General features: G+C 63.0%; 48 protein-coding genes, 2 rRNA genes and 2 pseudogenes (1 of these 52 cut by a window edge). 24 read left to right on the top strand and 28 right to left on the bottom strand.

Translation table 11 applies throughout. The features are described 5' to 3' along the window. Positions 1-117 carry the 5' end (the start) of a PepSY domain-containing protein gene (locus ABEH27_RS12700; protein ID WP_346613918.1) on the bottom strand. It extends 150 nt beyond the left edge of the window, so only the first 117 of its 267 coding nucleotides appear in the window; its start codon is at positions 115-117; its stop codon lies beyond the left edge, outside the window. A 219-nt stretch (positions 118-336) separates the two neighbouring features. Here ABEH27_RS12700 and ABEH27_RS12695 point away from each other — a divergent pair, with 219 nt between their 5' ends. Then, a complete protein-coding gene (locus tag ABEH27_RS12695; RefSeq protein ID WP_346613917.1) occupies positions 337-1,515 on the top strand; it encodes an acetyl-CoA C-acetyltransferase in 1,179 nt (392 codons plus the stop codon). A 110-nt stretch (positions 1,516-1,625) separates the two neighbouring features. On the opposite strand, the pseudogene ABEH27_RS12690 reads toward ABEH27_RS12695, so the two are convergent. Beyond that, positions 1,626-2,645 (bottom strand): annotated as a pseudogene (locus ABEH27_RS12690) (5-methyltetrahydropteroyltriglutamate--homocysteine S-methyltransferase); the annotation flags it as partial. A gap of 212 nt (positions 2,646-2,857) precedes the next feature. On the opposite strand from ABEH27_RS12690, the gene ABEH27_RS12685 reads away from it, so the two are divergent. Continuing rightward, the gene (locus ABEH27_RS12685) at positions 2,858-4,369 is read left to right on the top strand and encodes a methylenetetrahydrofolate reductase C-terminal domain-containing protein (protein WP_346613916.1); all 1,512 of its coding nucleotides are present in this window, start codon (positions 2,858-2,860) and stop codon (positions 4,367-4,369) included. On the opposite strand, the gene yjiA is transcribed toward ABEH27_RS12685, so the two are convergent. The 3 genes from yjiA to ABEH27_RS12670 form a co-directional block, all read right to left on the bottom strand. Continuing rightward, positions 4,305-5,282: a GTPase gene (gene yjiA, locus ABEH27_RS12680; RefSeq protein WP_346613915.1), complete on the bottom strand. Its 978-nt coding sequence runs from the start codon at positions 5,280-5,282 to the stop codon at positions 4,305-4,307. The two genes, ABEH27_RS12685 and yjiA, sit on opposite strands and share 65 nt — an antisense overlap. Positions 5,283-5,354: 72 nt before the next feature. Beyond that, positions 5,355-5,552 (bottom strand): YbdD/YjiX family protein, encoded by a 198-nt coding sequence (locus ABEH27_RS12675; RefSeq protein ID WP_008094130.1) that lies wholly within the window; start codon positions 5,550-5,552, stop codon positions 5,355-5,357. A 13-nt stretch (positions 5,553-5,565) separates the two neighbouring features. Further along, positions 5,566-7,632 (bottom strand): carbon starvation CstA family protein, encoded by a 2,067-nt coding sequence (locus ABEH27_RS12670; RefSeq protein WP_346613914.1) that lies wholly within the window; start codon positions 7,630-7,632, stop codon positions 5,566-5,568. 165 nt (positions 7,633-7,797) lie between these two features. Between ABEH27_RS12670 and ABEH27_RS12665 the strand changes: the two genes are divergently transcribed. Beyond that, a complete protein-coding gene (locus tag ABEH27_RS12665) occupies positions 7,798-8,160 on the top strand; it encodes a PilZ domain-containing protein (RefSeq protein WP_346613913.1) in 363 nt (120 codons plus the stop codon). 263 nt (positions 8,161-8,423) lie between these two features. Then, positions 8,424-9,941: a nucleobase:cation symporter-2 family protein gene (locus ABEH27_RS12660; protein WP_346613912.1), complete on the top strand. Its 1,518-nt coding sequence runs from the start codon at positions 8,424-8,426 to the stop codon at positions 9,939-9,941. A gap of 179 nt (positions 9,942-10,120) precedes the next feature. Here the strand turns inward: ABEH27_RS12660 and radA are convergent, their stop codons facing one another. Next, positions 10,121-11,488: a DNA repair protein RadA gene (gene radA / locus ABEH27_RS12655; RefSeq protein ID WP_346613911.1), complete on the bottom strand. Its 1,368-nt coding sequence runs from the start codon at positions 11,486-11,488 to the stop codon at positions 10,121-10,123. A gap of 178 nt (positions 11,489-11,666) precedes the next feature. Between radA and mscL the strand changes: the two genes are divergently transcribed. Beyond that, positions 11,667-12,086, top strand: coding sequence for a large-conductance mechanosensitive channel protein MscL (gene mscL / locus ABEH27_RS12650; RefSeq protein WP_346613910.1), 420 nt, complete (start codon positions 11,667-11,669; stop codon positions 12,084-12,086). A 115-nt stretch (positions 12,087-12,201) separates the two neighbouring features. Here mscL and ABEH27_RS12645 read toward each other — a convergent pair whose 3' ends face one another. Next, positions 12,202-12,978 carry a ferredoxin--NADP reductase gene (locus ABEH27_RS12645; RefSeq protein WP_346613909.1) on the bottom strand — a complete coding sequence of 259 codons (777 nt, stop codon included), beginning with the start codon at positions 12,976-12,978 and terminating at the stop codon, positions 12,202-12,204. Positions 12,979-13,190: 212 nt separating this feature from the next. Between ABEH27_RS12645 and ABEH27_RS12640 the strand changes: the two genes are divergently transcribed. Both ABEH27_RS12640 and ABEH27_RS12635 read left to right on the top strand, forming a co-directional pair. Further along, positions 13,191-13,904 carry an autoinducer binding domain-containing protein gene (locus tag ABEH27_RS12640; protein WP_346613908.1) on the top strand — a complete coding sequence of 238 codons (714 nt, stop codon included), beginning with the start codon at positions 13,191-13,193 and terminating at the stop codon, positions 13,902-13,904. A 93-nt stretch (positions 13,905-13,997) separates the two neighbouring features. Further along, entirely contained in the window at positions 13,998-15,122 is a 1,125-nt protein-coding gene (locus ABEH27_RS12635) for a methyltransferase (RefSeq protein ID WP_346613907.1), read from the top strand. Positions 15,123-15,239: 117 nt separating this feature from the next. Here ABEH27_RS12635 and ABEH27_RS12630 read toward each other — a convergent pair whose 3' ends face one another. From ABEH27_RS12630 to ABEH27_RS12620, 3 genes are read right to left on the bottom strand one after another with little or no spacing between them, the layout of a single operon-like run. Continuing rightward, positions 15,240-15,395: a DUF2474 domain-containing protein gene (locus ABEH27_RS12630; RefSeq protein WP_346613906.1), complete on the bottom strand. Its 156-nt coding sequence runs from the start codon at positions 15,393-15,395 to the stop codon at positions 15,240-15,242. A gap of 9 nt (positions 15,396-15,404) precedes the next feature. Beyond that, on the bottom strand, positions 15,405-16,412 hold the full coding sequence (cydB, locus tag ABEH27_RS12625; protein ID WP_346613905.1) for a cytochrome d ubiquinol oxidase subunit II: 1,008 nt from the start codon (positions 16,410-16,412) through the stop codon (positions 15,405-15,407). 3 nt (positions 16,413-16,415) lie between these two features. After that, complete coding sequence (locus ABEH27_RS12620; RefSeq protein WP_346613904.1) at positions 16,416-17,852, bottom strand: cytochrome ubiquinol oxidase subunit I; 1,437 nt, start codon at positions 17,850-17,852, stop codon at positions 16,416-16,418. A gap of 346 nt (positions 17,853-18,198) precedes the next feature. Between ABEH27_RS12620 and ABEH27_RS12615 the strand changes: the two genes are divergently transcribed. From ABEH27_RS12615 to trmA, 3 genes are all read left to right on the top strand, one after another. Beyond that, positions 18,199-19,419 (top strand): MFS transporter, encoded by a 1,221-nt coding sequence (locus tag ABEH27_RS12615; RefSeq protein WP_346613903.1) that lies wholly within the window; start codon positions 18,199-18,201, stop codon positions 19,417-19,419. Positions 19,420-19,641: 222 nt separating this feature from the next. After that, entirely contained in the window at positions 19,642-20,937 is a 1,296-nt protein-coding gene (locus tag ABEH27_RS12610; RefSeq protein WP_346613902.1) for an NCS2 family permease, read from the top strand. Then, positions 20,934-22,019 carry a tRNA (uridine(54)-C5)-methyltransferase TrmA gene (gene trmA, locus ABEH27_RS12605; RefSeq protein WP_346613901.1) on the top strand — a complete coding sequence of 362 codons (1,086 nt, stop codon included), beginning with the start codon at positions 20,934-20,936 and terminating at the stop codon, positions 22,017-22,019. Before ABEH27_RS12610 ends, trmA begins: the two co-directional genes overlap by 4 nt. Before the next feature lie 38 nt (positions 22,020-22,057). Here the strand turns inward: trmA and pcaG are convergent, their stop codons facing one another. Both pcaG and pcaH read right to left on the bottom strand, forming a co-directional pair. Next, complete coding sequence (pcaG, locus tag ABEH27_RS12600) at positions 22,058-22,663, bottom strand: protocatechuate 3,4-dioxygenase subunit alpha (protein ID WP_346613900.1); 606 nt, start codon at positions 22,661-22,663, stop codon at positions 22,058-22,060. 10 nt (positions 22,664-22,673) lie between these two features. Further along, on the bottom strand, positions 22,674-23,393 hold the full coding sequence (gene pcaH / locus ABEH27_RS12595; protein ID WP_346613899.1) for a protocatechuate 3,4-dioxygenase subunit beta: 720 nt from the start codon (positions 23,391-23,393) through the stop codon (positions 22,674-22,676). A gap of 181 nt (positions 23,394-23,574) precedes the next feature. Between pcaH and ABEH27_RS12590 the strand changes: the two genes are divergently transcribed. Both ABEH27_RS12590 and ABEH27_RS12585 read left to right on the top strand, forming a co-directional pair. Further along, a complete protein-coding gene (locus ABEH27_RS12590) occupies positions 23,575-24,465 on the top strand; it encodes a neutral zinc metallopeptidase (protein ID WP_346613898.1) in 891 nt (296 codons plus the stop codon). Positions 24,466-24,659: 194 nt separating this feature from the next. Next, positions 24,660-26,579 (top strand): methyl-accepting chemotaxis protein, encoded by a 1,920-nt coding sequence (locus ABEH27_RS12585; protein ID WP_346613897.1) that lies wholly within the window; start codon positions 24,660-24,662, stop codon positions 26,577-26,579. A gap of 107 nt (positions 26,580-26,686) precedes the next feature. On the opposite strand, the gene ggt is transcribed toward ABEH27_RS12585, so the two are convergent. The 3 genes from ggt to ABEH27_RS12570 form a co-directional block, all read right to left on the bottom strand. Continuing rightward, positions 26,687-28,354, bottom strand: coding sequence for a gamma-glutamyltransferase (ggt, locus tag ABEH27_RS12580; protein WP_346613896.1), 1,668 nt, complete (start codon positions 28,352-28,354; stop codon positions 26,687-26,689). A 117-nt stretch (positions 28,355-28,471) separates the two neighbouring features. Then, positions 28,472-29,368 (bottom strand): LysR family transcriptional regulator, encoded by an 897-nt coding sequence (locus ABEH27_RS12575; protein ID WP_346613895.1) that lies wholly within the window; start codon positions 29,366-29,368, stop codon positions 28,472-28,474. A 60-nt stretch (positions 29,369-29,428) separates the two neighbouring features. Beyond that, a complete protein-coding gene (locus ABEH27_RS12570; protein WP_346613894.1) occupies positions 29,429-30,019 on the bottom strand; it encodes an NAD(P)H-dependent oxidoreductase in 591 nt (196 codons plus the stop codon). A 165-nt stretch (positions 30,020-30,184) separates the two neighbouring features. On the opposite strand from ABEH27_RS12570, the gene ABEH27_RS12565 reads away from it, so the two are divergent. After that, on the top strand, positions 30,185-30,499 hold the full coding sequence (locus tag ABEH27_RS12565) for a putative quinol monooxygenase (protein ID WP_346613893.1): 315 nt from the start codon (positions 30,185-30,187) through the stop codon (positions 30,497-30,499). On the opposite strand, the gene ABEH27_RS12560 is transcribed toward ABEH27_RS12565, so the two are convergent. Further along, on the bottom strand, positions 30,489-31,253 hold the full coding sequence (locus ABEH27_RS12560) for a sulfite exporter TauE/SafE family protein (RefSeq protein WP_346613892.1): 765 nt from the start codon (positions 31,251-31,253) through the stop codon (positions 30,489-30,491). The two genes, ABEH27_RS12565 and ABEH27_RS12560, sit on opposite strands and share 11 nt — an antisense overlap. Before the next feature lie 78 nt (positions 31,254-31,331). Between ABEH27_RS12560 and ABEH27_RS12555 the strand changes: the two genes are divergently transcribed. From ABEH27_RS12555 to ABEH27_RS12525, 7 genes are all read left to right on the top strand, one after another. Further along, positions 31,332-32,237 carry a LysR family transcriptional regulator gene (locus ABEH27_RS12555; RefSeq protein ID WP_346613891.1) on the top strand — a complete coding sequence of 302 codons (906 nt, stop codon included), beginning with the start codon at positions 31,332-31,334 and terminating at the stop codon, positions 32,235-32,237. Between the two features lie 178 nt (positions 32,238-32,415). After that, positions 32,416-33,021, top strand: a complete 606-nt coding sequence (locus ABEH27_RS12550; RefSeq protein ID WP_346613890.1) for a CDP-alcohol phosphatidyltransferase family protein — start codon at positions 32,416-32,418, stop codon at positions 33,019-33,021. A 30-nt stretch (positions 33,022-33,051) separates the two neighbouring features. Beyond that, the gene (locus tag ABEH27_RS12545) at positions 33,052-34,809 is read left to right on the top strand and encodes a bifunctional alpha/beta hydrolase/class I SAM-dependent methyltransferase (protein WP_346613889.1); all 1,758 of its coding nucleotides are present in this window, start codon (positions 33,052-33,054) and stop codon (positions 34,807-34,809) included. After that, positions 34,806-36,218 carry a phosphatase PAP2/dual specificity phosphatase family protein gene (locus tag ABEH27_RS12540; RefSeq protein ID WP_346613888.1) on the top strand — a complete coding sequence of 471 codons (1,413 nt, stop codon included), beginning with the start codon at positions 34,806-34,808 and terminating at the stop codon, positions 36,216-36,218. Before ABEH27_RS12545 ends, ABEH27_RS12540 begins: the two co-directional genes overlap by 4 nt. Continuing rightward, entirely contained in the window at positions 36,215-36,646 is a 432-nt protein-coding gene (locus tag ABEH27_RS12535; protein WP_346613887.1) for a hypothetical protein, read from the top strand. The genes ABEH27_RS12540 and ABEH27_RS12535 overlap by 4 nt, the downstream gene beginning before the upstream one ends. Before the next feature lie 10 nt (positions 36,647-36,656). After that, on the top strand, positions 36,657-37,280 hold the full coding sequence (locus ABEH27_RS12530) for a lysophospholipid acyltransferase family protein (RefSeq protein ID WP_346613886.1): 624 nt from the start codon (positions 36,657-36,659) through the stop codon (positions 37,278-37,280). Between the two features lies 1 nt (position 37,281). After that, the gene (locus tag ABEH27_RS12525; RefSeq protein WP_346613885.1) at positions 37,282-38,214 is read left to right on the top strand and encodes a phosphatidate cytidylyltransferase; all 933 of its coding nucleotides are present in this window, start codon (positions 37,282-37,284) and stop codon (positions 38,212-38,214) included. A 96-nt stretch (positions 38,215-38,310) separates the two neighbouring features. Here ABEH27_RS12525 and ABEH27_RS12520 read toward each other — a convergent pair whose 3' ends face one another. Both ABEH27_RS12520 and ABEH27_RS12515 read right to left on the bottom strand, forming a co-directional pair. Further along, a complete protein-coding gene (locus ABEH27_RS12520; RefSeq protein WP_346613884.1) occupies positions 38,311-38,718 on the bottom strand; it encodes a type II toxin-antitoxin system HicB family antitoxin in 408 nt (135 codons plus the stop codon). Beyond that, positions 38,715-38,942 (bottom strand): type II toxin-antitoxin system HicA family toxin, encoded by a 228-nt coding sequence (locus ABEH27_RS12515; protein WP_346613883.1) that lies wholly within the window; start codon positions 38,940-38,942, stop codon positions 38,715-38,717. The genes ABEH27_RS12520 and ABEH27_RS12515 overlap by 4 nt, the downstream gene beginning before the upstream one ends. A gap of 281 nt (positions 38,943-39,223) precedes the next feature. Between ABEH27_RS12515 and ABEH27_RS12510 the strand changes: the two genes are divergently transcribed. The 3 genes and pseudogenes from ABEH27_RS12510 (at position 39,224) to ABEH27_RS12500 (ending at position 41,020) form a co-directional block, all read left to right on the top strand. Then, the gene (locus ABEH27_RS12510) at positions 39,224-39,568 is read left to right on the top strand and encodes a cupin domain-containing protein (RefSeq protein WP_003258412.1); all 345 of its coding nucleotides are present in this window, start codon (positions 39,224-39,226) and stop codon (positions 39,566-39,568) included. Between the two features lie 244 nt (positions 39,569-39,812). After that, positions 39,813-40,664: pseudogene (locus ABEH27_RS12505) on the top strand (hypothetical protein); the annotation flags it as partial. After that, positions 40,661-41,020, top strand: a complete 360-nt coding sequence (locus ABEH27_RS12500) for a hypothetical protein (RefSeq protein WP_346613882.1) — start codon at positions 40,661-40,663, stop codon at positions 41,018-41,020. The pseudogene ABEH27_RS12505 and the gene ABEH27_RS12500, both read left to right, overlap by 4 nt. Positions 41,021-41,166: 146 nt before the next feature. Here ABEH27_RS12500 and mmsB read toward each other — a convergent pair whose 3' ends face one another. Both mmsB and ABEH27_RS12490 read right to left on the bottom strand, forming a co-directional pair. Continuing rightward, positions 41,167-42,054 (bottom strand): 3-hydroxyisobutyrate dehydrogenase, encoded by an 888-nt coding sequence (gene mmsB, locus ABEH27_RS12495; protein ID WP_346613881.1) that lies wholly within the window; start codon positions 42,052-42,054, stop codon positions 41,167-41,169. Between the two features lie 10 nt (positions 42,055-42,064). Beyond that, positions 42,065-43,591, bottom strand: a complete 1,527-nt coding sequence (locus ABEH27_RS12490; RefSeq protein WP_346613880.1) for a CoA-acylating methylmalonate-semialdehyde dehydrogenase — start codon at positions 43,589-43,591, stop codon at positions 42,065-42,067. A gap of 132 nt (positions 43,592-43,723) precedes the next feature. On the opposite strand from ABEH27_RS12490, the gene ABEH27_RS12485 reads away from it, so the two are divergent. Further along, positions 43,724-44,674, top strand: a complete 951-nt coding sequence (locus ABEH27_RS12485) for a LysR family transcriptional regulator (RefSeq protein ID WP_346613879.1) — start codon at positions 43,724-43,726, stop codon at positions 44,672-44,674. A 170-nt stretch (positions 44,675-44,844) separates the two neighbouring features. Here ABEH27_RS12485 and ABEH27_RS12480 read toward each other — a convergent pair whose 3' ends face one another. The 8 genes from ABEH27_RS12480 to ABEH27_RS12445 all read right to left on the bottom strand — a co-directional run. After that, positions 44,845-45,336: an OmpA family protein gene (locus tag ABEH27_RS12480; RefSeq protein WP_346613877.1), complete on the bottom strand. Its 492-nt coding sequence runs from the start codon at positions 45,334-45,336 to the stop codon at positions 44,845-44,847. Between the two features lie 3 nt (positions 45,337-45,339). Beyond that, positions 45,340-46,611 carry a diguanylate cyclase gene (locus ABEH27_RS12475; RefSeq protein WP_346613876.1) on the bottom strand — a complete coding sequence of 424 codons (1,272 nt, stop codon included), beginning with the start codon at positions 46,609-46,611 and terminating at the stop codon, positions 45,340-45,342. Beyond that, positions 46,608-47,174, bottom strand: coding sequence for a YfiR family protein (locus ABEH27_RS12470; protein WP_346613875.1), 567 nt, complete (start codon positions 47,172-47,174; stop codon positions 46,608-46,610). The genes ABEH27_RS12475 and ABEH27_RS12470 overlap by 4 nt, the downstream gene beginning before the upstream one ends. A 71-nt stretch (positions 47,175-47,245) precedes the next feature. Next, positions 47,246-49,321, bottom strand: a complete 2,076-nt coding sequence (gene recD / locus ABEH27_RS12465; RefSeq protein ID WP_346613874.1) for an exodeoxyribonuclease V subunit alpha — start codon at positions 49,319-49,321, stop codon at positions 47,246-47,248. Then, entirely contained in the window at positions 49,318-52,989 is a 3,672-nt protein-coding gene (recB, locus tag ABEH27_RS12460; RefSeq protein ID WP_346613873.1) for an exodeoxyribonuclease V subunit beta, read from the bottom strand. The genes recD and recB overlap by 4 nt, the downstream gene beginning before the upstream one ends. Next, positions 52,986-56,462, bottom strand: coding sequence for an exodeoxyribonuclease V subunit gamma (recC, locus tag ABEH27_RS12455; RefSeq protein ID WP_346613872.1), 3,477 nt, complete (start codon positions 56,460-56,462; stop codon positions 52,986-52,988). Before recC ends, recB begins: the two co-directional genes overlap by 4 nt. Positions 56,463-56,595: 133 nt before the next feature. After that, positions 56,596-56,711, bottom strand: a 5S ribosomal RNA gene (rrf, locus tag ABEH27_RS12450). A gap of 135 nt (positions 56,712-56,846) precedes the next feature. After that, positions 56,847-56,947, bottom strand: a 23S ribosomal RNA gene (locus ABEH27_RS12445); the annotation flags it as partial.

The following is a 56,947-nucleotide window of genomic DNA, read 5'->3' as shown; positions in this document are numbered from 1 at the left end:
CTGGGCCTGAAACTTTTCCTGGTCTTGCCAGGTGCTTTTGTCAGCGGTGGTGCATTGGGTGGCGGCGAATGCACTGCTGCAGCCAACGAGCAAGGTGAGAGCGATCAGGGTACGCATGGCAATGAGCTCCGGTCTGTTGAGTGAACAGCATGAGGCGCGTGCAGCCCAATCAAGCTTAGCCAGCGGTGCAAGGTTTGCCTGCTGTGGCCTTTCAAGCCATTCATTTGCTTTTCACATCAATGGCAAAGAAAAACAAACTTAACAAATGAGCCAAACCCACCGAAGCTGAAGGCACCGCGCCCGCTCGGCGCCCACCTGTACACGGAGAACAACAAGATGAACGATGTGGTCATCGTCGCCGCAACCCGTACCGCCATCGGCAGCTTCCAGGGCGCCCTGGCCACGGTGCCCGCCGTCGACCTCGGCGCGGCCGTGATCAAGCGCCTGCTGGAGCAGACCGGGCTGGACCCGGCGCAGGTCGACGAAGTGATCCTGGGCCAGGTGCTCACCGCCGGTGCCGGGCAGAACCCCGCCCGCCAGGCCGCGATCAAGGCCGGCCTGCCCTACAGCGTGCCGGCGCTGACCCTGAACAAAGTCTGCGGCTCGGGCCTCAAGGCCCTGCACCTGGCGGCCCAGGCCATCCGTTGCGGCGATGCCGAGGTGGTAATTGCCGGCGGCCAGGAGAACATGAGCCTGGCCCCTTACGTGATGCCTTCGGCGCGCACCGGCCAACGCATGGGCCACGGCCAGCTGGTCGATAGCATGATCAGCGACGGCCTCTGGGATGCCTTCAACGACTACCACATGGGCATAACCGCAGAAAACCTGGTCGAGCAGTACAGCCTCAGCCGTGAACAACAGGATGCCTTCGCCGCCGAATCGCAGCGCAAGGCCGTGGCCGCCATCGAGGCCGGCCGTTTCCAGGACGAAATCACGCCAATCGTGATGCCACAGAAAAAAGGCGACCCCAAGGTCTTCGACCGTGACGAGCAGCCACGTCCGGACACTACCGCCGATTCCCTGGCCAAGCTGCGCCCGGCCTTCAAGAAAGACGGCAGCGTCACCGCGGGTAACGCCTCCAGCCTGAACGACGGCGCTGCAGCGGTGCTGCTGATGAGCGCTGCCAAGGCCAAGGCCCTGGGCCTGCCGGTGCTGGCGAAGATTGCCGCGTACGCCAGTGCGGGTGTGGACCCGGCAATCATGGGCATCGGCCCGGTATCGGCTACCCAACGCTGCCTGGACAAGGCGGGGTGGCAGCTGGCCGAACTGGACCTGATAGAGGCCAATGAGGCGTTTGCTGCACAGGCACTGGCGGTGGGCAAGGCGCTGGAATGGGATGCGACGCGGGTCAACGTGAATGGTGGGGCGATTGCCCTCGGCCACCCGATTGGGGCGTCGGGGTGCCGGGTGCTGGTGACCTTGCTGCACGAGATGATCAAGCGCGATGCCAAAAAGGGCCTGGCCACCCTGTGCATTGGGGGTGGGCAGGGTGTGGCGTTGGCCATCGAGCGTTGATCGGGGGTTGATGCAAGCTGTGCGGGCCTCTTCGCTTCACTCCAGCACAGCGCTGAAGAGGCCCTACGGATAACGCGTGCTCAGGCGGCAGCAGCACGCATGTCCAGACTTGCCAACCGGGCTACCTCCTGGCACTTCTGCACGGCGAAGGTCAGGTCGACCGAGTTGTGCAGCAGCGAGCAGGACGGCGCGACCCACAGGCGGTCACCCAGGCGTTCGGCCGCATGACGCAGCACGTCTGCAGCCCGTTCCAGGTCGCACGCCCCTGCGGCGCTGCCATTTACCAGGCCCAGCGACAGCACTTTGTAGGCCGGCAGGCGATCAAGAATCGTGGGGTACTGATCCGGCGCACGCACCAGGTCGATATGCAGGCCATCGACCGGCAGGTTGGCGGCCAGGCCGAGGTTTTGTTCCAGGCCACCGAAGTAGGTGGTCACCAGTTTTTTCAGCGGTGCGCGCTGGAGGATGTTGTACACGCGCTCATAGGCGTTCTTCCATTCCTGCGGCAGGTCGAGGACCAGAATCGGCTCGTCGATCTGTACCCATTCCACGCCCTGTGCGGCCAGGCGGTTGAGGACCTGGTCGTACAGCGGCAGCAGGCGATCGACCAGCTCCAGCTTGTCGAAATCCGCACCCTTGGCCTTGCCCAGCCACAGGTAGGTGAGCGGGCCGATGATCACCGGCTTGATGGCGTGGCCCAAGGCCTTGGCTTCGTCCACCTCATCGAACAGTTGCTCCCAGCTCAGCGCGAACTGCTGGTCAGCGGTAAACTCGGGGACCCGGTACTGGTAGTGGGTGTCGAACCATGGGGTCGTTTCCTGAGCCCCTTGGGCCATGGCAAACAAGGTCTGCAGGGTTGGCTTGGCACCCTCCTCGCCACGCAGGTGTTCGGGAATCACACCGAAGGTCAGCGAGTGGGTCAGCACCTGGTCATACCAGGCGAAATCGCCGACCGGGAGCAATTCGATACCGGCATCCTTCTGGGCCTGCCAGTGAGCGGCGCGCAACTCACGGCCAGCCTTGCGCAAGCCTGCCTCGTCCAGCTCACCGTTACAGAAGGCCGCCTGGGCTTTCTTCAGCTCGCGATCACCACCGATGCGCGAAAAACCCAGGTTGTGTGCCAGTGCCATGTCGTGTCTCTCAAAACCCAGAAAATGAATGAGAGAATTTTCAAGCGAAGCGCATTTCAAAACAAACTCATTAAATTTGAGATGAACTCAAGTATTGCTCATGATCGCCCTGCAGCTTGTCTTGATCAGAGCAGCATCCTGCGCCCTTGGACATGACCGCGCCCGCGCTCTGCCGCACAATGCCACCCTGATCAATCCAGGTGCCACCCACCATGAGCCTGTTGCAATCGGCGCTGCACGAAAAGCACTTCGTCTGCGTCATGGAGTTTGTGCCCAAGCCCTCGGCCGAGCGCTTCGCCGCGATGGAGGCGATCATGGCCCGTGCGCACCTGTGCGGCTGGCCGATGACCGTGGCCATCGGCGACCGCGTCGGCAGCCCGCTCGACCTCTCGCCACTGGATGCCCTGTCCAGTTTCAGCTCGCCCGTGCCTGCCCTGCCCCATTTCTCCGGCAAGGACCGCGAACGCCACCACCTGCTTGCGCAACTGCAGCGCATGGACGCCGCCGGCCTGGACCAATTGCTGCTACTGACCGGCGACCGCCTGCCTGGCCACCAGCCAGGCGAACGCCCGGTGCGCTACCTGGAGTCGGTGGCGGCGCTGCAGATCGCTCGCCAGGCCTGCCCCCATTGGCTGCTCGGCGCCGCGCTCAACCCGTTCAAATACCGTGAGGAAGAAGGCGGCGCACAGTACTTCAAGGCCGAGAAGAAGCTCGCTGCGGGCGCTGACTTCCTCACCCTGCAACTGGGCTTCGATGCCAGCAAGCATCAGGAGGCCATGCAATGGATGAGCCGCCAGGCCGCCCCAAAACCCATGCTCGCCTGCCTGATGAGCCTGACCCATGGCCGTGCGACGATGCTCGAGCATGTCGCCGGCGTGACCGTCTCGCCGTCCATGCGCGACATGCTCGAAGCCGAAGCTGATGTGTCCAAGGCGTACGCCCAGGCGCGCAGTGTCGATCGCCTGGCCTTGCAGATCATTGGTGTGAAGCTGATGGGTTACGCCGGGGTGCACCTGTCCGGTATTCACGAGCTCAAGCAATTGCTCGCCCTGGAACAGCGCCTGGAACATTGGCAGGCACGCATCCACGCGCTGGAACAGTGGGAGCCCGCCTGGGCCGAGAGCTGGCAGATGCCGGGCCTGCCAGCGGTAACCTTCCACCCACCGCAAGCGGCCTGGCGTCAGGGGGAGTCGCAGGTCAGTGCAACCCGCAGAGAAACACTGCGCTATCACCTGCTGCATGCGTTTCACGCGCTGCTGTTCAGCCGCACCCACTGGCTGAGCAAGGCCTTCGGCTGGACCGTGCGGCGACCATTCTGGAACACGGCCCGGGGCGCTCGCTGGCTACATGGCCTTGAGCGCTGCGTGAAACGGCCGCTGCTGGGCTGTGACACCTGCGGCCGTTGCCGGCTCGAAGACACCTTGTATGTCTGCCCGGAAACCTGCCCCAAGGGCCTGGCCAACGGCCCCTGTGGCGGTACTGCGCTGAACCGCTGCGAGTTCGGCGACCGTGAATGCATCCACAGCGTCAAATACCGCACCGCCAAGGCCGTGCGCCAGGCTGCCGTGCTCAGCGAGCGGCTGATCCCGTGCATCGACGTCGAAACACGCCACCGCAGCTCGTGGCCGCAGTGGTTCGACGCCTCGGCGCCGCGCCGGTTCAGCTCGCAGCCAGTGCCGCGAACCCAGCCCGAATCTTCGCCTCCGGCAGTTCATCGGCAATGAACACCATCACGCTCTCGCGGGTTTCGCCATCGGCCCATTCGGCATCCCAGTCGAAACCATAGAGCTTGAGCACGCCCTGGAACACCAGGCGGCGGTCGTCGCCGGCAATGTTGAGCACGCCCTTGTAGCGCAGCAGTTGCTTGCCGTGGGTTTCCAGCAGCTCGTTCATGAAGTCGCTGAGGCGGTCGATGTCCAGCGGCACTTCGGTACGCAGCACCAGCGTGGAGATCCGATCCGCTGTGGCGGGTTTCAACACCGGGCGCAGGGCCGGTTTCAGGTTGGCACCGAGGTCGGGGTTGAGGTTGAAACCGCGCACATCGAGCAGTTCGGCCAGCTCGATGCTGCCGTGTTCCACCACACGGATGGCCGCTCGGCCATTGATGCGCGCCAGGCGCTCGCGCAGGGCTTCTACCGCAGCCGGCTCGACCAGGTCGGTCTTGCTCAGCAGCAGGCGATCGGCAAACCCGACCTGGGCCTGGGCGATGGTCTGGGTCAGGTGCAATTCGGCATGGGCGGCATCGACCAAGGTGATGATGCCGTCGAGGATGTAGCGGTCGCGCAAGTCTTCTTCGATGAAGAAGGTCTGCGCCACCGGCGCCGGGTCAGCCAGGCCGGTGCATTCGATCACCAGGCGGTCGAAGGCGATCTCGCCGGCGTCCAGGCGCTCGAGCAGCAGGTACAGCGCGCGGGTCAGGTCGCCATGGATGCTGCAGCACACACAGCCGTTGGCCAGGGTCATCACCTGCACCGGTTCGTCGCCCAGCAGCTGGCTGTCGATGCCGGCCTCGCTGAACTCGTTTTCGATCACGGCGATTTTCAGGCCGTGCTCGGCCTTGAGCATGTGCTTGAGCAAGGTGGTCTTGCCTGCACCGAGAAAGCCGGTCAGCACGGTTACGGGAATAGGCGTCTGCACGCAGAAATCTCCTGAAGCTGAAAATGACTGTGGGAGCCCACAGGCTCCCACAGGTTCACGCAGTGTGCCGGCTCAGCAGCACTTGGGGCCGGACTTGCCACCGTAGCGGGCTTCCTGGCGTTCGCGGAAGAACGCCTCGTAGCTCATCACCGGCTTGTCCGGGTGCTTGGTCTGCATGTGCTCGACATAGTTGTCGTAGTCGGGCATGCCGACCATCAGGCGGGCTGCCTGCCCCAGGTACTTACCCAGTCGACCCAGGTCGTTGAACATCGCAGTATTCCTCTCAAGCGTCAGGCAGAGCCTGGAACGGGGTTTCCTTGTCGGTGCGCTCCTTGCGGCCAAGGGCGGCGTAGCCAACCTTGACGGCGAAGAACAGCACGCTGAACACCACTATCAGGAACAGCACGGTCAGGCCTGCGTTGGTGTAGGCGTTGTAGATCACATGCTGCATTTGCCCGATGTCCTTGGCCGGGGCCAGTACCTGGCCGGCGTCCAGCGCGGTGCTGTACTTCTTGGCCAGGGCCAGGAAGCCAACGGCCGGGTTCGGGTCGAACAGCTTGATCAGGCCCGCGGTGGTGGTGCAGATCAGCAGCCACACGGCTGGCAGCAGGGTGACCCAGACGTAGCGCTGGCGCTTCATCTTGATCAGCACCACGGTGCCGAGCATCAGGGCGATACCGGCCAGCATCTGGTTGGAGATGCCGAACAGCGGCCATAGGGTGTTGATGCCGCCCAGCGGGTCGATCACGCCCTGGTACAGCAGGTAGCCCCACAGCGCCACGCAGCCGGCGGTGCCGATCAGGTTGGCGGTCCACGACTCGGTACGTTTCAGGGCCGGGACAAAGCTGCCCAGCAGGTCCTGCAGCATGAAGCGGCCCGCGCGGGTACCGGCGTCCACTGCAGTCAGGATGAACAGCGCCTCGAACAGGATCGCGAAGTGGTACCAGAAGGCCATGGTGTTTTCACCCGGCAGCACCTGGTGCAGGATCTGCGCAATACCCACCGCCAGCGTCGGCGCACCACCGGCACGGGCCAGGATGGTGTGCTCGCCGATGTCACGGGCAACCGCTTCAAGCTGCTCGGGGCTGATCAGGAAGCCCCAGCTGCTGACCGTCTGCGCCACCGAAACCACGTCGGAGCCCACCACGGCGGCCGGGCTGTTCATGGCGAAATACACGCCCGGCTCGATTACCGAAGCGGCGACCATCGCCATGATGGCCACGAACGACTCCATCAGCATGCCGCCGTAGCCGATGTAACGGGCGTTGGTTTCGTTGTCCAGCAGCTTCGGCGTGGTCCCCGAGGAGATCAGCGCGTGGAAACCGGACACCGCACCACAGGCGATGGTGATGAACAGGAACGGGAACAGAGTGCCCTTCCATACCGGGCCAGTACCGTCGGTAAACTGGGTCAGCGCGGGCATTTTCAGCTCTGGCGCGATGATCAGGATACCGATGGCCAGGCCGACGATGGTGCCGATCTTGAGGAAGGTCGACAGGTAGTCACGCGGCGCCAGCACCAGCCATACCGGCAGCACGGCAGCGACAAAACCATAGCCCACCAGCATCCAGGTGATTTGCACGCCAGTGAAGGTGAACGCCGGGCCCCACACCGGGTCCGCGGCAATCTGGCCCCCCAGCCAGATCGACGCCAGCAGCAGCACCACGCCGACCACCGAGATTTCGCCGATGCGGCCCGGGCGGATATAGCGCATGTAGATGCCCATGAACATCGCGATCGGGATGGTCGCCATCACCGTGAACATGCCCCATGGGCTTTCGGCCAGGGCCTTGACCACGATCAGCGCCAGCACCGCAAGGATGATGATCATGATCAGGAAGCAGCCGAACAGGGCGATGGTGCCCGGGATGCGGCCCATTTCCTCGCGCACCATGTCGCCCAGCGAGCGACCGTTACGGCGGGTGGACAGGAACAGGACCATGAAGTCCTGCACCGCACCGGCCAGCACCACGCCGGCGATCAGCCAGAGCGTGCCGGGCAGGTAGCCCATCTGCGCAGCGAGCACAGGGCCGACCAGGGGCCCGGCGCCTGCAATAGCGGCGAAGTGGTGACCGAAGAGGATGTGTTTGTTGGTCGGGACGTAGTCCAGGCCGTCATTGTTGAGTACCGCGGGGGTGGCCCGGCGGGCATCGAGCTGCATCACCTTGGTGGCGATGAACAGGCTGTAGTAGCGATAGGCGACCAGGTAGATGGCCACTGACGCGACTACGATCCACAAGGCATTGATCGCCTCGCCGCGACGCAGGGCAACCACACCCAGCGCGCAGGCTCCTATGACTGCCAGCGCCAGCCACGGAATGTGGCGTAGCAGGCTATTATTGTTGTTCATGGTTTGCTTCCAGCTGGTGGATTGGAAAGACCGCCCACCGAGTCTAGGGCCAGTCATCGCGCATTGCCACACTTGCTTTGGTCTAGAGCCTCTGCGGCCAGATTGCGGTACCTGATAGCCACATAGGATTAACTATAGTCAGGATGAACCCCGGAGGGCTTGCCCATGCGCCAACACGACGAACGTCGCCGTTTTCAACGCATCGAGTTCGATGCCCCCGCCGAGTTGCGCCAGGGGAACCGCCGCTGGCCGGCAAAACTCATCGATCTGTCGCTTAAAGGCCTGCTGGTAGAACGCCCGAGAACCTGGGACGCCGACCTGACCCAGGATTTCGACGCGATCATCCACCTCGACCGGTATACCCGCGTGCAGATGCAAGTCGAACTGCGTCACGAGGAGCCTACTCGCCTGGGTTTCGTGTGCCTGTTCATCGACGTCGAATCGATGACGCATTTGCACCGTCTTGTGGAATTGAACCTTGCTGACAGCACCGAAATGATGCGTGAGCTGCGCCAACTCATCGAATAATGGAATCTCTTAGCTAGCTTAGATTTTTCCCACCTTGCGTTTCTTGTCTACCCAGACAGCTTCATGCCTGGGTAGCAGTGCTTTGTACACAGCCCTCTAGCACAGCATCTACCCACTTGGTACGCGATCTGCATCAGGGTCTTGCACACACTGCAAGGCCGCTTGTTCGCGCTCCAATCAAAATATTGTATACAATTTTTGTAGCAATCATTTGTAGGAAGTGTCTACAGTAGCGGCACAACAATAAACAGAGAGCCTGCTCAATGACTACGTCCCCTAGCACGTCTCCCGCCAAGCGCCCCGAGGACGAAAACCTCGGCCTTGGTGCCAACCTGGCTTATGGTCTGCAGCATGTGCTGACCATGTATGGCGGGATCGTCGCAGTACCCCTGATCCTGGGGCAGGCCGCGGGCCTGAACGGTGCCGAGATCGGCATGCTGATCGCCGCTTCGCTGTTCGCCGGTGGCCTGGCCACGCTGTTGCAAACGCTTGGCCTGCCCTTCTTCGGTTGCCAGTTGCCGTTGGTACAAGGCGTGTCTTTCGCCGGCGTGGCGACCATGGGGGCGATTCTCAGCAGCGAGGGCGGTGGTGGCTTGCCTGGCGTGCTGGGCGCGGTCATGGCGGCTTCGCTGATCGGCTTCCTGATCACCCCGGTGTTCTCGCGCATCACCAAGTTCTTCCCACCGCTGGTCACCGGCATCGTCATCACCACCATCGGCCTGACCCTGATGCCGGTGGCGGCGCGCTGGGTGATGGGCGGCAACAGCGCTTCGCCGGAATTCGGCAGCATGGCCAACATCGGCCTGGCGGGGCTTACCTTCGCCATCGTGCTGTTGCTGAGCAAGCTGGGCAGCGCGACCATTTCGCGGCTGTCGATCCTGCTGGCGATGGTGTTCGGTACCCTGATCGCCTGGGCGCTGGGCATGACCGACTTCAGCAAGGTCGCCGAAGGCCCGATGTTCGCCTTCCCCACGCCGTTCCACTTCGGCATGCCGACCTTCCACATCGCGGCCATCCTGTCGATGTGCATCGTGATCATGGTGACGCTGGTGGAAACCTCGGCAGACATCCTCGCCGTGGGTGAAATCATCGACACCAAGGTCGACTCCAAACGCCTGGGCGACGGCCTGCGCGCCGACATGGCGTCGAGCATCCTGGCGCCGATCTTCGGCTCCTTCACCCAAAGCGCCTTCGCCCAGAACGTCGGCCTGGTGGCCGTGACCGGGGTCAGAAGCCGCTACGTGGTGGCGACTGGTGGCGTGATCCTGGTAGTGCTGGGCCTGCTGCCGGTCATGGGCCGGGTGATTGCCGCGGTCCCGACACCGGTACTCGGCGGGGCAGGCATCGTGCTGTTCGGCACCGTGGCGGCCAGTGGCATTCGTACCCTGTCGAAGGTCAACTACAAGAACAACGTCAACCTGATCATCGTCGCCGCTTCGCTGGGCTTCGGCATGATCCCGATTGCCGCACCGACCTTCTACCACCAATTCCCGAACTGGTTCGAGACCATCTTCCACTCGGGCATCAGCTCGGCGGCGATCATGGCTATCCTGCTGAACCTGATCTTCAACCACTTCACGGCCGGCAACTCGGACCAGCAGTCGGTATTTGCCGCGGCCTACGAACGCACCATCCAGTATTCGGACATCTCCTCGCTGCGTGATGGCGATTACTTCAAGGATGGCAAGCTGTTCGATGCCGAAGGCAATGAGGTGCCCGTGCTGGAACTGGACGAGCATGGCAATGCGGCGCCCAGGCGAACACCGGTCGCCGAGCATTGACCGCTGACTGAGCGGTTACGCAGGGGAGCCGACGCGCATCGTCGGCTCCCCTTTTTGCTTGTCTGTACTGGCCTCTTCGCGGGGCAAGCCCGCTCCCACAGGCTCCCCACAGTTTCTGGACCCTGTGGGGAGCCTGTGGGAGCGGGCTTGCCCCGCGAAGGAGCCGGACAGACTATGAATTACTCGAACAAGGCATCCAGGGCCTGTTCCAGCCGAGTCACGGCAATCACCTGCAGCCCAGGCGGCGATTCCTTGGGCGCATTGCCCTTGGGCACGATGGCCCGCTTGAAGCCATGCTTTGCCGCCTCCTTCAAGCGCTCCTGCCCGCTCGGCACCGGCCGCACTTCGCCGGACAGGCCGATCTCGCCGAACACCAGCAACCCGTGGGCCAATGGCCGGTTGCGCAGGCTGGACATCACCGCCGCCAGCAAGGCCAGGTCGGAGGCCGTTTCGAGCACCTTCACCCCGCCAACCACGTTGAGAAACACGTCCTGGTCATGGGTGGGAATACCGCCATGGCGGTGCAGGACCGCCAGCAGCATGGCCAGGCGGTTCTGGTCCAGGCCCAGGGTGACCCGCCGTGGGTTGGCCAGGTGGCTGTCGTCGACCAGCGCCTGCACTTCCACCAGCATCGGCCGGGTACCTTCCCAGGTAGCCATGACCACACTGCCCGGCACTTCCTCCTGGGCCCGGTTGAGGAAGATCGCCGAAGGGTTGGAAACCTCCTTCAAGCCGCGATCGGTCATGCCGAACACACCCAGCTCGTTGATTGCGCCAAAGCGGTTCTTCACTGCCCGCAACAGGCGCAGGCGGCCATCGGATTCGCCCTCGAAATACAGCACCGTGTCGACCATGTGCTCCAGCACGCGAGGCCCTGCCAGCGAACCTTCCTTGGTGACATGGCCAACCAGGAAGATCGCCGTACCGCTCTGCTTGGCATAGCGCACCAGCAAGGCGGCACTCTCGCGCACCTGGGCCACGCCGCCTGGGGCCGACTGCAGTTGTTCGGTGAAGATGGTCTGGATCGAGTCGATGACCATGACGCGGGGCTTTTCCTGCCGCGCCGTGGCGATGATCGTCTCGATGCAGGTTTCGGTCATGACCTTGAGCTTGTCCTGCGGCAGGCCCAGGCGCCGCGAGCGCATGGCCACCTGCTGTTGCGATTCCTCGCCTGTGACATACAACGCGGGCATGTTCACGGCGATGTTGCACAAGGTCTGCAGCAGGATGGTCGATTTGCCGATGCCGGGGTCGCCGCCGATCAACACCACCGAGCCATCGACCAGGCCGCCACCCAGCACGCGATCGAGCTCGGTGCTGCTGGTGGTGAAGCGCGGAATCTCCTCAACGCTGACTTCGGCCAGGGTCTTGAGCTGCGCTTGCTGCCCCGCCCAACCTGTACGCCCGCTGGGCGCGGCCGCGCCACCGCTCTCGATCATGGTTTCGACCAGGGTGTTCCAGGCCCCGCATTCGCCACACTGGCCGGCCCATTTGGGGAAGGTCGCACCGCATTCGGTGCAGCCATACAAACGCTTGGCTTTGGCCATGGGGCAGGGTCTCCTGGAAAAAGTCGCCATGATAGCCGACGCAGACGTGCCTCGAACGCGTTGGGATGCGACAAAACTATTCGTTCTAAGCGCAGTCACTACCCCTGAACGTCACGCATGAAGCGTTTTAGTGGCTTACACTGCGTTAACCTCACCATTTGTTACAAAGGAATCGAACATGGGAATGATCAGTGAGTTCAAGGCCTTCGCGGTCAAAGGCAATGTCGTCGACATGGCGGTCGGTATCATCATCGGCGCAGCCTTCGGCAAGATCGTCTCCTCTTTCGTCGGCGACGTGGTCATGCCGCCACTGGGGCTGCTGATCGGCGGCGTGGACTTCAGCGACCTGGCCATTACCCTGAAGGCCGCAGAGGGCGATATCCCCGCCGTGGTGCTGGCTTACGGCAAATTCATTCAGACCGTGATCGACTTCGTGATCGTGGCGTTTGCCATCTTCATGGGCGTGAAGGTCATCAACCGCCTCAAGCGCGAGGAAGCCGTGGCCCCGAGCGTGCCGCCTGCCCCGACGCCTCAGGAAACATTGCTGACCGAGATTCGCGACCTGCTCAAGACGCAGAACCAGGATCGCCTGCCTTGAACAATCTGGGGGCGCCTCGCGCCCCAATCGCCGGCAAGCCGGCTCCCACAGGTAGATGCAGTTCGCTCGTCGGAGCCGGCTTGCCGGCGATTGGGGCGCAAAGCGGCCCCGTGCATCACCAGTAGTTTTCCACCGCTACCTGCCCCGGCCGTTTGCTCAGGCTCAGCTGCAGGTCGCGCGCCTTGAGCACTTTACGCGTGTCATCAATCATCTCTGGGTTACCGCAGAGCATGATCCGCGAGTGCTCAGGCGAAAACTCAAGCCCCGCTGCCTTCTCCAATTCGCCGGTCTCGATCAGTGTGGTGATGCGCGCGTTCAATGCCCCCGGGTGGGGCTCGCGGGTAACCACCGGGATAAACTGCAACTTGCCTGCGAACTCGGCCAGGTATTCACGCTGTTCCAGCCCGGCGATGTCGTCCACATACGCCAGCTCCTTCGCCTCGCGCACTGAATACACCAGCTTGATGTTGTCGAAACGCTCCCAGGCTTCAAAATCCTGCAGGATCGACATGAACGGAGCAATGCCGGTACCGGTCGCCAGCAACCACAGGTCACGCCCGCCGACGAAGCGGTCGAGGGTCAGGAAGCCGAATGCCTGGCGGTCGATCAGCAAGGTGTCACCCTCGCCCAGGCGGCTCAGCTCGCTGGTGAACTCCCCGCCCGGCACCACGATGGAAAAGAAGTCCAGGTGTTCGTCGTGCGGCGCACTCACCATGGAATAGGCACGCCAGACCACACTGCCGTCGGCCTTGGTTACGCCAAGCCGGGCGAACTGGCCGGCACGGAAGCGAAACCCCGTATCGCGAGTCACCCGCAGGCTGAACAGGTTCGGCGTCAGCGGCTGGACGTCGAGCAGGGTCTGGCGGGTAAACTTGTCGGCACTGGCGGTCATGACGGGCTCCAAAAATAGCGTGTGCACAGTGTCGCGCAAAGCGGCCTGGATAAAAACCACCTAGATGTAGGGGCACGGCAAGTCAATCGTGCCGTTTTCTCAGAGAAACCTGATCGCTATAACAAAAAAATCCCAACACAGCGCTCGGACTTTTCCTACAATGCTTCGGGTATGCGAACGGATTGGATCCGCAAACCGAGGGAGTGTGCCGGATGCTTCAATGGAATCACGAGCATCTACATAGGTTGATCAGCGAGAGCGCGCCGCAAAAGGTGTTCGACCTCGCTGTGCACCTGGCACAGGATATGGACATGGACTTCCTGGGCCTGAAAATTCGCATTCAGCTTGCAGCTCAAGCACCCAAGCTCTTCCTCTACAGCAACTACCCCGAGGCCTGGATCGAGCGTTATCAGCGCGATGAGTTCTATAAAGAGGACGCGGCAGCCGTCTGCAGCCATGCCTCGACGATGCCGGTGCTGTGGACCGATGAGCTTTATCGTGAAACGCCGCATTTTCGCCAGCAAGCCTGCGAACATGGCCTGCGCCATGGCTGGACGCAGTCGCTGCACGACCTGCAGCACAACGAGAGCCAGGTCAGTGTTTGCAGGCCCACCGGCGAGGTGAGCATCGCCGAGCTCTACGACAAGGCCGGCAAAGTGCAGTGGTTGTGCCACACCCTTCACGCCATCGTCAGCGAGCATCACCTGGCCAGGCTCAGTTCGCCTCCTGTCAAAATGAGCGAGCGCGAACTCGAGGTGCTCAAATGGTCGGCCGCCGGCAAGACGGCCGCCGATGTAGCCTGCATCCTTTCCCTTTCGCAAAGCACGGTGAACTTCCACATTCGCAGCGTGATCACCAAGACCAACGCCGCCAACAAGGCAGGCGCTGTCGCCATCGCCATGATGCGCGGCCTGATCGATCAGTAGCCAGGCCTGCGACTGTCGGCAAAGCCCTGTAGAATCGCGGACCAAAGCCCGAGGCGATCCGCCACGGGCAGATCCGTACCCGAGCCAGACGCCATGCCCCTGTTGACCACCCCCTTCGCCGAACTCGACCTGATCCGCCAACCGGACCAGGCCAACGACCCGCTGCAGGCCTTCGATGCTGCCGATGAGTACCTGCTCGAACAGTTGCATGGGCAACAGCTGGCTGCCGAGTGCCGGGTGCTGATACTCAATGACAGCTTCGGTGCCCTGGCCGCCAGCCTGGCCGGCCACCTGCCGGTGGTCAGCAGCGGCGACTCGCACCTGGCCCACCTGGCCCTGGAAAAAAACCTCGCGCGCAATGGCAAGGCGTTCGACAGCGTGCCATTCGTGCCCGCCAGCGAGCACTGCCAGGGCCCGTTCGATCGCGTGCTGGTGCGCGTGCCCAAGACCCTGGCGCTGCTTGAAGAGCAACTGATCCGCCTGCAAGGCCACCTGGCCCCCGGCGCACAAGTGATTGCCGGGGCAATGATCAAACACCTGCCGCGGGCGGCTGGCGACTTGCTGGAGAAGTACATCGGCCCGGTGCAGGCTTCGCTGGCACAGAAAAAAGCGCGCCTGCTGACCGCTACCGTCGCCGAGCGCCCCGTTGCACGTTCGCCCTACCCCACCCGCTACCAGCTGGACGCCCCTGCGCTGGAACTGCTCAACCACGCCAACGTATTCTGCCGCGACGGCCTGGACATCGGCACCCGCGCGTTCCTCCCGCACTTGCCACGCGACCTGGGCAATGCACGGGTTGCCGACCTGGGTTGCGGCAACGGCGTGCTCGGTATCGCCAGCGCGCTGGCCAACCCGCTGGCGCAGTACACGTTGGTCGATGAGTCGTACATGGCGGTGCAGTCGGCCCAGGAAAACTGGCAGGCCGCACTGGGCGACCGCGAGGTGACAGTGCTGGCAGGCGACGGCCTGGCCGGGGTGGAAAAACAGTCGCTGGACGTGGTGCTGTGCAATCCGCCGTTCCACCAGCAGCAGGTGGTGGGCGACTTCCTGGCCTGGCGCATGTTCCAGCAGGCGCGCGAAGCGCTGGTGGTGGGGGGTGCGCTGTATATCGTCGGCAACCGTCACCTGGGCTACCACAGCAAGCTGGCGCGGTTGTTCAGAGGGGTGGAGCAAGTGGCGGCGACGCCGAAGTTCGTGATCCTCAAGGCCCGCAAGTAACCATTGCGTGCCCTATCGCCGGCAAGCCGGCTCTCCCAGGCATTGCGGTGCTCTCAAGCACAACGCTGTACCTGCAGGAGCCGGCTTGCCGGCGATAGGCCCATCACTGGACAGTCTTCAATGGGTGGTCAGCCCGGCCGCCCCCATGAACAGCCGCATTACATAGGCAGCCACACCCAGCGCCGCCACGCTCATCGCCCAGATCAGCAGCAGCCAGCCCAGCCGCTGCCAAAGCGGTTTTTTCTCTTCAAGGCCATGTTTGCCAGCCATCATGCACCTCTCCTAGTGATAGCCGTCTTCGTGGGTGACCTTGCCGCGGAACACGTAGTAGCTCCAGAAGGTGTACCCAAGGATGAACGGCAGGATGAACAGCGTGCCCACCAACATGAAGCCCTGGCTTTGTGGCGGTGCAGCGGCCTCCCAGATCGAGATCGACGGCGGGATGATGTTCGGCCACAGGCTGATGCCCAGGCCACTGTAGCCAAGGAAGATCAGCACCAGGGTCAACAGGAACGGCGTGTAGTTGGCACTGCGCGCCACCGCTTTGAACAGGCCGTAGAAGGTCACCAGCACCAGGACCGGCACCGGCATGAACCACAGCAGGTTAGGCATGCTGAACCAGCGATCGGCGATCTGCGGGTAAGCGATCGGCGTCCACAGGCTGACGATACCGATCACCACCAGCAACACCAGTGCCAGTGGCCGGCCGAGTTTGTGCATCTGCGCCTGCAACGGCCCCTCGGTCTTCATGATCAGCCAGGTGCAGCCCAGCAAGGTATACGCAACGATCAGGCCCAGGCCGCAGAACAGGCTGAACGGGGTCAGCCAGTCGAGCGTGCCGCCGGCGAAATGCCGGTCGACCACTTTGAACCCCTCCATGAACGCGCCCAGCGCAACACCCTGGAAGAACGTCGCCACCAGCGAGCCGCCGATAAATGCCTTGTTCCAGATATGGCGCTTGTCATCCTTGGCCTTGAAGCGGAATTCGAACGCCACGCCGCGGAATATCAGGCCGATGAGCATCAGAATCAGCGGGAGGTACAAGGCTTCGAGCACCACTGCGTAGGCCAGTGGGAACGCCCCGAACAGCCCGGCACCGCCGAGCACTAGCCACGTCTCGTTGCCGTCCCACACGGGGGCGACGGTGTTCATCATCACGTCACGGTCATGCTCGCCCTTGACGAACGGGAAGAGCATGCCGATGCCCAGGTCAAAACCATCCATCACCACGTACATCATGACGCCGAAGATGATGATCACAGCCCAGATCAGCGGAAGGTCGATACCCATGGCTCAGTTCTCCTTGCTCAGGCTGGGGGTGTTGGCCTCGCGGCCATCATCGGCGGCAGACAGCGGCCGTGCCGGCGTACGTTTTTGCCCGGGGCCACCCGGCGTGTGATCATCACCCTCGCCTGTTTTCGGCCCTTTGCGCACCAGGCGCATCATGTACCCAAGGCCCGTGCCGAACAGCGCGAAGTAAACCACCACGAAAGCCACCAGGGTGAACCCAAGTTGTGCATAACTGTGGTTGGAAACAGCTTCCGAGGTGCGCATCAAGCCATAGACCACCCACGGCTGACGGCCGATCTCGGTGGTGAACCAGCCAGCCAGGATCGCGACCAGGCCGGACGGGCCCATCCACAGGGTCAGGTAAAGGAACGGCCGTGAGCTGTAGAGGGTGCCGCGCTTGCGCAGCCACAGGCTCCACAGGCCGACGAAGATCATCAGGAAGCCCAGCCCGACCATGACCCGGAACGACCAGAAGACAATGGTCGAATTGGGCCGGTCCTCGGGTGGGAACTCCTTCATGGCCGGCACCTGTTTATCCAGGCTGTGGGTGAGGATGAGGCTGCCAAGCGCCGGGATCTCGACCTTGAAGCGGGTGGTCTCGGCTTTCATGTCGGGGATGCCGAACAGGATCAGTGGGGTTGGCTCGCCGGGCACGTTCTCCCAATGGCCTTCGATCGCGGCAATCTTTACCGGCTGGTGCTTGAGGGTGTTGAGGCCGTGGAAGTCACCGATGACTGCCTGCACCGGCGCGACGATCAGCGCCATCCACATGGCCATCGAGAGCATCTTGCGCACGGCCGGGTTGTCGCGCCCGCGCAGCAGGTGCCAGGCCGCCGAGGCGCCGACGAAGAAGGCCGTCGCAACGAACGCGGCAGTGGCCATGTGCATCAGGCGATAGGGGAACGACGGGTTGAAGATCACCGCCAGCCAGTCAACCGGAACCACACGGCCGTCGATGATCTCGTGGCCTTGCGGGGTTTGCATCCAGCTGTTGGAGGCGAGGATCCAGAACGTCGACACCAGGGTGCCCAGCGCCACCATCACCGTGGCGAAGAAGTGCAGGCCGCGGCCCACGCGGTTCCAGCCGAACAGCATGACGCCGAGGAAGCCCGCCTCGAGGAAGAACGCGGTCAGCACTTCATAGGTCAGTAGCGGGCCGGTGACGGCGCCTGCGAAGTCGGAGAAGCGGCTCCAGTTGGTGCCGAACTGGTAGGCCATGACCAGGCCGGAGACCACGCCCATGCCGAAGTTGACGGCGAAGATTTTCGACCAGAAGTGGTAGAGGTCACGGTAGACCTGCTCGTGGGTCCTCAGCCAGAGGCCTTCGAGAACCGCCAGGTAGCTCGCCAGGCCGATGGTAATGGCCGGGAACAGGATGTGAAACGACACGGTAAAGGCAAACTGAATTCGGGCGAGCTCGAGGGCTTCTATTCCGAACATGGTGCTTCCTCTTCAGATAATCTGGCTTCCGGGCTTGTGGCCCCGTTGCCCACTGCCCCCACGTCTCAGTCGAGTGCGGCCTGTTGGAATTGTTCTGTTCGATCGCAGGGATTTCGGCCTACAGGCCAATTCGTTGCATCTGGAACGATTGATCCAGATCAACGCGTGCTAGGAAGCATAGTCCCGAATAGACGGGGGAGCCGTGTGGTTGATTGCCGCGTGACGTGTTGTCCCATCCCCTTCCGAGACACGTGAAAAAGTGCCGATCACGGCAAACAGTAACTGTTTGTTACAAACAGATGATACGCTGCGGGCCCCTCTACTGCGCCGAGGCCACAGGTTCGCGATGTCCGATTCAGCACCGCAGTTATTACGCCATCACCGCCCTTTCGTTGCCTTCTGGCTGGCCCGGGTATTCACCGCCAGCGGCTTCCAGATGCTCACCGTGGCCATTGGCTGGCACCTGTACCAGCTGACCGGCAATGTGCTCGACCTGGGCCTGGTCGGCCTGGTCGAATTCGCGCCGCGCGTGCTGTTCATGCTGCACACCGGGCATGTCGCCGACCGTTATGACCGGCGCAAGGTCGCCGCCCTGTGCCAGACCCTGCAGGGCCTGATCGCCCTGGCCCTGGCGTTGGGCAGCGCCACCGACAACGTCAGCCGCGAATTGATCTTCGTGCTGGCCTTCCTGCTGGGCGCCACGCGCTCGTTCGAAATGCCCGCCACCCAGGCGTTGTTGCCCAATGTAGTGCCGCCTGGGCTGTTTCCACGAGCTGTCGCGGCGTCTGCTTCGGCGACCCAGGCGGCGACCATCGTCGCCCCGGCCGTGGGCGGTTTCCTCTATGCCTTCGGCAGCATCTGGGTGTACGGCCCGACCGTGGCCCTGTATGCCATTGCCTGCCTGCTGATGCTGAGCCTGGACTCGCGCCAGCAGGTACCGCAGCGCGGGCGCGCCAGCCTGGAGTCGCTGCTGGCCGGGATTCGCTTCATCCGCAGCCGGCCCGACATTCTCGGGGCCATTTCGCTCGACCTGTTCGCCGTACTGCTGGGTGGTGCCACCGCGCTGTTGCCGGTGTTCGCCAAGGACATCCTGTTAACCGGCCCGTGGGGCCTGGGCCTGCTGCGCTCGGCACCGGCGGTGGGGGCGCTGCTGATGTCACTGTGGCTGGCGCGCTTCCCGGTTGAGCGCAAGGTCGGCCGCATCATGTTCACGGCGGTCGGCGTGTTTGGCGTGGCGACCATCGCGTTTGGCCTGTCGACCTCGTTCTGGTTCTCGTTGGCAGTGCTGGTGGTGCTGGGCGCGGCAGACATGATCAGCATGGTGATCCGCGGCGCCTTCGTGCAGCTGGAGACGCCCGACGAGATGCGCGGCCGGGTGAGCGCGGTCAACGGGTTGTTCATCGGTGCCTCGAATCAGCTCGGCGAGTTCGAATCCGGTGTCACGGCGCACTGGTTTGGTACGGTGCCGGCGGTGGTGATGGGCGGGGTGGGCACACTGGTGGTGACGGGGGTGTGGATAAAAATGTTCCCGACGCTGGCCAAGCGGGACCGGTTGCATAACGGTTGATCAGTTGCCTGTGCCGCCCTCTTCGCGGGACATGCCCGGCCCCACAGGGCCGGTACCGGCTATGCAAACCCATTCCCCAACGGCCATAGGCCCCCGCCAAGCATGCTGGTATGATGCGCGGCTTTTTTCCTCCCCACACAAAACCACGGCAACCGGTACGGTCTGTGCTTTGCTGATGGGGTCGATACATTCATGGCGCCGGGGGCGCCTTGGGGAGCGGGCATGCTGGAAAGGCTGTTTCAACTAAGAGCACACAACACCAACGTGCGCACCGAGATTCTCGCGGGCGTCACCACCTTCCTGGCCATGGCCTACATCCTGTTCGTCAACCCGAGCATTCTCGGCGAAACCGGCATGGACAAGGGTGCGATCTTCGTCGCCACCTGCCTGGCCGCGGCCATCGGCTCGGCCACCATGGGCCTGATCGCCAACTACCCGATCGCCTTGGCGCCGGGCATGGGCCTGAACGCGTTCTTCACCTACACCGTGGTCCTGCACATGGGCCACACCTGGCAAGTGGCGCTGGGTGCGGTGTTCCTGTCGGCGGTGATGTTCTTCCTGTTGTCGATCTTCCGTATCCGCGAATGGATCGTGAACAGCATCCCGCTGCCACTGCGCTCGGCCATCGCGGCCGGTATTGGCCTGTTCCTGGCGCTGATCGCCCTGCATAACGCGGGCATCGTCGTCGATAACCCAGCTACCTTGGTGGGCATGGGCGACCTCAAGCAGCCTTCGGTGATCCTCGCCACACTGGGCTTCTTCCTGATCGTCGGCCTCGAGTCGCTGAAAGTGCGCGGCGCGGTGCTGATCGGCATCCTGGCCGTCACCGTCGCGTCAATCGCCATGGGCGTCACGCCGTTCGGCGGCATCGTGTCGATGCCGCCTTCGCTGGCACCGACCTTCTTGCAGCTGGACATCGCCGGTGCCCTCGATGTGGGCCTGATCAGCGTGATCTTCGCCTTCCTCTTCGTCGACTTGTTCGACAACTCCGGCACCCTGATCGCCGTGGCCAAGCGCGCCGGCCTGATGGGCAAGGACGGCCACATGCCGAAGATGGGCCGCGCCCTGATCGCCGACAGCACGGCAGCCATGGCCGGTTCGCTGCTGGGCACCTCGACTACCACCAGCTACATCGAGTCGGCGGCGGGCGTGAGCGCCGGTGGCCGCACCGGCCTGACCGCCATCGTGGTTGCCGTGCTGTTCCTGCTGGCGCTGTTCTTCGCCCCGCTGGCCGGTAGCGTACCGGCCTTCGCCACCGCCCCGGCGCTGCTGTTCGTCGCCGTGCTGATGGCCTCGGGCCTGGCGGAAATAAACTGGGACGACGTCACCGAAGCTGCGCCCGTGGTGGTCACCGCCCTGGCGATGCCGCTGACCTACTCGATCGCCAACGGCATCGCTTTCGGCTTCATCTCCTGGACTGCCATCAAGCTGATCTCGGGCCGCCACCGCGACCTGAACCCGGCACTGGTGATCCTTTCCATTCTGTTCGTCATCAAGCTGGGCTGGTTCAACGCATGAGTGCTGCATTCGACCCTAGCGCCTACGACGCGCAACTGCAGGGCAAAGTCGCCCGCCTGCGCGAGCTGTTGGCCCCGTTCGGCGCGCCGGAGCCTGCCGTCTTCGACTCGCCGCGCGAGCACTACCGGTTGCGCGCCGAGTTCCGCCTGTGGCGCGAGGACGGCCAGCGCCACTATGCGATGTTCGCCCCGGGCGAGAAGCACAAGGCCATCCTGATCGACGATTTCCCCATTGCCAGCCAGCGCATCAACGCCCTGATGCCGCGCTTGAAGGCGGCCTGGCAGGCCAGTGAGGAACTCAGCAATCGCTTGTTCCAGGTGGAGTTCCTGACCACGCTGGCCGGCGATGCGATGGTCACGATGTGCTACCACCGCCCGCTCGACGAAGCCTGGGAAGTGGCCGCGCGGGAGCTGGCTGAAGCGCTGGGTGTGAGCCTGATTGGCCGGTCCAAAGGCAAACGCCTGGTGATTGGCCGTGACTATGCCGTGGAGAAACTCGAGGTCGCCGGCCGTGTGTTCAGCTATCGTCAGCCGGAAGGTGCGTTCACCCAGCCTAACGGCGCGGTAAACCAGAAGATGTTGAGCTGGGCATTCGAGGCCATCGGCGATCGCGATGACGACTTGCTGGAGCTGTATTGCGGCAACGGCAACTTCACCCTGCCGCTGGCCACACGGGTGCGCCAGGTGCTGGCCACCGAGATCAGCAAGACTTCGGTCAATGCCGCGCTGAGCAACCTTGACGAGAACGCTGTGGATAACGTGCGGCTGGTGCGGTTGTCGGCAGAAGAGCTGACCCAGGCGCTGAATGACGTGCGCCCGTTCCGCCGGCTGGAAGGGATCGACCTGAAAAGCTACGCGTTCGGTACTGTGTTCGTCGACCCGCCACGCGCGGGCATGGACCCGGATACCTGCGAGCTGACCCGGCGTTTCGAGCGGATTCTGTACATTTCGTGCAACCCGGAAACGCTGGCGGCGAACATCGAGCAGTTGCAGGACACGCACCGCATCGAGCGTTGTGCGTTGTTTGACCAGTTCCCTTATACCCACCATATGGAAAGTGGGGTTTTGCTGGTTCGGCGTTGATTGGCTGAAACTGGGGCCGCAACGCGGCCCCAATACACTCAGAAGTCGAAGAACACCGTCTCCCCTTCCCCCTGAATACGGATATCGAAACGATAGGCCGTCTTCCCATCCACTTCGCAACGCTTGGCAACCAGGGTTTCGCGGCGCTGCGGCTGCTCGATCAGGTTGAGCACCGGGCATTTGGCGTTGGCTTCGGCCTCATCATCGAAATACAGCCGCGTGTGCAGGTGGATGTTGATGCCACGGGCAAACAGGCTGATGTTGATGTGCGGCGCCATCGGCACACCGGCCGCATTCTTCACCACACCAGGCTTCACAGTCTGCACGGTCCATTCACCGGCATCGAAGGTGGTGGCGGTGCGGCCGAAGCTGTTGAAGGCGTTTTCCAGGTTGTATTCATCCTGGTACTGGCCAGCGGCGTCCGCCTGCCACAGCTCCAGGAACGAATCGCGCACCAGGTGGCCGTTGCCGTCATACACCTGGCCGATCAGCAGAATGTGTTCACCCTGTGCCTCAGGCTTGGCCAGGCAGTTCCAGATTTCCTGGTCGCGGGTCGGGTTGCCGGCCGCTTCCAGGGCCAGGCCGATGTGCACGTAAGGGCCGGCGGTCTGCGAAGGGGTTTCCGGCAGCAGTTCGATTGGCATGGCGGGGTCCTCAGCAGTTTTCGAAGTGGGTCTTGCGCTGGCCGCGCAGCACGATGTCAAAGCGGTACGCCAGGCAGTCCATGGGGTTGGCGTGGCTCATGTCGAGCTTGGCAATCAGCTGCTGCACCGCTTCAGGGTTGGCGATCGACTTGACGATCGGGCACATCGGGATCAGCGGGTCGCCTTCGAAATACAGCTGGGTGATCAGCTTGGTGGCGATCGACGGGCCACTCACACCCACGTGAATGTGCGCCGGGCGCCAGTCGTTGGGGCCGTTGCGCCATGGGTACGGGCCGGGCTTGATGGTGCGGAAGCTGTAGCAGCCGTCGCGGTCGGTCAGGCAACGGCCGACACCGCCGAAGTTCGGGTCCAGCGGTGCCAGGTAGCGGTCGTTCTTGTGGCGATAGCGGCCACCAGCGTTGGCCTGCCAGATCTCCACCAAGGTGTTGGCCACCGGCTTGCCGTACTGGTCTACGACACGGCCGGCAACGATGATGCGCTCACCGATCGGCAGGCCACCGTTGTTGAAGTTCAGCAGCAGGTCGTGGTCATGGGCGCCGAAGCCCAGGTGGGTGAAATCCGGGCCGGTGGTTTCGCTGATCGACTGCGGAATGCTCACCAGTGCCTGGCGCGGCGAGCGGGCAATGGAAGTCTTGTAGTCGGGCGTCAGGGCCTTGGGGTGCCAGTTGCGATCACGGATCACGAAGCGGCTATTGTCCTGGGCGGGCATGCCGTTTTCCTCTCTTGGAATTATGAAAATTCCCCTATGGGGACTTGCAGTTTCAGATAACTCGCGCGGGATGAATATTGAAATCAGTGGTCAGATACATAACCGTATGGTTATGCATTAGTACCTTTGGCTGGGGTGAACTAATCTTTGTCTTCATGTTTCACGGTCGGGAGCACAACTCATGGAATGGCGAAAAGGCCGGCGCAGCGACAATGTGGTGGATGCCCGTGGCGAGGGCGGCGGCGGCGGCGGTATGCGCTTTGGCGGCGGCAAGGGGCTGGGGCTTGGGGCAATCCTGCTGATCGTCGGCATCGGTTGGCTCACCGGCCAGGACCCGCTGCAGATACTCGGCCAGCTCACCGGGCAGATGGAACAGCAGCAACAGCAGGCGCCCAGCGGCGCGGGCAACAAGGCGCCGGCGGCGAACGACGAGCAGGCGCAATTCGTCGCGTCGATCCTCGGCGACACCGAAGACACCTGGAAGGCCCTGTTCTCCCAGGCGGGCAAACAGTACCGCGACCCCAAACTGGTGCTGTTCAGCGGCCAAGTGAATTCCGCCTGCGGTTTTGCCTCCGCGGCGGTGGGGCCGTTCTACTGCCCGGCGGACCAACGGGTCTACCTGGACATGTCATTCTTCCGCGAAATGGAAACCCGCTTCGCCGCTGCAGGTGACTTCGCCCAGGCCTACGTGATAGCCCATGAGATCGGCCACCATGTGCAGACCTTGCTCGGTGTGTCGGCCAAGGTCGATGCCGCGCGGCGCAACGGCCAGCGCCTGGAAGGCGACAATGGCCTGCTGGTGCGCCAGGAGTTGCAGGCCGACTGCCTGGCCGGTGTCTGGGCCTATCAGGCGCAGCAACGCTTGAACTGGCTGGAGCCGGGGGATGTCGAGGAAGCACTGAATGCGGCCAACGCGATTGGTGATGACCGGTTGCAGCAAAAGGGCCAGGGGCGCGTCGTGCCGGACTCGTTTACCCATGGCACTTCGGCGCAGCGGGTACGCTGGTTCAAGGCCGGGTTTGCGCAGGGGGATGTGAACAGCTGCGATACGTTCAGTGCGCGCAGCCTGTGAAATGTTCGCGGGCTCGCCCGCGAATAGCCCGATAAAAAGCAAACGTTTTCATGCAGTTACAAAACAGCTGAAAAAGCGTTTCAGCTTCGCTGCCAAGTGCCGATAACCCCTGCACGATTCAGCGGGCATCCAGAACAACAACGCCTTGCGATCGAAAAATGATCAAGTGAGCGAAATTTTTCTGGAGAGCGTGCATGAACAGCTGGTTCGCCAACATCAGCGTCAACCTCAAACTCGGCCTGGGCTTCGGCCTGGTGCTGGTCCTTACCGGCCTGCTGGCCCTGACCGGCTGGACCAGCCTGGGCAGCCTGATCGACCGCAGCAACTGGATGGGTGATATCGGCCAGCTCAACAAAGACCTGACCGACCTGCGCGTAGCGCGCCTGCAGTACATGATCGCCAACGGCGATGATGCCGCCGCTGCCAACACCCAGGCCAAGCTGGATGCGTTCAGCAAGCAGCAGGAATACCTGGTCGGCACCTTCAAGAGCCCGGAAAACGTCAAGCTGCTCAAAGAGCTTGGCCAGACCATCAGCGAGTACAAGGTCTCGCTGAACAAGATGCGCGCGGGCTACAAGAGCTCGCTGGCCGCCCGTGAAGCGATGAACGTGTCGGCCGCGCAGGCCGACGCTGCCATGGAAACCCTTAGCCAGGACGTCATGGCCCGCCCCGAGGCCGACAGCGTGCGCCTGGCGCAATACCAGTTGATCAGCAAAACCCGCCAGCAACTGCTGCAAGTGCGTGTGGACGTGCGCGGCTACATCGCCGAAAACACCGCGGCCAACGAACAGGCGGCGCTGCGCCAGCTGGAATCGGCACTGGTGCAAATCGACACCCTCAAGCGCCAGCTGCCAGCCGAAGCCACGCGCGTGCAACAGTTCGAACAGTCGGTTCAGGCCTACCGTGAGGCAGTGCGCCAGTTCCGCGATGCGGTCGCAACCATCACCACCTCCCGCGCAGAAATGACCGTTCAGGGCGCCGACATCGTCAAGCGCAGCGACGCCTTGTACAAGATCCAGATCGAGCGCCGCGACATCGAAAGCAGCCAGGCCCGCAGCCTGCAGACCATCGCCACGTTGCTGGCGCTGCTGGCCGGTGTACTGGCGGCAGTCATCATCACCCGCCAGATCACCCGCCCTCTGCAGGAGACCCTGCAAGCCGTGGAGCGCATCGCCGGCGGCGACCTCACCCACGACATGCGGGTTACCCGCCGCGACGAAATCGGCGTGCTGCAACAAGGCATCGCACGCATGGGCACCACCCTGCGTGAGCTGATCAGCGGTATCCGTGACGGCGTCACGCAGATCGCCAGCGCCGCCGAAGAGCTGTCGGCCGTCACCGAGCAGACCAGTGCGGGGGCCAACAGCCAGAAGGTCGAAACCGACCAGGTGGCTACCGCCATGCACGAAATGGCCGCGACCGTTCAGGAGGTGGCGCGCAATGCAGAGCAGGCCTCGCATGCTGCAACCGGTGCCGACGATGAAGCGCGCGCGGGTGATCGCGTGGTCGGTGAGGCGATCAGCCAGATCGAACGCCTGGCCGAAGAAGTGCACCGTTCCACCGAAGCCATGAACCTGCTGCAACAGGAAAGCCAGAAGATCGGCAGCGTGATGGACGTGATCAAGTCGGTGGCCGAACAGACCAACCTGCTGGCGCTGAACGCCGCGATCGAAGCCGCCCGCGCCGGCGAAGCTGGCCGTGGTTTTGCCGTGGTCGCCGACGAAGTGCGCGGCCTGGCCCAGCGTACGCAGAAGTCCACCGAAGAGATCGAAGAGCTGGTCGCCGGCCTGCAGCATGGCACCCAGCAGGTGGCCAACGCCATGCAAGGCAGCCGTACTCTGACCGACAGCAGCGTCGAGCTGGCGCGCAAGGCCGGGGCTTCGCTGGAGAACATCACCAGCACGGTGTCGAGCATCCAGTCGATGAACCAGCAGATTGCTGCGGCGGCCGAGCAGCAGAGTGCGGTGGCTGAAGAGATCAGCCGGAGCATTCTGAATGTGCGGGATGTGTCGGAGCAGACGGCGGCGGCCAGTGACGAGACGGCGGCGTCGAGCGTCGAGCTGGCGCGCCTGGGTGGGCACTTGCAGATGTTGGTCAGCCAGTTCCGGGTGTGACTACAGGCTTGGGGCCGCTATGCGGCCCAATCGCCGGCAAGCCAGCTCCTACAGGTAGTGCGCAACCTCAAGATAGGCGCGGGACTTGCCGGCGATGGGGCCAACGCTTATTTGACGACCATCCCCACCCCGCGCCCACGCGGATCGGAAGCCGTCTCAAGCTTCGCCCCGTTCACCCGGATCGCCTGGATATCGCCCATCTCCCAGCCCTGATCCTCCAGCACATACCCCATCTTCTTCAGGCCATCGGCCACCGGCCCGGTCAGCGGCGCATAGCTGTCGAAATAAATGGTGTCCTTGGGCAGCAACTGATGGTGCACACGCTGCGCCGCCACTGCCTTCTCCAGCGGCATGCCGTAGTCATACAGGTTGTTCATCACCTGGAAGATCGAGGTGAAGATGCGCGAACCACCTGGTGTACCGAGCACTAGCTCGACCTTGCCATCACGGGTCATCAGGCTCGGGCTCATGGATGACAGCATGCGCTTGCCCGGTTCGATCGCATTGGCATCACCGCCCACGACACCAAAGGCGTTGGCCGCGCCCGGCTTGGCACTGAAGTCGTCCATCTCGTCGTTGAGCAGGAAGCCTGCGCCTTTCACCACCACGCCACTGCCGTAGTCGAGGTTGAGTGTGTAAGTGTTGCTGACCGCATTGCCCTGCTTGTCGACGATCGAGAAGTGCGTGGTCTGGTGCGGTTCCAGCCCCGGCTTGACGTCGTCGGTTGCAGAAATGGCCTTGGGGTTGACCTGCGCAGCACGCTTGGCCAGGTAGTCCTTGGCGACCAACTGGTCGACCGGCACTTTGGTGAAGGCTGGGTCGCCCAGGTAGTCGGCACGGTCGGCAAACACACGTTTCTCGATTTCGGCCAGCAGGTGGATGTACTGCGCCGAGTTGTGCGCCACGCCCTTGAAGTCCGCCGCGCGGTCTTCCTTGATGCCCAGCAACTGGGCCAGGGCAACGCCGCCGGAGCTGGGCGGCGGCGCGGTATAGACCACGTTGCCGCGCCAGCTCAGGGCCATCGGCTCACGCCACACGGCTTTGTAATCCTTGAGGTCTTCCTTGGTGATCAGGCCTTTGTCGGCCTGCATCTGGGCCACCAGCAGGTCGGCGGTCTTGCCCTGATAGAACTCGCTCACGCCTTTGTCGGCAATGCGTTCGAGGGTCTGGGCCATCTCCGGCTGCTTGAACAGCTCACCGACTTTCATGTTGCCGAAATAGTCGTTGAAGTTGGTCGCGGTCTTGAACAGGCCTTGAGCGTCGTTGCGGTACTGGTACTGTTTTTCTGCGATCTTGAAGCCATTTTTGGCATACCCGATGGCCGGGGTGAGCAACTCGCTCCACGGCAGCTTGCCGAACTTATGGTGTGCTTCCCACAGGCCCATCACCGTACCGGGCACGCCGGCCGCACGCACACCCACCAGGCTCAGGTTCTCGACGACCTCGCCTTTGTCGTCCAGGTACATGTTGCGGGTCGCGGCCTTGGGCGCCACCTCGCGGTAGTCGAGGAAATAGGCTTTGCCGTCGACGAACAGGGTCATGAAACCACCGCCACCGATGTTGCCGGCCTCGGGGTACGTCACCGCCAGGGTGAAGGCTGTGGCAACTGCCGCATCCACCGCGTTACCACCCTTTTTCAGAATATCGGCGGCCACCTGTGCGCCATATTGATCGGGCGCGGCCACCGCGCCACCCTCAAGGTTTGCCGCGTAGACCGAGGAACTGCTCAGGATCGCGGCTGCTAGCGCGAGGTACTGGAAAGGGACGATACGCATGACACTTCCTTGGTGTTGTTTTTGTTGATCAGTCAGTAAGGCCGAAGCGTGTCGACTGTGCAATCAAAGGTAGGAAGTTTCGCCGCCTATGGGCAGGATTTGTCGCGTTCAGGCAACTCAGCAGGCGTACATCGCCAACTTCTGCTGGATGAAATCGAGGAAGCATTGGATGCGCAAGGCCAGTTGCGTATTCCGGTAGTAAACGGCGTGGATCGGCTGGCGGTAACCGTTGTTGGCATCGCTCAACAGCACCTGCAGGCGGCCAGCGCGAATGTCTTCATGGGTCATGAAGTGCGACAGGCTGACAATTCCCTCCCCGGCCAGCGCCAGCTGGCGCAGGGTCTCGCCACTGGAGGCGATCAGCGCCGGGCGGATCTGCCAACGGTCGCCCTCGGCGTGGCGCAGCGGCCACAGGTTGAGCGACTCGGGCTGGCTGAAGCCCAGCAGGCAGTGGTTGTTCAGGTCTTCGACGTGCTGCGGCGTGCCGTGCTGTGCCAGGTAGGCCGGGCTGGCCAGCACCTGCACCGGGCTGCAGCCCAGCGAGCGGGCATGCAGGCTGGAGTCGGCCAGCTCACCGATGCGGATTGCCACGTCGGTGCTCTGTTCCAGCAGGTCGATGATCAGGTCGTCGGTGTTGAGTTCCAGCTCGATGCCAGGGTACTGGCGGCGAAACTCACCGATCCAGGGCAGGATGGCGTGCAGCATGAAAGGCGCCGCGGCGTTGATGCGCAGGCGCCCGGCGGCGTTCTGGCGGTTCATCGACAGGCGCTCTTCCATTTCGTCCATCTGCTCCAGCACCCGCCGTGACCGTTCCAGGAAAAACCGCCCCTCTTCAGTCAGGTCCATGCGCCGCGTGGTGCGGTTGACCAAGGTGGTGCCGAGCTTGGCCTCCAGGCGCGACAAGGTGCGGCTCACCGCCGACGGGGTCTGGCCCATCTGCTCGGCGGCAGCGGAGATCGAGCCGCAGTCGATCACGGCGACAAATACCTGGAGTTCTTCGGATCGGGTTTTCACGGCGGCGCCTGTGTCTGCTGGTCGCGGTGATAGATAGCCGCTTGAGGGCTGCAAGTCCAGTTATTCGGCCTTACCGAACACCTGGTCCAGGTGCGCTTCATAGGCTGCCAGTGCGGCTGGTACATCCGGGCGCTTCATCACATCGACTGCCAGGTAGGTCGGCAGGCCGGTCATGCCCAGGAACTGATTGGCCTTGTGGAACGGGAAGTACACCGCGTCCACACCTTTGCCCTCGAAGAAATCGCTCGGGTCATCAAAGGCCTGCTGCGGGGCGTTCCAGGTCAACGACAGCATGTACTGCTTACCCTGCACCAGGCCGCCGCTACCGTACTTCTGCGAGGCATCCGAGCGGGTACGGCCGTCGTTGGCATAGAGGCTGCCGTGGCCGGCGGTGAAGACCTCGTCGATGTACTTCTTCACGGTCCACGGTGCACCCATCCACCAGCCCGGCATCTGGTAAATCACCACGTCGGCCCAGAGGAATTTTTCGACTTCGGCCTGCACGTCGTAGCCGCCATCGATGAAGGTTTGTTGCACGTCGAAGCCGGCGCGGTCGAGATGGGCCAGGGCGGCGTCGTGCAGGGTCTGGTTGAGGCGGCCGTCGGAGTGAGCGAACTGTTTACCGCCATTGAGCAGAAGGATCTTTTTCATGCTGGGCCTCGGTGGGCTGAGTCAAATTGGATGACCGGCAGATTAGAGGCTCGCTTGCGCGGGAAACAGCAGGGATGGATCAAAATACAATTGCCTTGAAGTCACGAATGCTCGATTCATTATTGCCTTAGAATCGCCTCATCGTTAATCACCGAGTAGCACATCATGAGTGAGCAGCACGCCTTCATCCTCAAGGCCAAGACCCGTCCGGAAATGGCCGACGCCTTCGAAACCTTGTTCCGTGCCTACGTAGAGCCGAGCCGTCGGGAGCCTGGCTGCATCGAGTACCACATGTTGCGCGACAAGGCCGACCCGAGCTTGTTCGTGTTCTTCGAGGTGTGGGCCGACAAAGCCGCGCTGGACGTGCATTCAGCCTTGCCACATATGGTCGAGTTCTTCGAAAAGCGCATGGATTACCTGGAGCGCGACTTCGATATCCAGGCCATCGAGATGCTCAGTGCTTCGTCCGCTAACCGTTGATCAGCAGATGGCCGCCCAGCACGGCCAGGCCGATGAAGAAGCAGCGTTTGAACAGCACCGGGCTGATGCGCTGACGCAACCACTGGCCCGCCAGCATGCCCAGCAGCGCAGGCGCCAGCATCAGCAGTGACGCGCCCAGTGCCTGGCCACCCAGGGCATCCTGCCCGGCCAGGCCCAGGGCCAGGGCCACGGTCGAGACGGTGAACGACAGGCCCAGCGCCTGGATCATTTGCTCGCGGCTCAGGCCCAGGCTCTGCAAGTAGGGTACCGCTGGTATCACGAACACGCCCGTTGCGGCGGTCACGATGCCGGTCACCAGCCCACACAATGGCCCAAGCCACCCTTCCCTGCTTGGCGCCAGTCGCAGATCAGGCCCGAGCAGGCCGTACATCGCGTACACCAGCAACGCCGCGCCCAGCGCGTGCACCGCCCATGGGCCACTGTCGATGCCCAGCCAGGCGCTACCCAGCAGGGTGCCGATGAAGATCATCGCCAGCATCGACCCGAGACGTCGCAGCAGCGCCAGCAGATGCCCGCCCGCCGCCAGTTGCCAGAGGTTGGTGAGCGTCGACGGGACGATCAGCAACGCGGCAGCCTGCGCAGGCGGCATAGCCAGGCCCAACAGGCCCATGGCAATGGTCGGCAGGCCGAGGCCTATCACCCCTTTCACCGCGCCAGCCAGCGCGAAGGTGATGATGACCAGTACTGACAAGGCCGGGCCGATGTTTTGATAGAACGCGATCAAGTTATTCATGGCTGCCATCATGGCGCGAGACGGGTGGGCTGAAAATCTGCCATATACTCAGGGAGACTTTTGCCTGGACAGAGGCTAATGCATTTCGACCTGATTGATCTCACGCTTTTCCAGCACACCCTTGAGTGCGGCAGCATCACCGCGGGGGCGCGCCGCAGCCATCTGTCATTGCCGGCGGCCAGTGCGCGTATCCGGGCCATGGAGGCTTCGCTCGGGACTGCACTGCTGCAACGCAACCGCCGCGGCGTGCAGCCGACGCCTGCTGGTCAGGCGTTGTTGCAACACGCCCGGCTGATCGGCCAGCAGGTCGAGCGCCTGCAATTCGACCTTGCCCAATACGCCCAGGGCCAGCAAGGCCAGGTGCGCCTGCTGTGCAATACGGCGGCGCTGACCGAATACTTGCCGGAACTGCTTGCCGGTTATCTGGCCAACAACCCCGGCGTGAGTGTCGATGTGCAGGAACTGCCGAGCCTGAGGATCGTGCAGTCGATCACCCAGGGCATGGCCGACCTGGGCATCATCTCCACTGCTGCACCCAGCGCGCACCTGCAGACCCTGCCGTTTCGCGATGATCCGCTGGTACTGGTCACCCCCCCGGGCCACCCGCTCAGCGCGGAGCCCGCACCGAGCTTTGTCGACAGCCTCGCCCATGGCCATGTCGGGCTGGGGGCGAACAGCGCGCTGGCGCTTTACCTGGAGGAGCAGGCCTTGCGCGAGGGCCTACGCATGCGCGTGCGGGTACGCGCAGAAGGTTTTGACGGGGTGATCCGCATGGTTGCAGGGGGCGCCGGTGTCGGCGTGGTGCCGCTGGCGGCAGTGAGGCGCTGGGAAGGCCTGTTACCGATGCATTGGGTGGCGCTGCGCGAGGGCTGGGCCAATCGCCGCTTGCTGCTGTGCGCGCGGGATTTTGCTGGGTTGCCGGGGTATGCCGCTGGGTTGGTCGAGCGTTTGCGGCCCACCCCAGGTGGTTTGATTGAACCGTGACTTTGTGGGTGCGGGTTTACCCCGATGCCGCCCCCCGCGAACCAGGGCGAAGCCATGGCCAGGCCCCGCCTCTAATGCTTCGCGGGCAAACCCGCTTCCACGGCGATCGTGGTGTTCTTGCGTTACGGGATATGTCCGCCTCACAATCCCACCGCCGCACCACGACAGGGAGTTCAACGTGCCATCGATCTATCAGCTCAAACCCCGCTTTCAGGCCTTGCTGCGCCCCGGCGTCGAACGCCTGCATGCCCGTGGCGTCACCGCCAACCAGGTCACTGTCAGCGCTGCGGTGGTCTCTGTTTTGCTGGGCCTGCTGCTGGCCTGGCTCAGCCACAGCACCTGGCTGTTCATCCTCATCCCGCTCTGGATGCTGCTGCGCATGGCGCTGAACGCCGTTGACGGCATGCTCGCCCGGGAATTCGGCCAGCAATCCACACTGGGTGCCTACCTGAACGAGCTGTGCGACGTGATCGCCGATGCCGCGCTGTACCTGCCGTTCGCCCTGCTAGCCGGGGTGTGGCCCAGCCTGGTGGTGCTGGTGGTGCTCAGCGCCACGTTCAGCGAATACGCGGGTGTGATGGGCCCGCTGGCCGGTGCATCGCGCCGCTACGACGGGCCGATGGGCAAGAGCGACCGGGCGTTCGCCTTCGGCGTGCTGGGCACAGGCGTGGCCTTCGGCCTGCTCGCTGCGCCATGGATCAACGGCCTGCTGCTGGTCATCCTCGCACTCTCGCTCTATACCCTCTACAACCGGGTTCGCCAGGGGTTGCTCGAGACCCGCTGAGCCCATCGCCGCCGGACAAGGACTTTCGCCATGCGCCAAGCGCAATCGCTGCACTTCTCCACCCATGACGGGGTCGAGCTGCACTACCGTTACTGGCCTGCCACGCGTAACCAGCACCAGCCGCGCCGGGCTGTGGTGATGTTCCACCGTGGCCATGAACATGGCGGGCGCATGGCCCACCTGCCAGACGAACTGGACATGCCGGGCTATGAGTTCTTCGCCTGGGATGCACGCGGCCACGGCAAGTCTCCGGGCGCCCGCGGCGACAGCCCGAGCTTTGCCACCAGCGTGCGCGATGTGCAGACGTTCATCGAACATATCCAGGCCCGGCACGGCATCGCCGAACAAGACCTGGTGGTGTTGGCGCAGAGTGTCGGCGCCGTGCTGATCGCCACCTGGGCCCATGACTACGCACCCAAGGTGCGCTGCCTGGTGCTCGCCTCGCCCGCCTTCAAGGTCAAGCTGTATGTGCCTTTCGCCCGCCCCGGCCTGAAGCTGCTGAAGGCCATGCGCGGCAACTTCTTCGTCAACAGCTACGTCAAACCGCGCCTGCTTACCCACGACCCGGAGCGGGTCATGTCGTATGTGTCCGACCCGCTGATCAGCCGCCCGATTTCGGTGACCATGCTGCTCGGCCTGTACGAGGCTGCCGAGCGGGTGGTGGCTGATGCGCAGGCCATTCAGGTGCCGACGCAGATGCTGGTTTCCGGGGCCGACCTGGTGGTCGAGCGCCAGCCGCAGGAGCGTTTTTACGAGCGCTTGGGCAGTGCACGCAAAGAGCTTCACATCCTGCCCGGGTTTTTCCACGACACCCTCGGCGAGCGTGAACGGGGGCATGCTTTGAAGCGCATCGAACGCTTTGTCGAGCACTGTTTCGAAAGCCCCGCGCCGCTACCGTCGCTGCTCGATGCCGACAAAGTCGGCGCCAGCTGTGCCGAGGCCGAAAGCCTGGCGGCGCCCTTGCCGCGCAACTCGCCACGCGACCTTTACTGGCGTGCCACCCGCGCCGGGCTGCGCCTGGGCAAAGGGCTCGCCGACGGGGTGAAGCTGGGCTTCGACACCGGTTTTGATTCTGGCAGCACCCTGGACTACGTCTACCGCAACCAACCGACGGGCAAGGGCAAGCTGGGCCGGATGATCGACCAGCACTACCTCGGCGCCATCGGTTGGCGCGGCATCCGCCAGCGCAAGCTGCACGTTGAAGAGCTGCTGCGCATCGCCATCGCTCGGCTGCGGGAACAGCAGCGGCCGGTACATATCACCGATATTGCCGCAGGCCACGGCCGCTACATTCTCGAAGCCTTGCAAGCGCTGGAACAACTGCCGGAATCCATCCTGCTGCGCGACTACAGCGAGCTGAATGTGCAGCAAGGCAGCGCGCTGATCGCCGAAAAAGGCCTGGCCGACATCGCCCGCTTCGTTCAAGGCGATGCCTTCGATCGCGAAAGCCTGGCTGCGCTCGAGCCGCGCCCTACCCTCGCCGTGGTGTCCGGCCTGTATGAACTGTTCCCCAGCAATACGTTGGTTAGCCACTCGCTGGCAGGCCTGGCCGAGGCTGTCGAGGATGGCGGCTACCTGGTCTACACCGGCCAGCCTTGGCACCCGCAACTGGAGATGATCGCCCGCGCCCTCACCAGCCACCGGGGCGGTGAGGCGTGGGTCATGCGCCGGCGCAGCCAGGCCGAGATGGACCAGCTGGTCGAGGCGGCGGGCTTTCGCAAGCTTGCCCAGCGCATCGATGAATGGGGCATTTTCAGCGTCAGCCTGGCGCAACGAGTGCGAGAATGAACCCACCCCGTGAGCCGGGCCTGATCCGCCGGGGCGTGCTCTGGTTGTTGATGCTGGGCCCGTTCTTCTTTCTTAGCTATGGCCTGGTGAACAATTACACCGCTGGCCGCGATGACATCGGCAGCCTGGTGTTCGGCTGGGAACAGCACATGCCGCTGTGGCCCTGGACCATCATTCCTTACTGGTCGATCGACCTGCTGTACGGGCTGTCCTTCCTGCTGCCACGCACCCGTCAGGAAATGGACCGGCATGCCTTGGCGCTGTTGACCGCGCAACTGATCAGCGTGGGCTGCTTCCTGCTCTGGCCGCTGCGTTTCACTTTCGAGCGGCCAGGGCTGGATGGCGTGTTCGGCTGGCTGTTCGATGTGCTGATGGGGTTCGACAAACCCTATAACCAGGCACCGTCGCTGCATATCGCGTTGCTGGTGATCATCTGGACGATGTTTGCCCGGCACATTCACCGGCAACCCTGGCGATGGGTGATGCATGGCTGGATGGCGTTGATCGGTATCTCGGTGCTGACGACCTGGCAGCACCATTTCATCGATTTGCCTGCCGGGGCGTTGGCGGGGTTTGTGTGTGTCTGGTTGTGGCCCCGTGAAGGCCTGCTGCCTTTGCAGGGTGCGCGCCTGGCGCGCGTTGCCAAGCGTTGGCGGCTGGCAGCCTGGTATGGGCTGGGGGCAGGTTTGTGCGCGGTGTTGGCGGGCGGGCTCGGCGGCGCGTGGTTGTGGCTGGCATGGCCTGCGGTGTCTTTGTTCATGGTCGCGCTTAACTATGGTGTGCTCGGTGCGGGTGGGTTTCAGAAAGGTAGCGACGGGCGGCTTTCGAATGCCGCCTGCTGGCTATTGGCGCCTTACCTGGTCGCGGCCTGGATCAACTCCAGATTCTGGACCTGGCGGCACCCACAGCCGGATGAAGTATGTGACGGGGTGTTCCTCGGGCGCATACCGGGGCGCGGCGAGCGCGCGCCCTTTGCTGCCATCGTCGACCTCTGCGCCGAACTGCCCTTTATTGCCTGTACCACCGCCATCGCCGGCAAGCCGGCTCCCACAGGTACTGCGCGAACCTTGGAGCCTGTGGCGATCCCTGTGGGAGCCGGCTTGCCGGCGATGAGGCCAGCGCAGTCAGCCTACCGATCATTGCCAACCCTGGACCTGATAGCTGCCGATGCCGAGCTGCTGCAACAAGCCGCCGATGCCATCGAGCACCTGCGCACTCAAGGGCCCCTGCTGGTCTGCTGCGCGCTGGGATATTCGCGCAGCGCCAGCGCAGTGGCCGCCTGGCTGTTGCTCAGCGGCCGCTGCAGCGATGCAGCCCAGGCCGAGGCGCTGATCCGCCTGGCGCGCCCCGGCATCGTCCTGCACCCAGCGCATCGCCAGGTGCTGAAGCAGCTGGGAGCCCACCCATGAACCTGCACCTGGTCGCCAGCCTGCTCGGCCGTGGCGCGCAACTGGAGCGCCTGTCGGATGGCATCACCCTGCTCGCCCTGGCCTACGGCCTGGCACCTTTACTCGGTATGCCACTGCAGCCGCTGGCCAGCGTGCTATGCGTTGTTTTGCTGGTACTCGGCCTGCTGCACAAGTACTGGGCGATCCGCGTGGCACTGGATGCAGAGCTGTTTGCCAAGCTGAGCGCCAGCACGGACCTGCCTGCGGATACCCAGGCCCTGGACCGGGCCCTGATCGACCTGCGGCTCAAGCCGCAAGCCGTCGACGCCCGCGACTGGCCCAGCCGCTGTCAGGCCGCGCTGGCCCTGTTACGCCGCCAGGCCGCGTGCCTGGCCCTGCAACTGTTACTGACCTTGACTACCCTGCTCACACTCCCCTTCACCGGATAACCACCGCGCCATGCTCGCCGCCCTGACCGCCTTCGTCATTACCTCCGCCGCCCGCCTGATCACCGGCGCCCGCGCCCTTTGGCTCGGCTGCACACCGCTGCCGGTGCAACGCCTGTACTTCGCCAACCACAGCAGCCACGGCGACTTCGTGCTGCTCTGGGCCTCGCTGCCAGCGCCTCTGCGTGAACGCACGCGTCCCGTGGCCGGGGCTGACTACTGGGCCAAGCCTGGCATTCGTGATTTCCTGATCCGCAAGGTGTTCAACGGCGTGCTGATCGACCGCCAGCGCAGCGAAGGCCAGGGCAGCCCACTGCAGCCGATCCTGGAAGCGGTGGCTCAGGGTGATTCGCTGATCTTCTTCCCTGAAGGCACGCGCAACCTCAGTGACGAGCCGCTGATGCCATTCAGAAGCGGCCTATACCACCTGGCGATGGCCAACCCCGAGGTTGAGCTGGTGCCGGTGTGGATCGCCAACCTCAACCGGGTCATGCCCAAGGGCCGCGCCCTGCCCTTGCCGTTGCTGTGCACGCTGAGCTTCGGCGAACCTATTCACCTGCATGCGGATGAGAGCAAGCAGGCGTTTCTCGAGCGGGCCAGCCAGGCCCTGCTGAACCTGGCCCCTAAGGAAGCCTGACATGGACGACAACACCCTTTCGCTATTTGCCGGCATCGGCGCCCTGCTGCTGCTCGCCAGCGTGATCGGCCGCCTGCTCAAGTGGCGCGCCGGCCCGGCACCGCACGCGGTGATCGACAACCTCAACGCCCGCATCAATGCCTGGTGGGTGATGGTGCTGGTGATCGGCATCGCCTTCGTGTTCGGCAAATACGGCGTGATCGTGCTGTTCTACGGCGTTTCGTTCTACGCCCTGCGCGAATTCATGACGCTCACCCCGACCCGGCGCAGCGATTACCCGGCATTGGTGGCAGCGTTCTACGTGGCGCTGCCGGTGCAATACCTGCTGATCGCCATGGATTGGTACGGGCTGTTCAGCATCTTCATCCCGGTCTACCTGTTCCTGCTGCTGCCGATCCTGGCCAGCTTCGGCGGCGATACCACGCGGTTTCTCGAACGCGCCTCGAAGGTGCAGTGGGGGCTGATGATCGCGGTGTACTGCGTGTCGGCAGTGCCCGCGCTGCTGACCCTGGATATCCCCGGCTACGAAGGCCGCAACCTGCTGCTGATCGCCTGGCTGATCCTGGTGGTGCAGATCAGCGACGTGCTGCAGTACGTGTGCGGCAAGCTGTTTGGCAAACGCAAGGTGGCACCCAACCTGTCACCCTCGAAAACCCTGGAAGGCCTGCTCGGCGGCGTGGCACTGGCCACGCTAGTGGGCGCCCTGCTGTGCTGGATCACCCCGTTCAGCTTCTGGCAGGCGGCCCTGATGGCGCTGACTGTGAACGTGATGGGCTTCTTCGGCGGTTTGGTGATGTCGGCGATCAAGCGCGACCGGGGTGTCAAGGATTGGGGGCACATGATCGAGGGGCACGGCGGCATGCTCGACCGGATGGACTCGGTGTGCTTCGCGGCGCCGGTGTTCTTCCACTTTGTGCGGTATTGGTGGGCTTGAGTGATGAGGGTGCCAGTGCGGGCCTCTTCGCGGGCAAGCCCGCTCCCATGGAAGTTTGCGCTGTACCTGTGGGAACGGGTTTACCCGCGATGAGCTTCAGTGGCCGAGGGCCAGCTCCCGCAACGCGGCTGAAGCCAGGAATCCAGACCGCGATGCGTACCGATGATCGCGCTTTACCTTCTCATCGATCCTCTGCAGCAGATTTTCCGGCAGCGTTGCGTTGAAGCGTACCGCCTTGCCCAAATACGGTGTTACATCGAAATCCACTACAGCCCAAACGCCACCTTGGTAATCGGGGTTGGTCACGTGAACATCGACCTCCTGCGCCTGCGGTAACGCCTCGTTATCAGCGACCAAGCCTTCAAAATGCAGGGCCAAAGCCTCCTGAACATTTTCCAACGCTTGAGACACGCTCGCCCCTGCGGAAAAGCAGCCGGGGACATCAGGAACGGTCACCCCGTAATCCGAGTCGGCGTCCTTATGCAATACGACGGGAAATTTCATTGCGCGTCTCCACTGAATTTCGAGCGGTTGAAGCTATCAGGGTGCATCAACCCAGCTTGCTTCAGGATGCTATGTACTGTGCCCTTGGGCAGATCACTTTTAGGATGGGGAACCGTCACCCTTCCCCTTTTGATTGGGTGCCTGAACTGGTGATGGCTGCCCTTCACCTCTACTTTGTACCACCCGTCTGCCTCAATGAGCTGAATTACATCACGACTGCGCATTCATTCTTCCTTCGACAGTCGATGTGTATGATACACATCAAACGGACCAGAATGAAGCGCAGTACACACTACACACACCTGGCGCGACCAGCGGACGAGTCGGGCGCGCAAGTAGGTATCAACCTATTGTCATGTAGGATTTTGTCACCGCCTGCTTATGGAGGGTTAATCACGTCCGCGCATAGCGCAGCCAGGCACCTGGACGTCGAGCGCAGGCAACTGGGGCTCGGCCAATGGCCCTATGGTGTCGAGTCATTCAGCCAGTCACCAGGAGTTGTGCCATGTCCGATTTCATTACCGTCCTGCGCGAAACCTGCCCGACGCCGGTCGTGGACGCCACCAAGTGGAAGCGCATCGGAGGCGATCCGCACACCGTCAACCTCAACGCCTACTTGTCGGCCGACGGCAGCAAGATCATGGGTACCTGGATCTGCACCCCGGGCAAGTTCGAGGTCAATTACGAGAAGTGGGAGTTCTGCCACTTCCTCGACGGCTACTGCATCATCACCCCGGAAGGTGAAGAGCCGAAGCACCTGAAGGCGGGTGATGTGTTCGTGATCGAACCGGGGATGAAAGGGACCTGGGAAGTGGTCGAGACTGTGCGTAAGTACTTTGTCTTTGCCTGATTAGTAAGCTGCTCCAACTATGCCCCTGTTTGATTTGCGAAGTTTCCTACAGGGGCATAAGTGTTTCTGAACATGCCGTTTACATTGAGGTATCCGCACAGCGACTTTGTCATTAACCGCTGGAATATTGAAACATCTTTTGACATTTCCACGCAAGTTATCCCCTTAAGTGTAGTCCTTTTCTGAATTCCCCTTCTTTGCCCCTGAAGGCATTGCCCTCGCCCCATGACAGTCTTACGCTCCTGTGGTCAGAAAAGGCGAGTTGATCATTATCGGCGACTCCACAACGGCCTCATGTACCAGTCAGGAAGCCTGGATGATGGCGCAAGCAGCCAAGGTGCACGTAGGGCTGCTGCACAATGGTCAGGGTGTGGATAACTTTTTCCTGGATAACTTCGAGACACTGAAAAGCCTGATCGCGCATGCGTCCATGGGCGCGGGAGTGGTCAGTGAAGGGTGGAGCAAGCACCTGAGGGCCATCGAGGCCACCTTGATGGAAATCGAAAAGTTGCATCAACAGCATCTCGGATCAGGGACCATGGTCGCTCGCGATCAGTTCTACGCCAAGCGTGCCGCCTTGTTCATGAAGTTGGATGAGCAGTTGAACAAGCTGGCTGCTTACGGCTCGGGGCTGAAAAATAGAACCTCCATCAAAAGGACGCTGGGGATATCCACCAAGCGTTTTTTGCACACGGGCGAGATAGCAGGGTATGCAAATAAAGTCGCCGGTGTAGCCAAGGCAGCCAGTTTGATAAAGCAAGGTGCCTACGTTGGAGTAGCGCTTGAAGTCGCAGGAACAGGACTTGAAATCCACAAGGCTTGTACGCTCGGCCGTGAAGCCGATTGCGAGAGAGCGAAATATGTTGGAGGAGGTTCACTGATGGGAGGGCTGGCGGGCGGAAGTGCTGGTGGATATGTGGCTGGGACAGTTCTAGCACCTGCAATATGTGCCGCGATCGGTTTGTCAACGGCAGGTACGGGTGGGCTGATTTGCGCAGTAGTGATTGGTGGTGCTGGAGCAACCATTGGCGGCAAAATTGGAGAAGAGCAAGGTGAATTCTACGGTGAGCTTGTGTATCGGGAGTTTTCAAAGTGAATATTTTTGATAAAGGGTTAATCCCGGCAGTCATCATCAACCTCATCATCATCACAATGACAGCACAGTGTTTTATCGCCGCCCGGCGGACCGAGTATTTTGAGTCACTATTCCCTAACAGCCAGTACATCAAAAAAAATAGAGCGACTTACAAGCGAACCGGGCTGATCGGAAAACTGATGCGCACAGGAACAATTTCAACAGTACTCGCACTCCCATCAATTTTCACGCATAGAAATCTTGTAGAGCAACAAGAAATTGATTCATTCCCCAAGAAAACCAAGATTCTACTAGTGACACTATGGGCCCTACATATAACTCTCTTCTCATCCCTTGTAGTAACTCACTACCTGTAATTTCACCCTTTAACGTGCAGCTCATTGCAAATATAAATCATTTTCCGGAGCAGAAAGAAAAAACACCGCAGTACGGGCCTCCTCCCCTCTGGTGCGCAGTTACAGAGGGAAAGCTGCCCGGCCCGCGATGAAGTCCACCTTGCTCGTCAATCCTTCTTGCGGTACCCCTCGACGATCGCCGAGAAATCTTTGCCACCCTCGCCGCGCAGGCTCATCGCCTGATACAGCTGCTGGGCCACGGCCCCGAGGATAACTGGCTGATGCGCCTGGCGCGCAGCCTCGGTGGCCAGGCCCAAATCCTTGAGCATCAGCTCGGCGCCAAAGCCGCCGGTGTAGCCACGTGAAGCAGGCGCGGTTTCGATGATGCCCGGCCAAGGATTGTAGGTATCGGAACTCCAGCAACGGCCGGTCGAGCTGTTGATGATGCCGGCCAGTACCTTGGTGTCGATGCCGAGTGCGTTGCCCAGCGCCATGGCTTCGGATACGCCGATCATCGAGATGCCCAGCAGAAGGTTGTTGCAGATCTTGGCGATCTGCCCGGTGCCAACCTCACCGCAGTGCACGATATTGCGGCCCATCTGCTCCAGTACCGGCTTGAGCGTGGCAAACAGCTCGGTGCTGGCACCGACCATGAACGTCAGGGTGCCGGCTGCCGCACCGCCGGTACCACCGGAAACAGGCGCATCGCCCATGTCCACGCCTTTGCCGGCAGCGGCCTTGGACACCTCGCGAGCGGTCTGCGGGTCGATGGTGCTGCAGTCCACGGTCGGCGTGCCCGGGCGCACGCCCGCCAGCACACCGTCTTCGTTCAGATAGACGCTGCGCACATGGGCTGCGGCCGGCAACATGGTGATCACCAGCTCGCTGTCGGCCGCCGCTTGCTTGGGCGAAGCACTGACTTGCCCGCCCAGTTCGGCGAGCTCGGCCAGTACGGTCTTGTTCAGGTCGAACAGGTTCAGCTGGTGCCCGGCCTTGATCAGGTTGCGGGCCATGGGCGCGCCCATGTTGCCCAGGCCGATGAATGCGATACGCATGGCGTTCTCCTTAGCGTAGGCTGATGGTGGTGTTCACACCGTCATTGACGCTGTCGTCATCGAACCAGCGGGCGGTGACGGTCTTGGTCTGAGTGTAGAACTGCACCACCTGCTTGCCGTAAGGGCCGAGGTCGCCGAGCTTGGAACCACGCGAACCTGTGAAGCTGAAATACGGCACCGGTACCGGGATCGGGATGTTGATACCCACCTGGCCGATGTCGATTTCGCTTTGGAACTTGCGCGCCGCCGCGCCGCTCTGGGTGAACAGGCCGGTGCCGTTGCCGAACGGGTTGGCGTTGACCAGGGCGATGGCCTCGTCGAGGGTGTCGACTTCCAGGGTTACCAGTACCGGGCCGAAGATTTCCTGGGTGTAGACCTGCATATCGGTTTTCACACCGGAGAACAGGGTCGGGCCGACGAAGTTGCCTTGCTCGTACCCCGGGACCTTTACATCACGGCCATCCAGTTCAAGCTTGGCGCCTTCCTTGATACCGCTTTCGATCAGCCCTAGCACACGCTCCTTGGCACGCTTGGAAACCACCGGGCCTACATCGGTGTCTGGTTCGCTACCGGCATTGACCTTGAGCTTGCTTGCCGCCTCCTTGATATCCGGCAGCCACTCACGCGCCTTGCCCACCAACACCGCCACCGAAGTAGCCATGCAACGCTGCCCAGCGGCGCCAAAAGCCGCGCCGACCAGGGCGTTGACGGTCTGGGTGCGGTTGGCGTCGGGCAGCACCACAGCGTGGTTCTTCGCGCCCATCATCGACTGCACGCGCTTGCCGTGCTGGCTGCCCAGGTTGTACACGTGGGTGCCGACTTCGGTGGAGCCGACGAACGAAATCGCCTTGATGTCCTTATGCGTGCAGATGGCGTCCACCACCTGCTTGCCGCCGTGCACCACGTTCAGCACGCCCGCCGGCACACCGGCCTCCAGCGCCAGCTCGACCAGCATCATGGTCGACAGCGGGTCCTGTTCGGATGGCTTGAGCACAAAGGTATTGCCGCAGACGATGGCCATCGGGAACATCCACAGCGGGATCATCGCCGGGAAGTTGAACGGGGTGATACCGGCGCACACGCCGATGGGCTGGCGCAGGGTATAGGTGTCGACGCCACCGGCAACGTTTTCGGCGAATTCGCCCATCTGCAGGGTGCCGATGGACGCGGCGTGCTCGACCACTTCCAGGCCGCGGAAGATATCGCCCTCGGCATCGGCGATGGTCTTGCCCTGCTCGGCGCTGAGGGTCACGGCGATACGCTTGCTGTGTTCACGGATCAGCGCCTGCAGCTTGAGCATGATGCGCATGCGCGCGCCGATCGGGGTATCGCGCCAGGTCTTGAAGGCGCGCTCGGCGGCGGCCACTGCCGCGTCCACTTCTTCAACCGTGGCGAACGGTACCCGCGCCAGCACCTGCTGGGTGGCCGGGTTGACGATGTCGCGCCATTCGGTGGTTTTCGACTCGACCCACTGGCCATCAATCAGCAGCTTGACCTGCTCGACCTTGGCCTGGCCGGGGGATTGGGGTGCGTTCATCTGCGTTCTCCTTGGAATTATTGTCAGGACGAGATCGCCAGCGCCGTGCAAACGCGAGGTGGCGTCAGGGGGCTTTTTTCGAGTATAGATGTGCAAACATCCAACAAGAACGCACAAAAAAACCGGATCAACATGCAAAAAGACCTGACCTCACTCAGTTCGCTGAACTGGGACGATTTGAAGTTCTTCCTCGAAGTGGCGCGCACCCGCAAGGCCAGCAGCGCGGCCAAACGCCTGAGCGTCGACTACACCACGGTGTCGCGGCGCATCACTTCGCTGGAGGGTGCGCTGGGCACCTTGCTGTTTGAAAAGTCGCGAACCAATGGCTTTGTGCTGACTGCCGAGGGCCAGCGATTGCTGGGCTACGCCGAGTCGATCGAAAGCACCCTGCACATGGCCTGTGAGCAGGTGTCCGGCTCAGGCGTGGCGCTGTCGGGGCATGTGCGCATGGGCTGCACCGAAGGCTTCGGCAGCTTCTTCGTTACCCCGCAGCTGAGCCACTTCGTCAATGCCTACCCGGCGATTTCGGTGGATATCCTGCCGCTGCCGCACTTCATCAGCTTGTCCAAGCGCGAAGCGGATATCGTCATCGCCCTGGAGCGGCCCGAGCATGGCCCCTATGTGTGCTGCAAACTGTGCGACTACCGGTTGCGGCTTTACGCGACGCAGGATTACCTCGACAACCACGCACCGATCCGCCAGGTAAGCGACCTGGCGGGCCATCCGTTCATCAGCTATGTGGATGACCTGGCGTTCAGCTCCGAGCTGCTTTACTTGGCCAACCTGATTCCCAATGCCAGTGCGCACCTGCGCAGCACCAGTGTGATTGCCCAATTCACGGCAGCGCTGCAGGGGCGCGGGCTGGCGATATTGCCGTGCTTTCTTGCAGCGCAGGACCCACGGTTGGTGACGGTGTTGCCTGCAGAAATCGAGGTGACCCGGCAATTCTGGATGTACTGCCGGGAGGATTTGCGCAAGTTGAAGCGGATCACCCTGCTGTGGGATTACATCCGTGGGGTGACCGAGGCGAATGCGCCTTTGTTGATGGGGGAAACCCGCGAGATGCGCTTTGCCCAGGCGTAAAGGGGCTGCTCTGCAGCCCATCGCCGGCAAGCCGGCTCCCACAAGGAAATCACAGGCCTTGAAGGCCGGCCATACCTGGACTGCCCCCTAGGGTTGGATTGGTATCCAACTTCTTGGGGGCAGTCCAACCTGTGGGAGCCGGCTTGCCGACGATGACTGCAACGCGGGCCTTAGTAAGACGCCACCACAATCGACACCCGCCGATTTTCGGTGCGGCCGGAGCTTGTGCGGTTATCCGCCACCGGCTCGGTGCTGCCCAAACCGCGTGTGCGGATGTTCTGCGCAGGCATGCCGATGCCGATCAGTGCCTGGGCCACGCTCTGCGCCCGGCGCTCGGACAGCTGTTGGTTGTAGGCCGCCTTGCCCGAGGCATCGGCATGCCCATCGACCCGCACCCCCTCGATGCCCACGCCCAGCAACGCCTTGCCGATACGCTCGACAATCGCCTGGCTCGGGCCATTGAGGCTGTCCAGGTCACTGCCGAAAAGTACTTTACCCGACAGATCGAACGCCCAGCCCTCATCCGTGGGTGCAAAGCCTTCGCGCTTGAGCACGGCGATCTGTTCAGGCGTCAGGCCTGCCTGGGGCGTACTCTGGCAGCCGGTCAGCGCCAGCAAAGCCAACACCACGGCGACGAAGGGGAAACGCAAACGCTGTATCACGGTTCAGCTCCTGTTCTTGATTTCGGCGGCGGACCGTTCCGTCTGCGCCGCTTGCCACTGGCCACGGCGCGTGCGCTTGGCCTGGTACATCGCCGCGTCAGCGGCATTGAGGAGGCTGGCGGAATCGTCGCCATCATCCGGGTAATAGGCAATGCCGACACTCAGCGAGGTGTTGATGCTGCCACCACTGTCCAGTTGCATCGGCAGTTGCATGCTGGCGATGATCTTCTCGGCGATGCGCTGGGCATCTTCGCGCGACTGCAGCGGGGTCAGCAGGATGGCGAATTCATCGCCGCCCAGGCGCGCCACCAGGTCATGCTCGCGCAGCTGCGCGCGCACACGGTCGGCAACGTTGATCAGTACTTCATCACCCACGGCGTGGCCGAGGCTGTCGTTGATCTGCTTGAAGTGGTCGCTGTCGAGGAACAGCAAGGCCATGTGGTCCTGCTGGCGCGCAGCGTTGCGCAGGCAGCGGCTGAGGCGGCCTTCGAAGAAGGCGCGGTTGGGCAGGCCGGTCAGGCTGTCGTGGCTGGCCTGGTGGGCCAAGGTGGCATTCTCGTTCTGCAGGTGGCTGTGCCAGACCTCCAGTTCGTCCAGCAAGGCGTTGAAGTCGTTGCCCAGTTCGTTGAGTTCTGCAATCGGCGCTTCCGGCACACGCCGGTCGAAGCTACGCTCGCGCCGTGCCGCGTGGGCGACGCTGGCCAGTGCGCGCAGCGGGCGGACGATATCGCCAAGCAGGCGCCGCGACAGGTGCAGGGCAACAAAGGCACTGAGGAGGGTACAGAACAGAATGCCGCCAAGGCCGCCGAGCATGAACAGCAACAGGCTGCGGCCTTGGCCGATCAGCTCGATATGCCCAACCCTCTGCTGCTTGTGCAGAATCGGCAGGTTGATTGGCTCGCCCAGCAAGGCCGTTGCCACGCGGGTTTCCAGGTGCCCAAGCAGGCCGTCAACGTTGCGCTGCCAGTGCGCCAACTGCTCACCGTCGTTGTTGAACACCTTGGCATCGGCCACTTCCTCGGTGCTGGCAATCAGCTCCAGGGCCTCGTTGGCAGCGACGCTGTCGTCGAACACCACGGCGGCTTCGACGGTGTAATTGATCGAGCGGGCAATCAGGTGCAAGTTGTGGTTGGCGTAAACGCGCAGGGCGAGCACGCCCAGCAGCGTCAGCGATATGCCCACCAGGCCAACGGCCAACAGGGCCACGCTGAGGTGACCGCGGCCAAGCACCGAACGCAGGGTCGGGCGAGCCCGTTTCTTGTTAGTGGCCTTCATGGTTGCACCGCCCGGCGCCGTGACAACTGCAGCACACTGGGGTGGATACGCACGCCGGAGCGTGCCACGGAATCGAGGTTGACCTCGAAGGCTACCTGTTGATCGCTGACCCGCAGGCAGAACAGGCTGCCGACCGTACACGGGTCGTCCGCCTCGCTGATACTCAATACCGGGTGGCCGCTGACCGCCTGGAACAAGCGATCGCGCTCAGCGTGATCGAGCTTGCCGATGTAGATGGCATCGCAGGCCTGGGCCAGCCCGCGGTCATCGGCGAGCAAACGGCGCACCTGCAGCGGTTGCCCGGAGTTCTGCAGGTTGCCTTTGATCAGGTCATCGGCGTATTCGGTGGGCCCGATCAGGCACAGGCGCAGCGGCACCGGCTCGGTCGGCCAACGCGCATAGCTGAGAATACCCAGCACCACCTGGGTCACGGCCCTGGCCCGCTGCTGGGCTTGTACCGCAGTGGCTGCAGCGTCTGCGCGGGCAGGGCCGGCCGATAGCATCAGGGCAGCCAGCAACAGCGAAAGCAAAGAGCCCGTCACTCGTCCACCGGCCACTGTCATGTGGGAAGTCTCTCAAGTCCCTTCGGATATGGGCGCAACGATAGCACAACGCCGCCACCTCCGTAGGGGCGTCAGACTTGCTCGAGCATCAACCCGGAGATCCGCCTCACCTTGCGCCCCACCGCTTCTTCGAAGATGCCCTGGCGTGGCTCGATCAGGCTGAAACAGTGCTTGGCTCGAGTAATGCCCGTGTACACCAGTTCCTTGGTCAGCACCGGGTTGAGCGCGTCCGGTAACACCAGGGCGGTGTGGCTGAACTCCGAGCCCTGGGACTTGTGCACGGTCATGGCGAAAACCGTTTCCACTTCGTTGAGGCGGCTGGGTAGGACAAACCGTACCCCGCCGCTGCCGTCATTGCGCGGGAACGCCACGCGCAGCAGCGGCTCGCCGTGTTCATCCGGCAAGCGCAGGGCGATGCCGATGTCGCCGTTCATCAGCCCGAGGCCGTAGTCGTTGCGCGTCACCAGCACGGGCCGCCCTTCGTACCAGGGCTGCTGGCTGTCGATCAGCCCGGCACCGTGCAGCACACGCGCTACCCGTTCATTCAGGCCTTCGACACCCCAGGCGCCCTTGCGCACTGCGCAAAGCAACTGGAAGTCCTCGAAGCTGCGCAGCACCTTGCCGGCCCATTGTTCCCAACGAGGGTCATCGAATGCGCTGCCTGGCGCCGGGCGGTAACGGCCGATGGCGCGCAGGTAGCTGCGATAGCCTTGCGGGCCTTCGCTGCCGCGGTTGAGGCCATCGAGTATCAGCCGATCGAACGCGCGGTCGTGCTCGCCGCGCAAGGCGAGGCCGAAGACATCCGACGGTGGCATCGTCAACAGGTCGCGGGCCGCCTGGGCTTGTTGGCGGTTGACCAGCCGCGCCAACTGGCCGATGCCGCTGCCTTCGCCAAAGCGCCGGGAAAACCGCAGCATCACCACTTGCTGGGCCAGCGGGTTGCGCTGTGCGTCACCCGCCTTGAGGCCGCTGTCCGTCAACGACTGGCCACCAATCTGCTCCAGCCAAGCCTGGGTGGCGGGTGAGTAGCAGCCCTCTTCGGCATCCCGGCACAAGTCGCCGAGTACCGCGCCGGCTTCGACCGAGGCCAGCTGGTCCTTGTCACCCAGCAAAATCAGGCGCGCTTTGGGGGGCAAGGCATTGAGCAGGTTGGCCATCATCTCGAGGTCGATCATCGACGCTTCATCGACCACCAGCACATCCAGCGGCAGCGGGTTGCCAGCGTGGTGGCGAAAGTGCCGCGAACCCGGCCGGCTACCCAGCAAGCGGTGCACCGTGCTGACGTCGGTGGGGATCTGCCCGCGCACCTCGCCGCTAACCTGCAAGCGCTCGACCTGCTGGCCGATGGATTCGGTGAGGCGGGCGGCGGCCTTGCCGGTCGGTGCCGCCAGGCGGATGCGCAGGGGCCTGCCCTGCTCTACCGCAGGCGCCTGCAGCAAGGCCAGCAGGCGGACTACCGTGGTGGTCTTACCCGTGCCAGGGCCGCCAGTGATAATGCTGAACCCGGCGCGGGTGGCCAGGGCACAGGCCAGCTTCTGCCAGTCCACCTGCCCGGCCAGGGCGCCTTCGTCAAACAACTGCGCCAGGCGTGCTGGCAAGTCTGCCGGGGCTGCGTCTTCCTGGCTCAGGCGTTGGCGCAGGGTTGCGTCGATCTGCCGTTCGTAACTCCAGTAGCGGCGCAGGTAGAGGCGCTCGCCGCTGATCACCAAGGGCCGCGACTGCTGGCCAGGGGTGTTGCCAGCGGCTACCAGGGGGCTTGCGGTGATGCGCTGGCGCCAGGTGCCCAGATCGAGGTTGGCGAGCAGTTGCGACGGCAGCAGCAAGGGGCCTGCCAAGGCATCGCCTTCCGGGGGCAGCGACAGGGCGAAGTCCGGCTCGGCGAGGGTCTGTTGCAGGTCGAGGCAGACGTGGCCGTGGCCCAGTTGATGGCTGGCCAACGCTGCAGCCAGCAGCAGCAACGGATCGCTACCGGGGGCGCGTTCTTCGAGAAAAGACACGAACGCCCGGTCGAGGGCGCGCAACCAGCCGCGCTCCACCCAGCGGTCGAGCAGTTGCAGCAGGTCGGCACTGATGCGTTGCGGTGCCAGCGTCAACAGGTGTTCGGCGTTCAGGGGCGTAGGCAAGAGGTCATCTAGGGTGCGGCTCATGGCGCAACTCCGGCAAACAGGTCCTGCTGTTGAGGCTGGTGCACACCACGGAACAGCGCATCGAGCGCTTCGATCAGCTCGCGTGGCGGCTTGGCGAAGTACACGCCGTGGCCACTGCTGTTGGCGCCACGCAGGAAAATGAACAAGGCGCCACCCACATGCAGGTCGTAATCGTAATCGGGCAGGCGGGCACGCAGCTGGCGATGCAGGGCCAGAAGGTACAGCACGTACTGTAGGTCGTAGCGGTGCTCGAGGATCGCCTTCTCCATGGCCAAGGTGTCATAGGCCTGGATGTCGGGGCCGAGCCAGTTGGACTTGTAGTCGGCCACGTAGTAACGCCCGTCCAGCTCGAACGCCAGGTCGATAAAGCCTTTGAACATGCCGTTGAGCAATGTGGGTTGGGCAGCGGGGCGCGCCGCGCCTGGGTGGGTATGGCGCGTTACCAGGCGGTCGAGCTGCTCGGCATCGACCTGATGGCTGGCGAACCAGAACTCCATTTCGATCTGGTAGTGCTGCAGCTGCGCGAGCGTCAGGGTCACATCGCGGGCCGGCAAAGGCTCGGTCAGCAGTTGCTCCAACCATTGGTTAAGCGTTGCAATCCAGCCGGTCCAGTCGCGTCGGTTGCAGCGTTGCCCGACGGTGCGTGCGATCAGTGCGGGGTTGGCCGCGACTTCGGCAAAACCTTCGCGCCCCGCCCACTCGAGCAGGCCGTGCAGGAAGGTGCCGGGGTTCGGCCCGCGCGGGAAGCGATGCATATCGCCACCGTCAGCCGGCACTTCACGCAGCACTTGCGCATCGACGACTTCATCGTCGAGCAGTTGCTGGGCCTGGGAGCTATCGGCCCCCAACGTCTGCTCGCCGACCCGCAAGGCACTGTAGGAAGCGATCCACCAATGCTCGGCCGCTGGGCGACGCGGTTTGCGCGCCGGCAACAGTTCGCGTTCGGCATGGGGCGTGCGGTAGCACGTATCGTCGGCTGCCGGCAGGCCTGGGCAGGCAATGTGCGGGCAGCCCGCCTGCAGGCTGCGCAACCAGTCGCCCAGTTGTGCCGAGCCCTGCAGCGGCAAGCCACCACCGAGCAGATAGCCGAGCGCTGAACGGTGCAACTGCGAGCTTTTCTGGTTGCCACGCTTGAGGTCGGCAACACCCAGCCAGCACGCATGCTGGGCACGTGTCAGGGCTACATAAAGCAGGCGCAAGTCTTCGGCCAGGCGCTCGTCATCGGCCAGGGCTATCTGTGCCTGGTCGGGGGTGAGTGTCAGCTGCGCATTGCCCTGGCTGTCGTGCCAGGCCAACGGCAGGCGGCTACCGTCCACCGGCTTGCTGGTGCAGATGAACGGCAGGTAGACCAAGGGGTATTCAAGGCCCTTGGATTTGTGAATGGTCACGACCTTGACCAGTTGCTCATCGCTTTCAAGGCGCAGGATCTGTTCTTCACCGGCCTGGCCGGAGCTCGCCAGGTGCTCGGCCAGATGGCGGATCAAGGCCTGTTCGCCATCCAGTTCGCCGGCCGCTTGCTGCAGCAGTTCGGCCAGGTGCAGCAGGTTGGTCAGCACCCGCTCGCCATCACTGCGGGCAATGAGCGTGCGCGGCAACTGGAAGTCGTGCAGCAGGTGGCGCAACATCGGCAGTACGCCTTGGCGCTGCCAGGTGTCACGGTAACGGCGAAAACGCATCACCCAATCTTCCCAGACCCGCTCGTCCTGGTTCAGCTGGTCCAGCTCGGCCAGTGACAGCTCCAGTGTCAGGCTGGCCAACGCGGCCTTGAGCAGGCGCTCGGAGTCCGGTTCGGCGCAGGCCTTGAGCCAGGCCAGCAGGTCATGTGCCTCCTGGGCGGCGAACACCGAGTCCTTGTCGGAAAGGTAGACGCTGCGCACATCACGGGCCGCCAACTCGGCACGCACCAACTGCGCCTCATGGCCATCACGCACCAGGATGGCGATGTCGGACGGCAGGCATGGCCGAAGTTCGCCGTCAGCCTTGCGCAAACCGCTGACGCCACGCTGCGCGCCATTGAGCAGGGCGACGATGTGGCTGGCGCAACTGGCTGCCATTTGCTGACGGTAAAGTGTGCTGGAAACGGGGTCTTCGCTTTCCAGCTGCCAGCATTGCAGGGCCGCGGCGGCCTCGCCGTCGATCAGCAGGCGTTCGCTGCGGCCCTTGGCACGCACATCGATGAACGGCAGCGGGTTGTCATCAGCCTCGCGGAACAGGAACGCGCCGCGCCCTTGTTCACGTGCTTCGGCCTGCAGGAACACCCGGTTGACCGCGGCCACCATCGCCTCGCTGGAGCGGTAGTTGGTGTCCAGGCTGTGCAGCCGGCCGGCGGTGGCGCGCCGGGCGGACAGGTAGGTGTAGATGTCGGCACCGCGGAAGGCATAAATCGCCTGCTTGGGGTCGCCGATCATGAACAGGCCGGTTTCTGCGCGGTTTTCGCTGATGCAGTAGATGCGCTCGAAGATCCCGTACTGCACCGGGTCGGTATCCTGGAATTCGTCGATCAGCGCGACCGGGAACTGTTCGCGGATCAAGCTGGCCAGGCGCTCACCGGCTTCACTGGCCAGCGCGTGCTGCAGGCGCAGCAGCATGTCGTCGAAACCCATCTCGGCGCGGCGGCGTTTTTCTACCTCGAAACGTGCCGAGACCCAGGCGGCGGCGTGCTCGAGCAAGCGTGCATCGGGGCTGGCCAGGGCCTGCAGCTGTTGCGGCAGGCCTTGCATGGCCTCCAAGGCCGGGTGAGCTGGCGGCTCGCCAACCTTCCACGCTTCAGCCATGCCGGCGGGGGTCAGGCGGGTGAAGCCGGTACCCAGGTCGAGCTCGACGACCTGCTCATCACTCGCCCAGGCACGCAGTTTTTCGAACCACGGCTCGAAGAAGCGTGCCTGCAGCTTGCGCCCGTCAGCCTGCTTGGCGGCGACGGCATCGCGGCAAATTTGCTGCAACTCGTCCGCCCACTTCACCCATGGCGCTTTCAACAGACACAGCTGGTCGACGCGCTGTTGCAGTGCGGTATCGATCAGTGCCTGCGGCTCGTGCTCATCCTGCTGTGCACGGACGCGGCCGAACAGCGGGCGGATACGCGGCAGCAACGCGTCGGGGCTGCCCCAGTGGCTGCGCACCCAGGCCAGTGCGTCGCCCTGCATGCCGTAGCAGAACCGTCGCCAGTAATCGCGCATGACCTGGCCGAGCAACTCGCTGTGGTCGGTTTCGAGGCTCTGGGTGAACAGGCTGCCGCTGTCGAAGGCATGCTCGCGGAGCATGCGCTGACACCAGCCGTGAATGGTCGAAACGGCCGCTTCGTCCATCCATTGCACCGCCACTTCCAGGCGATTGGCGCAGCGTGCCCAGTGCTCTTCGGGGTAATCGTCACGCAACTGGTGCAGCAGCGGGTCCGCCTCTGGCAGCTCACTGCGGAAGAACCGCGCAGCCTCGGCCAGGCGCGCGCGAATACGCTCGCGCAGCTCTTTGGTGGCGGCATCGGTGAAGGTCACCACGAGGATCTGTGGCGGCAACAACTCACGACCAAAGCCTTGCTCACCGCCATGGCCGAGGATCAGCCGCAAGTAGAGTGCGGAAATGGTGAAGGTCTTGCCGGTGCCCGCACTGGCTTCGATCAGTTGGCTGCCGTGCAGGGGGAAACTCAGTGCCAGGGGACGGTCCTGGGTCATGCGCCACTCTCCGGATTGCCCAAGGTCTGCCAGGCTGCGCTGAATAACGGGCGGTACAAGGTTTCGCACCAGCCTTCAAAGGTTTCGTCGGCACTGAGCGCAGCGAAGTCGCGGAACTGTCTGGCAAGTGCCACGCTTTCGCTGCGCTCGCCGAAGCTGGTGCGGCCGTCGCCTTCGTAGGCACGGGTGGCGGCGGCGCGTGCTTTGTCAGGGTCGTCCTGGGCCAGCCAGGCAAACGCGGTCTTGGCAGCAACCGGCAGCGGTGCATTCATTGCAGCCTGGCGTGATACCAGCAGATGGCCGAGCTGTTCCGCGGCTTCGGGCTGCGGCAGCGGTGGCAGCAACAGGGTGATGTCACTGGCCAGCAGCGCGCTGTGCAATGGATACCCTGCAGCACAGGCCGCCAGGTGCATGACCCAGCTGGCGATCAAACGGTGCCATTTGAGGCTGTTGCGCCCCGCATTGATGGTGTTTGGCACCGTGGTGATGCTCAACAGGCTTTCATCTGCGCCCTGGTACACCCTGCCAAGCCAGCCCTCGAGGCGGTGGCTGCCATGCTCGAAATGGATCGGCAGCGCGCCCTCGACCACATCGGGCCAGCGTTGTAGCAACTGGCGGTGGCGCTGCAGCAGGTCGGGCAGGGGTTGAATTAGCTCGGCCTGCAGCAGCTCGCCAAACCCGGCCAGCGGTAGCATGCCGCAAGCCTGCAGGCGGCGCGCTTGGGCGGTTAACGCTTGCTCGGCATTTTCCGGATCGGCCAGGGCGGCACCCAGCAGGCTTTCACTGGCGCTGTAACGCTGCAGCGCATCGAGGACGAACGGCTCTTCATCCGGCGTGGGGGCTTCCAGTGCCTCGAAGTACACCTTCAAACGCTGACTGAAGAAATGCCGCACCGGGTGGCGCAGAAAGTCCTGCAACTGGGCCAGGGTCAGCGCTTCATCGTTGTTGTACGAAGACAAGCCGGGTTGGGGCTGGTTAACCTCATCGGCTTGCTGGTGTAGCAGTTGCCACTCATGGGCATAACTGAACAACCCACTGCCTTTCTGGAAATACCGTGGGCTGAAAGGTTGCAGTGGGTGTTCCTGAGTCAGCGCATGCAACAACTGTTCGCCTGCCTGCGGGCCTTCTCCACCACCGGCCACACGCCAGCCGCCGGACAGGTGATCGCGCAACTGGCCGATGAGCACAGATGCCGGGCGCTCGCTGTTGTCGCGGATGCTCCGGCCTACCCAGCTGATGTACAGCTGGTCGCGTGCCGACAGCAGTGCCTCGAGCAGCAGGTACCGGTCGTCCTCACGGCGTGAGCGATCACCAGGGCGGTAGTCGCTGGCCATCAGGTCGAAATCCAGCGGCTGCTGGGCGCGTGGGTAGTCCCCATCGTTCATGCCCAGCAGGCAGACGACCCGGAACGGGATGGCTCGCATCGGCATCAGCGTGCAGAAGTTTACCGAACCCGCAAGAAAACGCTGGGACAGCTTGCCCTGGTCGAGGCCCGACAGCCACGCCTCACGGATCACAGTTAGGGGTAACAGGTCCTGCAAGCCAACGGTCTCGCAGACTTCCAGCCAGCTATCGCGAAGCTCCTGCAGTTGCATCAGCAGGAACTCGTCATGTTCATCCTCCGCCAGGAAGAACACCTGCAACAACGCATTCAGGCGCTCTCCCCACTCAGCCGCCGTGGCAGGCTGGGACAAGGCGTGGTTGGCCACATCGAGGGCGTCGAGCAAGGCTACCAGCGGGCCGATCAGGGCAGCATCCAGCCCACCGATTTCGTCGTAAGGCTCGATGCCGTCACACCGCTCGCCCATGCCGACGGCATAACCCAGCAGCATGCGTCGCAGGCCGAAACGCCAACTGTTCTGCTCCAGGCCTTCGGGCAGGCCGAGCGTGGCCCGCTGCTCGGCATTCAGGCCCCACCGTATACCCGCGCCTTCGATCCAGCGGTGCAGGGTTGGCAGATCGCTTTCGCGAATGCCAAAACGTGCGCGCACTGCCGGAACGTCGAGCAGGTCGAGCACTTCGCTGACGGCGAAACGGCTGTCTGGCAGCTTGAGCAGGTGTTCAAGGGCAATCAGCAGCGGATCGCGGCCACGCTGGCCCTGGTCGGTCAGGGTAAAGGGGATATAGCGCGGGTCGTGGCGCTGCAACTGGCCGAATACGGCGCGGATATGCGGTGCGTAGGTGTCGATCGCGGGCAGCATGACGATGACGTCACGCGGGCGCAGCGTGGGGTCGGCACTGAAGCGGGCCAACAATTGATCGTGCAGGATCTCCACTTCACGCTGTGGGCTGTGAGCGATGTGAAAGCGTACCGAGCGGTCTTTGCCGAGGTCGATCTCTGGCCACAGCTCGCGTGTTTCGGCAAGGGGGCGCAGTTCGAGGATATCGTCCTGCAGCTGGTTGAGCAGGGTCTTCGGCTCGCTTTCGCTGAACAGGTCGATGCGCCCGTCGCTGAAGACACCCTGATAGCTGCCAGGGTCGTCATAACTGTCGAGCAGGTTGATGTAGTCGCGGCCCTGCTTGCCCCAAGCGGCCAGCAAAGGGTGGGCGTGCTGATGCAATGACTCGTCATCCAGGTGCAAAGGCATGCCTTGCTTGCGCTGCTGGCGTTTGTACTGGTGGCGCAGCAAGTCCTTGTCGGCAACGATGTCGGCCCAGTGATGGCGGCACGGGTTGTGTACGCACAAAAGCACCTGGCTGAAACGCGCGAGGCCGGCGAGCGCCTCCAGCGCCTGGGCAGGCAACGAGGAGATACCGAACACGATCACCCGCGATGGCAAGCCGGCAGGTGGCTGCTCAAGGCTGTTGATACGCTCGATGAAACGCTGATGCACCCCTGCCCGGCTCTGAGCCATGCCCTGCTCGCCGACATCTTCAAGCAGCGCACGCCATAGTTCGGCCTGCCAGCGGTTACCGACAGCCAGCAGTTTACGTTCGCCACGAGCCGTATTGAGGATGTGCTCGCCGGCAGCCCAATCCTTGAGCCAGTCGGCACGGTAGACCTGGTACTGGTCGAACAGGTCAGCCAGACGTTCTGCCAGTTGATAGCGTTTGCGCAGGTCGCCGTCATCGGTGAGAAAGCGGCGCAGCGGTTCAAAATGGGGGCGCTCGATCAGTGCTGGCAGCAGCCGCATGAGGCGCCAGGTCAGCGGCGCCTTGTCCAGCAGAGAGACCTCGGGGATCTCGTCACGGCCCAGCACCTTTCTGTAAAGCTGCCACATGAAGCTGCCCGGCAACTGCACTTCGATGGCGGCGGCAATGCCGCAGCCGCCTTGGTCATCTTCCAGCGGGTCTTCGGCCAGGGCCAACTTGAGCCACTGGGCGATGCCGTTGCTCTGAACCAAGGCGATTTCGTTTTCCAGCGGTGCCAGCGGATAGCGGCGCATCCAACTCACCACCAGGCTGCGCAAATCGTCCAGGCGATTGCCGTGCACGATCATGAAGCCGGGATGTAATGAGGTGGGCTTGGCCATTGAGGGTTCTCTGGAATGCGCTGGGAGCTGGTAGGGAACGATATCACGGCTGGCTGCCGAGTCCGGACTCAGTAAAATCCAGAAAAGACAAAACCCCTACCTGCTCGCGCAGATAGGGGTTTTGCGAAATGAATCTTGACGATGACCTACTCTCACATGGGGAAACCCCACACTACCATCGGCGATGCATCGTTTCACTACTGAGTTCGGGATGGGATCAGGTGGTTCCAATGCTCTATGGTCGTCAAGAAATTCGGTAGCCAGAATGTCCAGATGGACAGCCCAGCGAATTCGGATATGTGATCTGTGTGATGTGCGTTCGAACTTTCGGTTCGTTTCGTCTTCACCACCGCAATCTGCGCTAGCAAATTGCTTGGGTGTTATATGGTCAAGCCTCACGGGCAATTAGTATTGGTTAGCTCAACGCCTCACAGCGCTTACACACCCAACCTATCAACGTCGTAGTCTTCGACGGCCCTTTAGGG

The organism is Pseudomonas sp. P39-UII1 (assembly GCF_039672635.1).
Lineage (GTDB): Bacteria > Pseudomonadota > Gammaproteobacteria > Pseudomonadales > Pseudomonadaceae > Aquipseudomonas.
Note: the sequence above shows the minus strand (reverse complement) of the source record. Positions and strands in the feature narration are given on the sequence as shown.

Coding starts and splice junctions, on each gene's coding strand:
- ABEH27_RS12520 (WP_346613884.1), bottom strand. CDS start 38,718: ATGAAATTTCCCGTCGTATTGCATAAGGACGCCGACTCGGATTACGGG.
- recB (WP_346613873.1), bottom strand. CDS start 52,989: ATGACCCAGGACCGTCCCCTGGCACTGAGTTTCCCCCTGCACGGCAGC.
- ABEH27_RS12490 (WP_346613880.1), bottom strand. CDS start 43,591: ATGAACGCACCCCAATCCCCCGGCCAGGCCAAGGTCGAGCAGGTCAAG.
- ABEH27_RS12565 (WP_346613893.1), top strand. CDS start 30,185: ATGAGTGAGCAGCACGCCTTCATCCTCAAGGCCAAGACCCGTCCGGAA.
- ABEH27_RS12660 (WP_346613912.1), top strand. CDS start 8,424: ATGACTACGTCCCCTAGCACGTCTCCCGCCAAGCGCCCCGAGGACGAA.
- ABEH27_RS12470 (WP_346613875.1), bottom strand. CDS start 47,174: ATGACAGTGGCCGGTGGACGAGTGACGGGCTCTTTGCTTTCGCTGTTG.
- ABEH27_RS12620 (WP_346613904.1), bottom strand. CDS start 17,852: ATGTTCGGAATAGAAGCCCTCGAGCTCGCCCGAATTCAGTTTGCCTTT.
- radA (WP_346613911.1), bottom strand. CDS start 11,488: ATGGCCAAAGCCAAGCGTTTGTATGGCTGCACCGAATGCGGTGCGACC.
- ABEH27_RS12485 (WP_346613879.1), top strand. CDS start 43,724: ATGCAAAAAGACCTGACCTCACTCAGTTCGCTGAACTGGGACGATTTG.
- ABEH27_RS12590 (WP_346613898.1), top strand. CDS start 23,575: ATGGAATGGCGAAAAGGCCGGCGCAGCGACAATGTGGTGGATGCCCGT.
- ABEH27_RS12535 (WP_346613887.1), top strand. CDS start 36,215: ATGAACCTGCACCTGGTCGCCAGCCTGCTCGGCCGTGGCGCGCAACTG.
- trmA (WP_346613901.1), top strand. CDS start 20,934: ATGAGTGCTGCATTCGACCCTAGCGCCTACGACGCGCAACTGCAGGGC.
- mmsB (WP_346613881.1), bottom strand. CDS start 42,054: ATGCGTATCGCATTCATCGGCCTGGGCAACATGGGCGCGCCCATGGCC.
- ABEH27_RS12555 (WP_346613891.1), top strand. CDS start 31,332: ATGCATTTCGACCTGATTGATCTCACGCTTTTCCAGCACACCCTTGAG.
- ABEH27_RS12630 (WP_346613906.1), bottom strand. CDS start 15,395: ATGATGGCTGGCAAACATGGCCTTGAAGAGAAAAAACCGCTTTGGCAG.
- cydB (WP_346613905.1), bottom strand. CDS start 16,412: ATGGGTATCGACCTTCCGCTGATCTGGGCTGTGATCATCATCTTCGGC.
- ggt (WP_346613896.1), bottom strand. CDS start 28,354: ATGCGTATCGTCCCTTTCCAGTACCTCGCGCTAGCAGCCGCGATCCTG.
- ABEH27_RS12510 (WP_003258412.1), top strand. CDS start 39,224: ATGTCCGATTTCATTACCGTCCTGCGCGAAACCTGCCCGACGCCGGTC.
- ABEH27_RS12610 (WP_346613902.1), top strand. CDS start 19,642: ATGCTGGAAAGGCTGTTTCAACTAAGAGCACACAACACCAACGTGCGC.
- ABEH27_RS12675 (WP_008094130.1), bottom strand. CDS start 5,552: ATGTTCAACGACCTGGGTCGACTGGGTAAGTACCTGGGGCAGGCAGCC.
- ABEH27_RS12545 (WP_346613889.1), top strand. CDS start 33,052: ATGCGCCAAGCGCAATCGCTGCACTTCTCCACCCATGACGGGGTCGAG.
- pcaH (WP_346613899.1), bottom strand. CDS start 23,393: ATGCCCGCCCAGGACAATAGCCGCTTCGTGATCCGTGATCGCAACTGG.
- ABEH27_RS12475 (WP_346613876.1), bottom strand. CDS start 46,611: ATGAAGGCCACTAACAAGAAACGGGCTCGCCCGACCCTGCGTTCGGTG.
- ABEH27_RS12615 (WP_346613903.1), top strand. CDS start 18,199: ATGTCCGATTCAGCACCGCAGTTATTACGCCATCACCGCCCTTTCGTT.
- ABEH27_RS12645 (WP_346613909.1), bottom strand. CDS start 12,978: ATGACCGCCAGTGCCGACAAGTTTACCCGCCAGACCCTGCTCGACGTC.
- ABEH27_RS12635 (WP_346613907.1), top strand. CDS start 13,998: ATGCCCCTGTTGACCACCCCCTTCGCCGAACTCGACCTGATCCGCCAA.
- ABEH27_RS12665 (WP_346613913.1), top strand. CDS start 7,798: ATGCGCCAACACGACGAACGTCGCCGTTTTCAACGCATCGAGTTCGAT.
- ABEH27_RS12670 (WP_346613914.1), bottom strand. CDS start 7,632: ATGAACAACAATAATAGCCTGCTACGCCACATTCCGTGGCTGGCGCTG.
- ABEH27_RS12560 (WP_346613892.1), bottom strand. CDS start 31,253: ATGAATAACTTGATCGCGTTCTATCAAAACATCGGCCCGGCCTTGTCA.
- ABEH27_RS12585 (WP_346613897.1), top strand. CDS start 24,660: ATGAACAGCTGGTTCGCCAACATCAGCGTCAACCTCAAACTCGGCCTG.
- pcaG (WP_346613900.1), bottom strand. CDS start 22,663: ATGCCAATCGAACTGCTGCCGGAAACCCCTTCGCAGACCGCCGGCCCT.
- ABEH27_RS12685 (WP_346613916.1), top strand. CDS start 2,858: ATGAGCCTGTTGCAATCGGCGCTGCACGAAAAGCACTTCGTCTGCGTC.
- ABEH27_RS12640 (WP_346613908.1), top strand. CDS start 13,191: ATGCTTCAATGGAATCACGAGCATCTACATAGGTTGATCAGCGAGAGC.
- recC (WP_346613872.1), bottom strand. CDS start 56,462: ATGGCCAAGCCCACCTCATTACATCCCGGCTTCATGATCGTGCACGGC.
- ABEH27_RS12540 (WP_346613888.1), top strand. CDS start 34,806: ATGAACCCACCCCGTGAGCCGGGCCTGATCCGCCGGGGCGTGCTCTGG.
- ABEH27_RS12695 (WP_346613917.1), top strand. CDS start 337: ATGAACGATGTGGTCATCGTCGCCGCAACCCGTACCGCCATCGGCAGC.
- recD (WP_346613874.1), bottom strand. CDS start 49,321: ATGAGCCGCACCCTAGATGACCTCTTGCCTACGCCCCTGAACGCCGAA.
- ABEH27_RS12530 (WP_346613886.1), top strand. CDS start 36,657: ATGCTCGCCGCCCTGACCGCCTTCGTCATTACCTCCGCCGCCCGCCTG.
- ABEH27_RS12525 (WP_346613885.1), top strand. CDS start 37,282: ATGGACGACAACACCCTTTCGCTATTTGCCGGCATCGGCGCCCTGCTG.
- ABEH27_RS12570 (WP_346613894.1), bottom strand. CDS start 30,019: ATGAAAAAGATCCTTCTGCTCAATGGCGGTAAACAGTTCGCTCACTCC.
- mscL (WP_346613910.1), top strand. CDS start 11,667: ATGGGAATGATCAGTGAGTTCAAGGCCTTCGCGGTCAAAGGCAATGTC.
- ABEH27_RS12515 (WP_346613883.1), bottom strand. CDS start 38,942: ATGCGCAGTCGTGATGTAATTCAGCTCATTGAGGCAGACGGGTGGTAC.